The sequence below is a fragment of the Streptomyces sp. NPDC031554 genome, assembly GCF_055580685.1.
The window spans coordinates 113,127-170,797 of sequence record NZ_JBVIKX010000016.1; the positions used below are offsets into that span (position 1 = coordinate 113,127).

General features: G+C 72.5%; 45 protein-coding genes (2 of these 45 cut by a window edge). 24 read left to right on the plus strand and 21 right to left on the minus strand.

Features of this window, described 5'->3' with window-relative positions; all coding sequences use genetic code 11:
- A protein-coding gene (locus tag ACZ5FU_RS31405) for a SpoIIE family protein phosphatase (protein ID WP_468645259.1) crosses the window boundary here: on the minus strand, positions 1 to 530 show its start. 1,612 nt of this gene lie to the left of the window's left edge; only the first 530 of its 2,142 coding nucleotides appear in the window; it begins with the start codon at positions 528 to 530; the stop codon falls past the left edge of the window.
- Between the two features lie 589 nt (positions 531 to 1,119).
- Positions 1,120 to 4,119: a DEAD/DEAH box helicase gene (locus ACZ5FU_RS31410; RefSeq protein ID WP_469047553.1), complete on the minus strand. Its 3,000-nt coding sequence runs from the start codon at positions 4,117 to 4,119 to the stop codon at positions 1,120 to 1,122.
- A 124-nt stretch (positions 4,120 to 4,243) separates the two neighbouring features.
- On the opposite strand from ACZ5FU_RS31410, the gene ACZ5FU_RS31415 reads away from it, so the two are divergent.
- Positions 4,244 to 6,865: a DEAD/DEAH box helicase gene (locus ACZ5FU_RS31415; protein ID WP_469047555.1), complete on the plus strand. Its 2,622-nt coding sequence runs from the start codon at positions 4,244 to 4,246 to the stop codon at positions 6,863 to 6,865.
- 149 nt (positions 6,866 to 7,014) lie between these two features.
- On the opposite strand, the gene ACZ5FU_RS31420 is transcribed toward ACZ5FU_RS31415, so the two are convergent.
- From ACZ5FU_RS31420 to ACZ5FU_RS31435, 4 genes are all read right to left on the minus strand, one after another.
- Complete coding sequence (locus ACZ5FU_RS31420; RefSeq protein WP_469047556.1) at positions 7,015 to 7,572, minus strand: hypothetical protein; 558 nt, start codon at positions 7,570 to 7,572, stop codon at positions 7,015 to 7,017.
- Positions 7,573 to 7,625: 53 nt separating this feature from the next.
- Positions 7,626 to 9,938, minus strand: coding sequence for a DUF6571 family protein (locus tag ACZ5FU_RS31425; protein ID WP_469047558.1), 2,313 nt, complete (start codon positions 9,936 to 9,938; stop codon positions 7,626 to 7,628).
- A 22-nt stretch (positions 9,939 to 9,960) separates the two neighbouring features.
- On the minus strand, positions 9,961 to 10,470 hold the full coding sequence (locus ACZ5FU_RS31430) for a hypothetical protein (protein ID WP_469047559.1): 510 nt from the start codon (positions 10,468 to 10,470) through the stop codon (positions 9,961 to 9,963).
- A 562-nt stretch (positions 10,471 to 11,032) separates the two neighbouring features.
- A complete protein-coding gene (locus ACZ5FU_RS31435; protein ID WP_469047561.1) occupies positions 11,033 to 11,455 on the minus strand; it encodes a secondary thiamine-phosphate synthase enzyme YjbQ in 423 nt (140 codons plus the stop codon).
- Positions 11,456 to 11,697: 242 nt separating this feature from the next.
- On the opposite strand from ACZ5FU_RS31435, the gene ACZ5FU_RS31440 reads away from it, so the two are divergent.
- Positions 11,698 to 12,783, plus strand: coding sequence for an NAD(P)-binding domain-containing protein (locus tag ACZ5FU_RS31440; protein ID WP_469047562.1), 1,086 nt, complete (start codon positions 11,698 to 11,700; stop codon positions 12,781 to 12,783).
- Positions 12,784 to 12,843: 60 nt separating this feature from the next.
- Here the strand turns inward: ACZ5FU_RS31440 and mltG are convergent, their stop codons facing one another.
- Together mltG and ACZ5FU_RS31450 are read right to left on the minus strand one after the other, a co-directional pair.
- The gene (gene mltG, locus ACZ5FU_RS31445; RefSeq protein WP_468837371.1) at positions 12,844 to 13,707 is read right to left on the minus strand and encodes an endolytic transglycosylase MltG; all 864 of its coding nucleotides are present in this window, start codon (positions 13,705 to 13,707) and stop codon (positions 12,844 to 12,846) included.
- Positions 13,708 to 13,776: 69 nt separating this feature from the next.
- The gene (locus ACZ5FU_RS31450) at positions 13,777 to 15,588 is read right to left on the minus strand and encodes an ABC transporter ATP-binding protein (RefSeq protein ID WP_451779904.1); all 1,812 of its coding nucleotides are present in this window, start codon (positions 15,586 to 15,588) and stop codon (positions 13,777 to 13,779) included.
- A gap of 99 nt (positions 15,589 to 15,687) precedes the next feature.
- Between ACZ5FU_RS31450 and ACZ5FU_RS31455 the strand changes: the two genes are divergently transcribed.
- From ACZ5FU_RS31455 to ACZ5FU_RS31475, 5 genes are all read left to right on the plus strand, one after another.
- Entirely contained in the window at positions 15,688 to 16,137 is a 450-nt protein-coding gene (locus ACZ5FU_RS31455; RefSeq protein WP_451527579.1) for a MarR family winged helix-turn-helix transcriptional regulator, read from the plus strand.
- Between the two features lie 338 nt (positions 16,138 to 16,475).
- Positions 16,476 to 18,296 carry an ABC transporter transmembrane domain-containing protein gene (locus tag ACZ5FU_RS31460; RefSeq protein WP_468837368.1) on the plus strand — a complete coding sequence of 607 codons (1,821 nt, stop codon included), beginning with the start codon at positions 16,476 to 16,478 and terminating at the stop codon, positions 18,294 to 18,296.
- A complete protein-coding gene (locus tag ACZ5FU_RS31465) occupies positions 18,293 to 20,119 on the plus strand; it encodes an ABC transporter ATP-binding protein (protein ID WP_451527581.1) in 1,827 nt (608 codons plus the stop codon). Before ACZ5FU_RS31460 ends, ACZ5FU_RS31465 begins: the two co-directional genes overlap by 4 nt.
- A 477-nt stretch (positions 20,120 to 20,596) precedes the next feature.
- Positions 20,597 to 21,067, plus strand: coding sequence for a DUF5709 domain-containing protein (locus ACZ5FU_RS31470; RefSeq protein ID WP_451779900.1), 471 nt, complete (start codon positions 20,597 to 20,599; stop codon positions 21,065 to 21,067).
- Between the two features lie 87 nt (positions 21,068 to 21,154).
- Entirely contained in the window at positions 21,155 to 21,409 is a 255-nt protein-coding gene (locus ACZ5FU_RS31475; RefSeq protein WP_451527583.1) for a type B 50S ribosomal protein L31, read from the plus strand.
- A 26-nt stretch (positions 21,410 to 21,435) separates the two neighbouring features.
- Here ACZ5FU_RS31475 and ACZ5FU_RS31480 read toward each other — a convergent pair whose 3' ends face one another.
- Complete coding sequence (locus ACZ5FU_RS31480; RefSeq protein WP_451527584.1) at positions 21,436 to 22,230, minus strand: metal-dependent hydrolase; 795 nt, start codon at positions 22,228 to 22,230, stop codon at positions 21,436 to 21,438.
- A gap of 145 nt (positions 22,231 to 22,375) precedes the next feature.
- Between ACZ5FU_RS31480 and ACZ5FU_RS31485 the strand changes: the two genes are divergently transcribed.
- Entirely contained in the window at positions 22,376 to 24,889 is a 2,514-nt protein-coding gene (locus ACZ5FU_RS31485) for a DEAD/DEAH box helicase (RefSeq protein ID WP_468645271.1), read from the plus strand.
- 40 nt (positions 24,890 to 24,929) lie between these two features.
- Complete coding sequence (locus tag ACZ5FU_RS31490; RefSeq protein WP_451527586.1) at positions 24,930 to 25,796, plus strand: acyl-CoA thioesterase; 867 nt, start codon at positions 24,930 to 24,932, stop codon at positions 25,794 to 25,796.
- Here the strand turns inward: ACZ5FU_RS31490 and ACZ5FU_RS31495 are convergent.
- A complete protein-coding gene (locus ACZ5FU_RS31495) occupies positions 25,733 to 26,695 on the minus strand; it encodes a DUF6397 family protein (protein ID WP_451527587.1) in 963 nt (320 codons plus the stop codon). The two genes, ACZ5FU_RS31490 and ACZ5FU_RS31495, sit on opposite strands and share 64 nt — an antisense overlap.
- 126 nt (positions 26,696 to 26,821) lie before the next feature.
- Complete coding sequence (locus ACZ5FU_RS31500; protein ID WP_468837358.1) at positions 26,822 to 27,232, minus strand: roadblock/LC7 domain-containing protein; 411 nt, start codon at positions 27,230 to 27,232, stop codon at positions 26,822 to 26,824.
- Positions 27,233 to 27,337: 105 nt separating this feature from the next.
- On the opposite strand from ACZ5FU_RS31500, the gene ACZ5FU_RS31505 reads away from it, so the two are divergent.
- The gene (locus ACZ5FU_RS31505) at positions 27,338 to 27,766 is read left to right on the plus strand and encodes a PPOX class F420-dependent oxidoreductase (protein WP_366058440.1); all 429 of its coding nucleotides are present in this window, start codon (positions 27,338 to 27,340) and stop codon (positions 27,764 to 27,766) included.
- A 508-nt stretch (positions 27,767 to 28,274) separates the two neighbouring features.
- Positions 28,275 to 28,874, plus strand: a complete 600-nt coding sequence (locus ACZ5FU_RS31510) for a class I SAM-dependent methyltransferase (protein WP_451527589.1) — start codon at positions 28,275 to 28,277, stop codon at positions 28,872 to 28,874.
- A gap of 160 nt (positions 28,875 to 29,034) precedes the next feature.
- Here the strand turns inward: ACZ5FU_RS31510 and ACZ5FU_RS31515 are convergent, their stop codons facing one another.
- On the minus strand, positions 29,035 to 29,931 hold the full coding sequence (locus tag ACZ5FU_RS31515) for an oxygenase MpaB family protein (protein ID WP_451527590.1): 897 nt from the start codon (positions 29,929 to 29,931) through the stop codon (positions 29,035 to 29,037).
- Between the two features lie 100 nt (positions 29,932 to 30,031).
- On the opposite strand from ACZ5FU_RS31515, the gene ACZ5FU_RS31520 reads away from it, so the two are divergent.
- Positions 30,032 to 30,361 carry a hypothetical protein gene (locus tag ACZ5FU_RS31520; protein ID WP_451527591.1) on the plus strand — a complete coding sequence of 110 codons (330 nt, stop codon included), beginning with the start codon at positions 30,032 to 30,034 and terminating at the stop codon, positions 30,359 to 30,361.
- Between the two features lie 137 nt (positions 30,362 to 30,498).
- A complete protein-coding gene (locus ACZ5FU_RS31525; protein ID WP_451527592.1) occupies positions 30,499 to 31,353 on the plus strand; it encodes a hypothetical protein in 855 nt (284 codons plus the stop codon).
- Between the two features lie 48 nt (positions 31,354 to 31,401).
- On the opposite strand, the gene ACZ5FU_RS31530 is transcribed toward ACZ5FU_RS31525, so the two are convergent.
- Positions 31,402 to 31,584 (minus strand): hypothetical protein, encoded by a 183-nt coding sequence (locus ACZ5FU_RS31530; protein ID WP_363090317.1) that lies wholly within the window; start codon positions 31,582 to 31,584, stop codon positions 31,402 to 31,404.
- A 235-nt stretch (positions 31,585 to 31,819) separates the two neighbouring features.
- Between ACZ5FU_RS31530 and ACZ5FU_RS31535 the strand changes: the two genes are divergently transcribed.
- The 3 genes from ACZ5FU_RS31535 to ACZ5FU_RS31545 all read left to right on the plus strand — a co-directional run bounded on the left by ACZ5FU_RS31535 (position 31,820) and on the right by ACZ5FU_RS31545 (position 37,457).
- Positions 31,820 to 34,681: a DEAD/DEAH box helicase gene (locus ACZ5FU_RS31535; protein WP_468837354.1), complete on the plus strand. Its 2,862-nt coding sequence runs from the start codon at positions 31,820 to 31,822 to the stop codon at positions 34,679 to 34,681.
- Positions 34,678 to 35,979, plus strand: coding sequence for an SWF or SNF family helicase (locus ACZ5FU_RS31540; protein ID WP_469047563.1), 1,302 nt, complete (start codon positions 34,678 to 34,680; stop codon positions 35,977 to 35,979). Before ACZ5FU_RS31535 ends, ACZ5FU_RS31540 begins: the two co-directional genes overlap by 4 nt.
- Positions 35,980 to 36,113: 134 nt before the next feature.
- Positions 36,114 to 37,457 (plus strand): esterase-like activity of phytase family protein, encoded by a 1,344-nt coding sequence (locus tag ACZ5FU_RS31545; protein WP_468837348.1) that lies wholly within the window; start codon positions 36,114 to 36,116, stop codon positions 37,455 to 37,457.
- Between the two features lie 218 nt (positions 37,458 to 37,675).
- Here the strand turns inward: ACZ5FU_RS31545 and ACZ5FU_RS31550 are convergent, their stop codons facing one another.
- Positions 37,676 to 38,161, minus strand: a complete 486-nt coding sequence (locus ACZ5FU_RS31550) for a hypothetical protein (RefSeq protein ID WP_451527596.1) — start codon at positions 38,159 to 38,161, stop codon at positions 37,676 to 37,678.
- A 294-nt stretch (positions 38,162 to 38,455) separates the two neighbouring features.
- Positions 38,456 to 39,622 (minus strand): xylose isomerase, encoded by a 1,167-nt coding sequence (xylA, locus tag ACZ5FU_RS31555; RefSeq protein WP_451527597.1) that lies wholly within the window; start codon positions 39,620 to 39,622, stop codon positions 38,456 to 38,458.
- A gap of 127 nt (positions 39,623 to 39,749) precedes the next feature.
- On the opposite strand from xylA, the gene xylB reads away from it, so the two are divergent.
- From xylB to exaC, 4 genes are all read left to right on the plus strand, one after another.
- Positions 39,750 to 41,195, plus strand: coding sequence for a xylulokinase (gene xylB, locus ACZ5FU_RS31560; protein WP_468645284.1), 1,446 nt, complete (start codon positions 39,750 to 39,752; stop codon positions 41,193 to 41,195).
- Between the two features lie 14 nt (positions 41,196 to 41,209).
- Positions 41,210 to 42,418, plus strand: a complete 1,209-nt coding sequence (locus tag ACZ5FU_RS31565) for an ROK family protein (RefSeq protein WP_451527599.1) — start codon at positions 41,210 to 41,212, stop codon at positions 42,416 to 42,418.
- A gap of 161 nt (positions 42,419 to 42,579) precedes the next feature.
- Positions 42,580 to 43,848 (plus strand): GAF domain-containing protein, encoded by a 1,269-nt coding sequence (locus ACZ5FU_RS31570; protein ID WP_451527600.1) that lies wholly within the window; start codon positions 42,580 to 42,582, stop codon positions 43,846 to 43,848.
- Positions 43,849 to 44,143: 295 nt separating this feature from the next.
- Positions 44,144 to 45,667: an acetaldehyde dehydrogenase ExaC gene (exaC, locus tag ACZ5FU_RS31575; RefSeq protein ID WP_451527601.1), complete on the plus strand. Its 1,524-nt coding sequence runs from the start codon at positions 44,144 to 44,146 to the stop codon at positions 45,665 to 45,667.
- Positions 45,668 to 45,931: 264 nt separating this feature from the next.
- Here the strand turns inward: exaC and ACZ5FU_RS31580 are convergent, their stop codons facing one another.
- Both ACZ5FU_RS31580 and ACZ5FU_RS31585 read right to left on the minus strand, forming a co-directional pair.
- Positions 45,932 to 46,999: a hypothetical protein gene (locus tag ACZ5FU_RS31580; RefSeq protein WP_469047564.1), complete on the minus strand. Its 1,068-nt coding sequence runs from the start codon at positions 46,997 to 46,999 to the stop codon at positions 45,932 to 45,934.
- 104 nt (positions 47,000 to 47,103) lie between these two features.
- Positions 47,104 to 48,081, minus strand: a complete 978-nt coding sequence (locus ACZ5FU_RS31585; protein WP_469047565.1) for an ion transporter — start codon at positions 48,079 to 48,081, stop codon at positions 47,104 to 47,106.
- A 171-nt stretch (positions 48,082 to 48,252) separates the two neighbouring features.
- Between ACZ5FU_RS31585 and ACZ5FU_RS31590 the strand changes: the two genes are divergently transcribed.
- Positions 48,253 to 48,468 carry a twin-arginine translocase TatA/TatE family subunit gene (locus ACZ5FU_RS31590; protein ID WP_451527604.1) on the plus strand — a complete coding sequence of 72 codons (216 nt, stop codon included), beginning with the start codon at positions 48,253 to 48,255 and terminating at the stop codon, positions 48,466 to 48,468.
- A gap of 53 nt (positions 48,469 to 48,521) precedes the next feature.
- On the opposite strand, the gene ACZ5FU_RS31595 is transcribed toward ACZ5FU_RS31590, so the two are convergent.
- Both ACZ5FU_RS31595 and ACZ5FU_RS31600 read right to left on the minus strand, forming a co-directional pair.
- Positions 48,522 to 48,953 (minus strand): (R)-mandelonitrile lyase, encoded by a 432-nt coding sequence (locus ACZ5FU_RS31595; RefSeq protein ID WP_469047566.1) that lies wholly within the window; start codon positions 48,951 to 48,953, stop codon positions 48,522 to 48,524.
- Positions 48,954 to 49,024: 71 nt separating this feature from the next.
- The gene (locus tag ACZ5FU_RS31600) at positions 49,025 to 50,041 is read right to left on the minus strand and encodes a zinc-dependent alcohol dehydrogenase family protein (RefSeq protein ID WP_451782077.1); all 1,017 of its coding nucleotides are present in this window, start codon (positions 50,039 to 50,041) and stop codon (positions 49,025 to 49,027) included.
- 234 nt (positions 50,042 to 50,275) lie between these two features.
- Here ACZ5FU_RS31600 and ACZ5FU_RS31605 point away from each other — a divergent pair, with 234 nt between their 5' ends.
- Entirely contained in the window at positions 50,276 to 51,163 is an 888-nt protein-coding gene (locus ACZ5FU_RS31605) for a helix-turn-helix transcriptional regulator (protein ID WP_451782075.1), read from the plus strand.
- Positions 51,164 to 51,512: 349 nt separating this feature from the next.
- Here the strand turns inward: ACZ5FU_RS31605 and ACZ5FU_RS31610 are convergent, their stop codons facing one another.
- Positions 51,513 to 52,535, minus strand: a complete 1,023-nt coding sequence (locus tag ACZ5FU_RS31610; RefSeq protein ID WP_451527608.1) for a hypothetical protein — start codon at positions 52,533 to 52,535, stop codon at positions 51,513 to 51,515.
- Positions 52,536 to 53,407: 872 nt separating this feature from the next.
- Between ACZ5FU_RS31610 and ACZ5FU_RS31615 the strand changes: the two genes are divergently transcribed.
- Positions 53,408 to 54,556, plus strand: coding sequence for an SH3 domain-containing protein (locus ACZ5FU_RS31615; protein ID WP_469047568.1), 1,149 nt, complete (start codon positions 53,408 to 53,410; stop codon positions 54,554 to 54,556).
- 467 nt (positions 54,557 to 55,023) lie between these two features.
- Complete coding sequence (locus ACZ5FU_RS31620) at positions 55,024 to 57,468, plus strand: aldehyde dehydrogenase family protein (protein ID WP_469047570.1); 2,445 nt, start codon at positions 55,024 to 55,026, stop codon at positions 57,466 to 57,468.
- 51 nt (positions 57,469 to 57,519) lie between these two features.
- On the opposite strand, the gene ACZ5FU_RS31625 is transcribed toward ACZ5FU_RS31620, so the two are convergent.
- On the minus strand, positions 57,520 to 57,671 hold the 3' end of the coding sequence (locus tag ACZ5FU_RS31625) for a TetR/AcrR family transcriptional regulator (RefSeq protein ID WP_451527612.1). It continues 475 nt past the right edge of the window; 152 of the gene's 627 nt are visible here — the last part of the coding sequence; its start codon lies beyond the right edge, outside the window — the gene reads right to left on this strand; the stop codon is at positions 57,520 to 57,522.

Genomic DNA, 57,671 nt, shown 5'->3' on the forward strand with positions numbered 1-57,671 from the left:
GCCAGCGACTGCGCGGTCTCGCCGATGTCCAGCGACGTGCCGATCGCGGTCTCGGCGGCGTACAGGTGCAGTCTCCTGGCCATGGCGATCAGGGAGACGGTCAGGCCCTCCTCGGGCGCCGCGGCGGGCAGGATGCTCAGGGAGACCACCAGCTCCGATCCGTCGCCGCGCCGCAGGCGCTGGATCCGGGCGACGTGTGCCTCACCCGTCTCCAGGACCTGCCGCAACCGTCGTGTGACCGTCGGTACGTCCCCGGAGGGCAGGAGCTCCACGAAGAGACTTCCGGCCTCGGCCTCCAGGCCCGCGAACACGGGGGCGTCCAGGTTGCAGCGGGTGATCCTCAGATCCCGGTCCAGGTTGACCGCGCCGAGGATCTGGTCCTGCCGGCCGGTTTCCGGGTCGTCGGGCACGCGACGGCGGACGGTACGGTCGTCCTGCCCGCCGGCCGCCGCTCCGCCGCCCGGGATGTAGCGTCCCAGGGCGCTGCTCACCAGCTCGAAGGGCGACGACGGAGACGGTGTGGAGTCCATGTGGCCCTCTCGACAATCCCCGGCACGGCGCCGGGGCCGTACCCGGACCCGTGCGACGGGTCCCCGAGATCCCTGACCGCACACCTCATTGAATAACACCGGGGGTCGCTTCGCCCACACCAGCCGATCGCGCGGTGGACACGGACCGTGAGGAGACACCGCGGCCGCGCGGACCGCGGGACCGTCGTCCGGCTCGACCCCGCGCTCTGGGAGGAGCACCTCTGCGCCGTCGTCGGCCGGGACCTCGCCCCCGACGAACGCACGGCCTTCTCCGGGGAGTCGCCGGAAAGGATCTGCCCGACCCCACGCAGGCCTGAGGATGGGACGGAGATCCGGCGGCCACGCCCAGGACGATCTCGCTCAGGCCAGGAAGCTCAGTCGAACCTGACGGTCGGCATTGTCTTTATTGGTGTCCGCCAACCTCCGTCAAGACAACCCGCAGCATAGCCAGTGGTCACCAGGCCCTGTCCTGGTGAGCGGCTCAGCACGCGGGAACCGGTAGGCGCCGACGGGTGCTCGACCTGTTGTGGATCAGCCCGAATCGCATGTCCGCCGCGCCTCACGCCGTCCCGTGATCACACACGAGCAATCACCACTTGTGAGAGGGCGGAACGAGGGCGCTCAGCACAAGCGCTGCGGCGAGTATCTGCGGCGGCTTCGTCGACATCGACTGCTGCTGGTCGAGCAGCGCGAGACGCTTCCGGAGCCGTACATCGAGCCCGGCAGCCTTGCGGTGGAGGCTCGCGGAGGACTCCTTGGGCTTCTCGCCCCTCCGTTCCTTCTCGGAGGCCGCCGCAGCGTCGAGGAGCAGCCGCTCCTTCTCTGAGGTCAGGCGCTTGGTCACCAGTTCACGGGTCCTGACCAACTCCGCCAGGCGACGGGGCTGGACCTCGGCCAGATACGCGGGAAGCCGGTTGGCGATGATCCAGCTGGTCGCCTTGGCCTCGGCATCCGCGAGCCAGGGAAGACCGCGCGCGATGTCGGCCGACGCACCGTCGGTCGCATCGGCGCAGTCAAGGTAGGGCGCGGGGCCGGCTGGCCGCACCGTGCCGCGGCTGTCGACGTAGACATAGCCGAACCGTCGGGCCACCGACGCACCGGTGGCATCCGCGACCTCTTCGACCACCCCGACGAGGAGGTGCGGTTCTTCGATGGTGGCCGAGACGAGGACGGTGCCCCGGTTGAGGGCTCCCTCGAAGGTCCGGGTGGTCTCGGCCATGACGGCGTCGTGCAGCGGGTGGCCGGGGACGAGCAGGTCGACGCGGGCGCGGACGTCGGGCCGGACGCGGCCGAGGTCGAAGGTGACGTGATCGTAGCTGGTGGCGATGGGCCCGTTGCCTGCCGAGCGGACGCGCTGCGGCACGTGGGCTATCTCATGGCGCCCCTGGCCGCGCGCGACGATCCGGCCGCCGAGCCGGGCGAAGGCGTCCTTGAAGGCCGATGCGATGTCGTGCGGCTGAAGACGTCGGGCGCGGGCTTCGTCCATCGCGGCACGCAGGGTGCGGAGATCGGCGTCCGAGAAGTGCTCCACTGCGAGCGCACGCTCGTCCAGGAGGCCTGCGAGGCCGTCTCCGACGGTGCTGTCGATGACCTCGTACATCCGATTCCTGACAGCCGACTGCTCACCGTACTGGATGGCATCGAGGAGCAGGTCCCGCAGCGGGGTCTCGGCGAACGCCTGCCCCAGGACGTCGAAGACCTTCCCGCCGTACGTCTCGCGCATCTGGTCGAGCTTCTCCAGCAGGCGCGTGAAGACCTCACCCTCGCGGGTGTTGGAGGCGACGAGGTTCCAGAGCCGGCAGACCTCCTCCTGGCCGATGCGGTGGATGCGCCCGAAGCGCTGCTCGATGCGGTTGGGATTCCAGGGCAGGTCGTAGTTGACCATCAGGTGTGCGGCCTGCAGGTTGAGTCCCTCGCCGGCGGCGTCGGTGGCCAGCAAAATCCGTACATCATGGTTCGTGGTGAACTCCTCGGTGATCTGCCGCCGCTCCGCCCTACGTACGCCGCCGTGTATGGCCCTAACGGCACCGGGCTCGCCCAGCAGAGACCCGATCTTGGCCTGCAGGTAGCGGAGGGTGTCGCGGTGCTCGGTGAAGATGATGAGTTTCCGAGACCAGCCGTTGGCGTCCGTCACCAGCGCGTGGTCCCGTAGGAGGGCGGACAGCTCGGTCCACTTGCGGTCCGTACCTGCCTCCCGGACCCGCTGCGCCGTCTTCACCAACGTCCTCAGCTCGATGAGCTCGACGTCGAGTTCCTCGACCGTCTGCGCCGCCGTCGCGGCATCGAGCAGTTCCTCCTCCAGCTCTTCGATCTCTTCGGCATTCAGCTCGTCAGTGTCGAAGTCGCTGAGATCGATGGCGTCCATGCTCTCGCGAGATGTCCCGTCGAGGATTTCCTGCCTCTTGCGCTCCAGGCGCTCGGTACGCCGCACGAGGCTCATGTAGATCGCCTCCGGGCTGGAGGCCAGGCGTCGCTGCAGAACGGTGAGTGCGAAACCGACCGTGTTCCTGCGCTTGCCACCGATGCGGCCGGCGCGGTTCATCCCCTCACGGACATAGTGGGTGACGTCCTCGTACAGGTCGTACTCGAGTGCCGTGAGCTCGTAGGGGACGGTCTCCGCGATGCGCTCGGGGAAGAGCTTCCTGCCTTCGAAGGTGAGCAGGTCTTCCTTGATCATGCGCCGCATGATCCCGCTGACGTCGGTGCTCCTCCTCTGTCTGCCCTCGAACCGGTCACGGTCCAGCAAGGTGAGGAAGAGCTGGAAATCCTCCTCCTTCCCCGAGTGCGGGGTCGCCGTCATCAGGAGCAGGTGACGAGTGATCTCACCTAGGACCTCGCCGAGCTGGAACCGCTTGGTCTTCTCCACTTTGCCACCGAAGTAGTGGGCACCCATGCGGTGCGCCTCGTCGACGACGATCAGGTCCCACTCCGTCTCTTGGAGCTGGGCCTTCAGGTGCTCGCTACGGGAGAGCTGATCCATGCGGGCGATCAGCAGCGGGTGGGTCTCGAAGACGTTGACATGAGGCTGGGAGTCGATGAGCTGGTTCGTGAGCAGGTCGAAACGGAGGCCGAACTTGAAGAAGAGCTCGTCCTGCCACTGATCGACCAGGCCTCCCGGAGCCACGATGAGGCACTGCTTGATGTCATCGCGCAGCACAAGTTCCTTGATGTAGAGACCAGCCATGATCGTCTTTCCTGCGCCCGGATCGTCGGCGAGCAGGAAGCGCAACGGTGTACGGGACATGAGCTCGCCGTACACGGCACGGATCTGGTGCGGGAGCGGCTGAACGTCGCTGGTCGCCACGGCGAGCATCGGGTCGAACAGGCCGGCCAGCGAGATCCGCTGGGCCTCCGCGGCCAGTCTGAAGTCGCCGGCGGGCGCATCGAAGGCGCGGCTGCCACTGTGAGCGACGCTCAGCCTGTCCTCGTCCTTGCGGAAGACGACCCGCTGGTCGAGGCCGCCTCCGGCGGTCTTGTAGGTCAGCTCGACCGCGTTCGCACCGTGCCACTGGGCGGCGATGACCGTGACTGCCTCCGCCGGCATGAGACCGCTGATCCGCAGTCCCGGCTTGAGCTCCTCGAGCAGCACGTCCACAACCTCCCGCTTGGCGGCCGGCGAACGCTACTCGGACGTTCCGGCGGTTCCCTGATCCCGTCGACTTCGTCAACCGGGGTCGCTAATCTTCCCAGAGGTCGTGCGAGTGGCGGGGGCAATGGAGCGAGAAGCACGTCAGCACCTGCGTGGTGTGGTGGAGGAGATCAGCGGGTGGCGCAAGCTCGCGGTACAGATCGTCGAGCAGCGTGGGCCGGTCGAGGCAGCAGCGGAGGACGCCGCCAGGCGGCTCCTCGGGCGCGTGACGTCACTCGGGACTGGGAGCAGCACCGCATGGCGCGCACTGCAGCTCACGCCGTCCGATGCCGACCTGGTGACCTCCCTGGCCCGCCGCCGGGCTCTTCCGGAACTCAGTGCCCCTGTCCAGCTGGGCATCCACCAGTTGACCGGGGACGCCGACCGGGCGCTGACGGCCGTCCGGGCTCTGTTCGGTGCCCGCCGGATGTTCTCAGGCAAGAGCCGCAAGAACGAAGCGGGGCAGGCTGCGGCCTACCTGATGTCGCTTCACGAGCAGGTTGCGAGCACCTGGCTCGTCACCGAGCTGGAAAACCTGGCGGCTCGGGACAGAAGTGCCTTCCCTCTGGTCGGACTCCCGGCCGTCCTCGATGACACGGTCGGCTTCAGCCACCGCCTCGGCGCCCGAGCCGAACTCGTCGAACGGCATGAACTGGACACCGCCAGGACCGCGCTCGCCGCGATGGACCGGGCTCTGCACCGCGAGAGCGAGTTCAGAACGGCAGTCAACGCCGCCGGCAATGCCGTCCGGCAGGCCGAGGTGCGCAAGCTGCTCGCCGAAATGCCCGTCGAGCGACTCAAAGACGCAACCAGCGGCCAGCTGCGCATCAACGCGCTGATCGATGCCGGGATCGGGAACCTGCAGCAGGTCCTCGACCAGAGATCACGGATTCGATCGCTTCCCGGAGTCGGTGAGACGACGGGCAACCGGATGCTCGGCGCCGCGCGGACCATCTGGCAGACCACGCTGGACGAGATGCCGGTCCGTATCGACATCAAGAACCGGTCCCAGGCCACCACGAAGCTCCTCATGGCGCTGCGGGCGTGGGACGCGGCACGCTCGATCCGCGGCGCGACAGCGGACCTCGCCGCCGCCGACGCGGTACGACCGCTCCTCCAGGGTCTCGATCCCCGGACCTCCCACGTCGTTCTTGTCCCCCAGGCGCGGACCGTCGCCGAGTTGCGTGCCGCGCTGGCGGCTGTCGAGCGCCGTGGGGCGTTGCTCGACGGTGGGGCTGACGTCGCAGGCGATGATCCGTGGGAGGACTTCAGCGCCCGGCCGGCCGATTACTACGCGATGCTCGCGGAGCTCGGATTCCTGGCGGACGACGCCGAGAAGAGCCAAGGGGACCTACCGGCCGAAATCGTCGCCGCGATCAGGGAACTCAAGCTCGACACCAGCCATCTCAAGGCGTCCCTCCGCGGCTACCAGTCATTCGGCGCACGCTTCGCGATCGTGCAGCGGAAAGTCATCATCGGTGACGAGATGGGCCTGGGGAAAACGGTCGAATCACTCGCCGTGCTCACCCACTTGCACGCCAAGGGCTCCTCCCGTTTCTTGGTGGTGTGTCCCGCCGCCGTTGTGACCAACTGGGTGCGCGAAGTCCGGACGAAGTCCGACCTGCGCGCGTACCGCCTGCACGGGCCGGGTCGCGACGACGCGCTGAAGTCCTGGGTCCGCAACGGCGGAGTCGCGGTCACCACCTACGACACCCTCGGCTGGTTGGAGGGGCGGATACCCGAACACGCCGCACCCGCATGCCTGGTGTTCGACGAAGCGCACTACATCAAGAATCCGGATGCCCGACGCACCCGGCGCTCCACGGCCCTCATTCACACATCGGAGCGAGCAGTCCTCCTGACCGGCACCCCGCTGGAGAACCGGATCGAGGAATTCCGCAATCTCGTCGGCTACCTCCGGCCGGACCTGTCGATCAGTGCCTCGGAGCTCGCTCCTCGCCAGTTCCGGAAGCAGGTGGCCCCGGCTTACCTGCGGCGCAACCAGGAAGACGTCCTCACCGAACTTCCGGAGCGGGTCGAGGTCGACGAGTGGATGCCGATGTCCAGGGCCGACGAACAGCGCTACCGAGCGGCTGTCGTCGAAGGCAACTTCGCGGCCATGCGCCAGGCCGCTCTGCTCGCCGGCGTCAAATCCGAGAAAGTGCAGCGCCTCATCGACATCGTCCAGGAGGCGGAGGACAACGAGCGCAAGGTACTGGTCTTCTCGTACTTCCGTAATGTCCTCGACGAAGTGGCGTCGGTCCTCCCGGGGAAGGTCTTCGGGCCCCTGACCGGTTCCGTACCTGCCGCGAAGCGACAGAGCATAGTCGACGAGTTCTCCCGGGCCCCCCACGGGGCCGTCCTCGTCGCCCAGATCGTGGCGGGCGGAGTCGGTCTGAACATCCAGGCGGCATCGGTCGTCGTCATCTGCGAACCCCAGCTGAAGCCGACGACCGAATGGCAGGCAATCGGCCGCTCCCACAGGATGGGGCAGCTGGAGTCGGTACAGGTACACCGCCTGCTCTCCGAAGAAGGCGTCGACCAACGCATCATCGAGATACTGGCGCGTAAGCATCAACTCTTCGCGGATTTCGCCCGCGTCTCCGAAACCGCCGGCAGCGCCCCGGAAGCGTTCGACATCACGGACGCTGAACTGGCGCGGGAAATCGTGGCGGCCGAGCGCGAACGCCTGCTCACTGGCGGCTGACGGACGTGAGACACGGAGCCGGCCACGGTCGGCCGAAACTCGATGGAGGCACCCTGACGATCACTGCTCTCGCACCTGTGCCGTTATCGGACCGGCTCTCCTGAGCACAGGCGATCCAGGCGATCCCTGAACTTGCCACCGCTTGTCCCTCATGACGCTTGTCTGTCACACGCATCCGACTTCTCGACCGTCTCGGTGAAGGAGACGATCAGACGCTTCATGGCGTCGGCGTCCTTGTGGTCGGAACCGTAGGCCTGGATTCCGGTGTAGAGCTCTTCCCCGTACTTCTCGTCGACGCAGTCTTCCGTCTTGCCGAACGCCTGCCAGTCGGAATAGACATACCGCCCCGCGTCCGCGGTCTTCTCCACCCGCTCGAGGGTCTGGCTGCGGAGGAAGTACGCCGTGTCATGGCCGTCCCGCCACCATTTCTGGACCGTTCTGACGGCGAGCTTTCCGTCCACGGACACATCGCACCAGGTCGACGCGGGGTTGACGACGGGCTTGACGGAGAGCTTCTTCCCCGGCGGGAGGAACGGAGTGAGCTCCTTGGCATCGACGCGTATGCCGCAGAGGGCGCCCGGCACGGAGTAGTCCCTGGTCTCCTCGTCGGCGCCGCATCCCGTGGCCGTGAGGGCCAGGACGACGAGAAGGACGGCGACGAAGGCAGGGCCGGAACGTGGTCCGGGAACCGGTCGACGGCGGGTCATGGTGGTACCTCTCGGGGAACTGCTCGGAATCTGGATGGGGTTCGGCGACTCTGTCAGGACGTTGTCCGGCTGCCCGGGGTACGGCCGTCGACGATCGACTGGGCGTTGTAGAAGCCCTGTTCGCCGCTGCCCCGGGCCCAGGCCTCGGCGTCGGCGGGGTCGACCATGCCGTACTCTTCCGCGGCCAGCCGGGCCGCCTGGCCCGAGCGGTTGCCGTCGTTCTCCATGCTCTTCTGCCAGAGCGCGCCCCGCGCGTCCTCGGAATCCTCCAGTTCCGTGCTCTTGAAGTCCTGGAACATGGATTCGAGGACGGTGCCGGTGACAGTGGTGGTGGCTCCACCCGCGAGGGCTCCGACCCAGGGTGTGGCGACGAAGGAGGTTCCCACGCCGACCGCCGTACCGAGACCACCGGAGACGCCGCTCTTGACCAGGTCCATCGAATCCTTGTAGGCCTCGTCCCTCTCCTTCCCAGCAGCCGCCAGTTCCTCTTGGCGGCCCAGGGCGAGGATGCCGGAGACCTCCCCCGACTTCTGCGCGATCTGCCGCACGACGCCTTCCGTGTCGTCGTCCACGACCCGGCCGGCAGGCAGATCGGGGTTGAGGTGGTACTCCATCAGCTGGCTCATGTACGCCTTCTGGCCCACCTCCACCGCCGCGTAGCCGTCCGGGCTCTGGCCCACGGTGAAGAGGAGCTTGGTCACGTCCCGCGGATCGAGTACGGCCTCTTCCCCGTACATCGGGTACATCTTCTGCGTCCGCTCCCACGACGTCGAGTCGGGGTCGGTCCGATCCGCGCCGCTGATGGACCGGTTGATGTCCGGGAGGTACTCCGAGGTGATCTGCCCCACGCTGTCGAGCATGTGCCCGTGCTTGAGCAGACGCTCCTCCGGGTCCTCACCGATGGACGACACCAGGCGTTCCATGAGCTTGGTCTGCTCTGCGTTGTGGTGCGGCGTGTCCGGCGTCGGCTGCTCACCGGCCGGGTGACCCGTGGTGGCGGCCTCGAGGGCCATCGCCAGGTTGTTCCGTCCCGCGATGCTCTCCTCGTGTTCGGAGTCGAAGTCGGCGGGCCAGTCGCGCTCCTCGAAGAGGTAGTCGAAGTTGGTCAGTGACTTCTTGACCTCCTTGTCGTCCTTCTTCTCGGTGAAGTCGTGGTCCTCGTCCTTGGTGAGGAAGGTGTCGTTGAAGAAGGACGTCGCGGCGTCCGGGTTGTTGGCGAGGGCCTTGAGGTAACCCGTCATCGGGTCCCAGCCGGTGTCCGTGCCCGTGTGGTTGAGCGTCGCGTCGGGTCCCAGACGCTGCCAGGCACCGTGCCGCCCGTTGCCCGTGAACTTCTTCTCCGTGTCCATGAGCTTGTCGCCGTAACTGTTCAGGAACCGGTCGTCGTAGTCGCCCCAGCGCATCAGGTTGCTCATCACCTGTCCGCCCAGGGGGAAGCCCCCGCCGCGGCCCACCGGCTGGTCGACCAGGGCCACCATGTTGCCCTTCCAGGAGGTCATCGCGGCGCTGTCGCTCTGGGTGGCGTTGGCGAGCGTGAGGCTCAGGTTCTTCTGGAGCTCGTCGAACTGCTCCCGGCGGTCACGGCGCAGGTCCCATCCCGTGTTCGGGTCGGTGAGGCCGGTCCAGAAGTCCAGTGTCTTCCGCGGTCCGAGCGTGGTGGCGAAGCGTTCGGCGAACAGCGGGTCGGCGGAGTACTTCCTCAGCCCCGCGTTGAGCCGGTCGAACTCGGCGGTGGAGAGCTTCTCCGGGTCCTTCTTGGCGAGTGCTGCCAGGTCGTCGGCGGTCTTGAGCGCCTCGGCGGCTGCGTCCCGATCCTGGTAACTGGCTTCTCCGAAACCGTGGTTGGTCTGGTCGGCCAGCGCCTTGAGGACGTTGCTCGCCGAGTTGTCGCTCTCAGTGGCCTTGCCGAGGATGCCCTGGATCTCGTCGCGCAGGGCGTTGACGTCGCCCTGGGTGTGGGAGGGCGGGGTGTGGCCTTCCGCCGCGCGGTCCGGGTGGACGTTCATGGTGACGGTGAACCCGCCGTCACCGGTTTCCCTCACGGTGAGATTCTTCTTCAGGCCGCGGTCGATGGCGTCCTTCAACTGGGTGTGGTACTCCCTCAGCTCCCCGGCGGTGTCCTTGAGGATGCCGTGGATGGACTTGGCCTGGGTGTGGGCGTCCTTGATCTCGCCCGCCGTCTTGCCGATGAACTCCTTGGTGACCTGCGAGTTCTCACCGGCCCAGTTCGCCTTGTTGGCCGCCTGGTGCAGGCCTTTCTCGGCGTCCTCGGCAAGGCTTTGGAGAGAGCGGACGATGACCGACCAGTCCTCAACGGCGTCGTCGAGCAGTTTGAGGTTGGCGTGGCGCAGAGTGTCGAGATCCATGAGTGGGGCCCCCGTTGTGCGGTTACTTCTTATCGCCGTAGATCGGGTTCTTGTCCCCGGCCTCTCCGAACCGCTCGTCGAAACCGGCGTCGAGGACAGCGATGCTGCTCATCTGCCGCAGGATGTAGGCCTCGTCACCGTTGTGGATCTTCTTGGTGACCTGCATGTGGTTGGAGATGTGCGCGCAGGCGTCGAGGACGGTGTTCAGCTGCGTGGACCAGCGGTTCGACAGGTGCTGGAGCCCGGAGCCGAGCGCGAATCCCTGTGCGGTCAGGTCGCTCGCCGCCTTGTCGACGCTCGTGTTGTCCAGTCGAGCCTGATCCCAGAGCCGGTCGTAGAGCGTGTGCGCGTGGCTGCCGATCTTGGAGAGGTCCTGCTGGTTGACGTTGAGGTCACCCGTGCTGCCGGGCGTCGTCGGGACCGGACCCGGGCCGGAGTCACCGGGGTACTGGTTGAGCTGCATACGCGTCGCGCCACCCTGCTGGCGCTCCAGCGCTTCAGTCTTCAGTTGGTCCCACTCGTCCCACGCCACTGACCTGCTCCTTACCCCCGACGGCCATCGCCGACAGACCGCTGAACGGCCCCGACTCCGCTAGCGTAGTCATTCGTCCTGACGTTCGGGATTGCTACACCGAGTCTCCCCCAGACTCTCCACAGGACGTGGCCTGGGCAGCACGCGTTCTGTCACTGGAGCCGGAGCCGGAGCCGGAGCCGTCAGAGGGTCTTCTCACCTCACCGGCAAGCCTTCTCGTCCGGCTGACCCAGGCGACTGCCGTTGCGCGACCCTGACGGTTCGTTCACTTCGGGAAGGCTGACGCAGCAGAGCCCAGGAGAGGTTTTGTGGGCGCTCGGCGTGCTGGTGCCCGTCCTCGCCCGCACCCACCGCGCGCCGGCCGCTCGGGGGCTCGCCGAGGTGGACCCAACGCCCGCCGAGGAGCTGCTTCTGGCCCGCCTGTGGAAACACGAGCCCGGCTCACAGGCGGAACTGGCGGAGGCACTGTGGAGCGAGGCGTCCACCGTGGCCATCACCGATCCGGACGGCGTCACGTTTGGCGCGGCCGGAAGCCGCTCCTGCAGTGACGTCAGACGCGGCGCTATCCGAGGAACGACAACCGCACCGTACGGTCGTGATTCGAGACGTTCGTGTCCACGAGACACACCGACTGCCAGGTGCCCAGCTGCAGGGCACCGTCCACCACCGGCAGGGTGGCGTGGGGCGGCACGAAGGCCGGCAGGACGTGGTCGCGGCCGTGGCCGGGGCTGCCGTGGCGGTGCTGCCAGCGGTCGTCGGCGGGCAGGAGGGTGTGCAGGGCGGCGAGGAGGTCGTCGTCGCTGCCGGCACCGGTCTCGATGATCGCGATGCCGGCCGTGGCGTGCGGGACGAAGACGTTCAGGAGACCGTCGCGGCCGGCCGCCGCCTCCCGCAGGAAGGCCTCGCAGTCTCGGGTCAGGTCGACGACCCTCTCCTGCGCGCCGGAGACGATGTGCAGTACCCGGGTGGTGAATGTGTCTGACATGACTCCATCCTGACCTGTCACCGACTTCGTACACCGGATTCCACGGGCCGGCGCCCGCCCGGCCCACGGCCCGGGGGTCCGGTCCGTGGCCCAGGGCGCCCGGCCCACGGCTCACGGCCCGGAGCGTCCGGTCGGTGGGATGCCCGTCGATCGTGCGAGGACCGCGTCAGGATCACGCCGGTGCGCGGAGGCGCCGACGCGTCCACGGGAAGATCCACGACCTCAGCACTGTTGGTTCAAATGTGAACAACATGCGTGAGGTCGAGGTGGTCGTCATAGGCGCCGGGCAGGCCGGGCTGGCCGCTGCCCATCACCTGCGGCGCACCGGTTTCGAGCCGGAGCGCGACTTCGTGGTGCTGGACCGCTCCCCCGGGCCGGGCGGCGCCTGGCAGTTCCGGTGGCCCTCGCTGACGTACGGCAGGGTGCACGGGATGCACGCGCTGCCCGGCAGGGCGCTGACGGGCGCGGACCCGGCGCGGCCTTCCTCCGAGGTGATCACCGAGTACTTCACGGAGTACGAGCGCGCCTTCGACCTGCGGGTGCGGCGGCCGGTCGAGGTGTCCGCGGTGCGCGAGGGGACGAAGGGGCGGCTGCTCGTGGAGAGCACCGCCGGTACGTGGGCGACGAAGGCACTGATCAATGCCACCGGCACCTGGGACCGGCCCTTCTGGCCTCGCTACCCCGGGCAGGAGACCTTCCTGGGCCGGCAGCTGCACACCGCGCGCTATCCGGGGCCCGAGGCGTTCGCCGGGCTGCGGGTGGTCGTGGTGGGCGGCGGCGCCTCGGGGACCCAGCACCTGCTGGAGCTCGCCCCGTACGCGGCCGCCACCACCTGGGTGACGCGACGTCCGCCGGTCTTCCGCGAAGGCCCCTTCGACGAGGAGGCGGGCCGTGCGGCGGTCGCCCTCGTGGAGCAGCGGGTGCGGCAGGGGCTGCCGCCGAAGAGCGTCGTCTCCGTGACCGGGCTGCCGCTGAACGACGCGATCCGGAAGGGGCTGGCGGACGGGGTCCTCGACCGGCTGCCGATGTTCGACCGGATCACCCCGGACGGCGTGGAGTGGAGGGACGGGCGGCGGGTGCCCGCCGACGTCATCCTGTGGGCGACCGGCTTCCGGCCCGCCGTGGACCACCTGGCACCACTGCGGCTGCGCGAGCCGGGTGGCGGAATCCGCCTCGAGGGCACACGCGCGGCCGCCGACCCCCGAGTGCACCTCGTCGGCTACGGCCCTTCCGCGAGCACCGTCGGCGCCAACCGGGCGGGGCGCGCCGCCGTGCGGGACATCGGGCGGCTGCTCGCCGGACGGGCCGGTGAGCCGGCCGCCGCCTGACGGACTTCCGCCTGACGGACTTCCGTCGGACGAGCTTCCGCCGGACGGGCTTCCGCCGGATCAGCGGGCCTTCGACGGATGCGCGCTCGCCGGGGTCCGGGTGCTCTGCCGGACCCTGTTGAACTCCGCGACGTTGCGCTGGTGCTCCTCGTAGCCGGCGGTGAAGCGCGTGTCACCCGGCTTGACGGTGACGAAGTACAGCCAGTCACCCGGCGTCGGGGCGATCGCGGCGCGCATGGCCTCCTCGCCGGGGTTGCCGATCGGTGTCGGGGGCAGTCCCATGCGCTCGTAGGAGTTGTAGGGGCTGTCGATGCGGGTGTCCGCCGTACTCGTCCTGAGCGGGGAGCGGTCGAGCGCGTAGTTGATGGTGGAGTCCATCTGCAACGGCATGCCACGCTCCAGACGGTTGAAGACGACCCGGGCCACCTTGCCCATGTCCGCCTCGGTGGCGGCCTCCGCCTGGACGATGCTGGCCACGGTGACGGCCTGGTAGACGTTCATGGCGTTGCGCTGGGCCCCGGCGGCGACGGGGGCGCCGTTGAACCTCCTGTTCGCGGTGTCGACCATCCGGGCCAGCAGCGCCTGCGGCGTCGATTCCTTCTCCAGCGGGTACGTCGCCGGGAAGAGGTAGCCCTCCGGATTGCCCTCGGCGTCGGCCGGCAGTTTCAGGCCGGCCTTCGGCAGCGATTTCCTGGTGGTGCCGGGCGGCAGGGCGAGGGCCTTGTCGACGGCCTCGTAGACCTGGCTCGCGCGTAGGCCCTCCGGGATCACCAGCGTCGTCGGCTTCTTCTCCCCGGAGCCGTCCATGGTCAGCAGCGGCACGGCCACAGCGGTGCCGGCCGCGACGGCTCCGATCGCGATGAGGGCGAGACGGCCCCGTCGCGTCAGTCGGATCGCGCTCCGTGGCGGAGTGTTCATCTGCATGCGGGCACGGTAACCCGCATACCGTCACAATCCCGGCATGACCTGGCCTCTCACCATCTCGTCATCTCGTCATCTCGTCGGCTCCAGACGGGCGTCCCGGCGCACCAGCTCGGCGTACCGCCCGTCGCGCTCCAGCAGTTCCTCGTGCGTACCCCGTTCGGCCAGCCGGCCGGAGTCCAGGACCACGATCTGGTCGGCGCCGCGAACGGTCGACAGCCGGTGGGCGATGGTGAGCGTGGTGCGGTTGGCCGAGAGCGCGTCGATGGCCTCCTGGACGGCGTGCTCGGTCCGGGTGTCCAGGGCACTGGTCGCCTCGTCGAGGATCAGCACCGGCGGGTCGCGCAGGATGGTGCGGGCGATGGCCAGGCGCTGCTTCTCCCCACCGGAGAAACGGTGGCCGCGCTCGCCCACGACCGTGTCGTACCCGTCGGGCAGTGCGGCGATGTGGTCGTGGATCTGGGCCGCCCGCGCCGCGGCGTGCAGTTCCTCGTCGGTGGCGTCCGGCTTGGCGAAGCGCAGGTTGTCCGCGATCGAGGAGTGGAAGAGGTACGTCTCCTGCGAGACGACGCCGACCGCGCGCGCGAGCGTGTCGAAGTCGAGGTCGCGCACGTCGACCCCGTCGATGGTGACCCGGCCGCCGGTCACGTCGTACAGACGGGGCACCAGGTAGCCCAGCGTGGACTTGCCCGCGCCGGTCGGCCCGACGACGGCGAGGCTGCTGCCGGCCGGGACGCTCACGTCGATGCCGTCGAGGACGGGGGCGACCGTGTCGTCGTCGCCGTCGTAGCGGAACTCCACGCGCTCGAAGCGGACCTCGCCCTTGACGTGGTCGAGATGGACCGGGTCCGCCCGCTCGGTGATGTCGACGGGCAGGTCGAGGTACTCGAAGATGCGCTGGAAGAGCGCGAGGGAGGTCTGTATCTGCACGCCGGTCGACAGGAGGCTGACGGCCGGACGGAACAGTCCCTGCTGGAGCGAGACGAAGGCGACGATCGTGCCCAGGGAGGCGCCGGGACCGCCGAGTTCCATCGTCAGGCCCGCGGTCCAGTAGATGACGGCCGGCATGGCCGACATGACGATCCCGATGACGGCCATGCGCCAGCGGCCGGCCATGCTCGACCTCACCTCGAGGTCGACGAGGCGCTCGGACTCGTCGGCGAAGGAGCGGGTGAGGGAGCCGGCGCGGCCCATGGTGCGGCCGAGCAGGATGCCGCTGACCGAGAGGGATTCGGTGACCGTGGCGGCCATCCCGGCCATCTGTTTCTGTCGCTGGGTGGTGATCTTCCGCCGTTCGTTCCCGACGCGGCGGCTGATCCACACGAACACCGGCAGCAGGAGCAGCGAGACGACGGTGAGACGCCAGTCGAGGGCGACCATCGCGACGATCGTGGCGACGACGCTGGTGAAATTGGAGACCAGGGAGGTGGCGGTGGAGGTGACGGTCGCCTGCATGCCGCCGATGTCGTTGGCGATGCGGGACTGGACCTCGCCGGTACGCGTGCGCGTGAAGAACGCGAGCGACATGCTCTGGAGGCGGCCGTAGACGGCGGTGCGCAGGTCGTGCATGACGCGCTGGCCGACCGTCGTGGAGATCAGCGTCTGGAGGACGCCGAAGACTCCGGCGAGGACGGCGCTGAGGATCATGCCGAGGGCGAGCAGGCTCAGCAGGCCGGTGCGCCCCTCGGGGATGGCGACGTCGAGAGCCTCCTTGAGCAGGAAGGGCGTGGCCACCGAGACGAGCGAGGAGGCGGCGACGAGCAGGCCGACGACCGCGAGTCGCCCGCGGTAGGGACGGAAGAGTCTCAGGATGCGGCGTACCTGCCGGGGATGTTCCCCGGCGTCGCCGGACGGGCTCCAGGAATCTGGCGTGTCGGGGTGCATGGGCTCCTACGGGGGGTGAGGTGAGACGAGTGAGGCACAGAGAGCATAGCTCATTGTTACCTATGCTCACAATGAACGGCGTCCTGATATTGTTCCCGCATGACCACCTCCGATCCCGACGGCGCGCTCGCCGAGCAGCTGCTGCGGTTCACCCGTCGGGTGCACCGCATCCAGAAGCACCACCTGGAGCTGTCGGAGCTGGGCATCACGCCCGCCCAGTCCCGCCTGTTGCGCACCCTCTCCCATTTCAGCGCACCGCCGCGGATGGCGGACCTCGCCGAGTACCTGGAGGTCGTGCCGCGGGCGGTGACCACGCTGGTCGACGGACTGGAGACGAACGGCAAGGTCCGCCGGGTGCCGGACCCGGCCAACCGCCGGGTGATCCGGATCGAGCTGACCGACGCGGGCCGCACCACCCTGCGCGAACTGCACCGGGCACGCCGGTCGGCGGCGCGGGAGATCCTGGCACCCCTGACGGACGTGGAGCGGGCGGTTCTCGGGGAGCTGCTGGACACGTTGATCGGCGGGACGACGGCTCCTCACTGCTGAGGAGTTCACGCATCGCGCGAGGGAAGGCGACGGCCGCCGCTCCGGGAGACCGGAGCGGCGGCCGTCGCCTTGCGTGACGAGTTCCTGAAGACCGGCCGGTCGGTCGGCCTGCCGGTCGGCCGACAAGTCGACAGGTGGGCAGGTGAGCAGGCCGACGGGTCGACCACGGGTGGCGGGTTCCCGAGGGACGGTGTTCGTCCCCGGTGGCAGCCGGAACCGTGCGGTGCCGCGGAAAACCGGTTGATTCCGACCACCTTGCGCGGCGAACCTTTCACGGTTTGCTGTCGCCGCTCGTCGCGGTCTCCTCCCCCATCCCTGACACGAGCCACTGGGACGTCATGAAGATCCGAGACCTTCCGTATCCAGACCCGGGTGTGCCCGACGCCCGCTCGGGGCCCCGCTTCCTGTGGTGGCTCGGACGCAATCAGCTGGGCGGCCAGCTCACCTCCCTGGCCTGGGGCCTGCTGCACTTCACGGCCGTCTCGGCGCAGCCGTTCTGCGTCGGGTTCGCCATCGAGGCGGTCGTCGACCGCTCCGGTTCCCGGCTGGCCCTCGCCGGTGGGCTGATGGCCCTGTTCGGCGTCGCCACCGCGCTCGGGGACACCTTCCTGCACCGCGCCGCCGTCACCAACTGGATCACCGCGGCCGCCCGTGTCCAGCAGCTCCTCGCCCGCAAGGCCTCGCATCTGGGCTCCGCGCTCAGCCGGCGGGTCGCGGCCGGGGAAGTCGTCGCCGTCTCCACCGGCGACGTCGAGAAGATCGGCTGGTTCGTCGAGGCCGTCTCCCGCTTCACGGCCGCCGCCCTCACGGTCGTGTTCGTCTGCGTCGCCCTGGTGGTCCACCAGCCGGCCCTCGGCGTCGTCGTCGCCGTGGGCCTGCCCGTCGTCGCCTTCGCCGCCCTGCCCCTGCTGCCCCGCGCGACCCGTCGGGCCGACTTCCAGCGGGAGAAGGCCGGACGCGCCACCGAACTCGCCTCCGACACCGTGGCGGGCCTGCGGGTACTGCGGGGCATCGGCGGCGAGGAACTCTTCCTCGACCGCTACCGCCGCGCCTCCCAGGAGGTCCGTCACGCGGCCGTGCGCAGCGCCCGCATGTGGTCGCTGATCAGCGCCATCCAGGTCCTGCTGCCGGGCCTGCTGCTGATCGTGGTCGTGTTCCACGGCGTCCACCTGGCCCGCGAGGGCCGGATCTCCGTCGGTGAACTCGTCACCGTCTACAGCTCCGTCATGGTCCTGGCTTATCCCCTCAGACACTTCGAGGAGATCGCGATGGCCTACTCCTTCTCCCGGCCGTCGGCGAAACGTGCCGCCCGCGTCCTGTCGATGGAGCGGGTCACGGACTCGGGCGGATCACGCCCCGCGGACCTGCCCTCCGGCGACCTGTACGACCCGGCCACCGGGCTCCTCGCCCCGGCCGCACTGCTCACCGCCGTGGTGTGCGGCGACCCGGACGCCGCCGGACGGCTGGCCGAACGGCTCGGCGGACACCCTTCCGAGAACGGCCCCTCCGTACTGCTCGGCGGGGTCCCGCTGGACGAGCTGCCGCTGGCCGGCGCGCGTACGGCCGTCCTCGTCCAGGACAAGGACCCGGTGCTGCTGTCGGGCTCCCTGCACGACCTGCTCGACGTGCCCGCCTCGGGCTCGGTCGGCGCGGCCGCGGCGCTGGCGGCCGCCCAGTGCGGGGACGTCCTCGACGCCCTCGTCCAGGGCTCGCTGGACGTGGACGACCCGATGGACGCCCACATCACCGAGCGGGGACGTTCCCTGTCGGGGGGCCAGCGCCAGCGGCTGGCACTGGCCCGGTCGCTGCTCACCGACCCCGAGGTCCTCGTCCTGGACGAGCCCACCTCCGCCGTCGACTCGCACACCGAGGCACGGATCGCCGAGGGGCTGCGGGAGATCAGGACGGGGCGCACCACGGTCGTGTTCACCTCGTCCCCGCTGCTGCTGGACCGGGCCGACCGTGTGGTCCTCGTCCACGAAGGCCTGGCCGTCGCCGCCGGTGCGCACCGCGAGCTGCTGCACACCGAGCCGCGGTACCGCGCGGTGGTCACCCGCGAGACCGAAGAGGAGAGCGCGCCGAACGGTGCGCCGGACGAAGTGCGCGGACTGCGCGGACTGCACGCCGCGCAACGGCACGAGATCGAGGAGTCCGCATGATCGGCGTGGCACCACCCGCCCACGACCCGGCGGCACCGACGACAGCCGCCACGCTGCCCGTCGGCGCCCCCGCGACCGTGCGCGCCTACGTGGCCGAACTGCTGCGCCGGCACCGGCGTGCGTTCGGGATCCTCCTGGCCGTCAACACGGTCGCCACCGTCGCCTCGATGGTGGGCCCGTGGCTGCTGGGCGACGTCGTGGAGCGGCTGTCGGAAGGAACGCGCGAACTCCACCTGGGACTCACGGCCACGTTGTTCACCCTCGCGCTCGTCGTCCAGGCCGTCTTCGTGCGACAGGTGAGGCTGCGCGGCGCGATGCTCGGCGAGCGCATGCTGGCCGACCTGCGCGAGGACTTCCTCGTCCGGTCGGTACGGCTGCCGCCGGGCGTGCTGGAGCGGGCCGGCACGGGCGACCTGCTGTCGCGCATCACCACCGACATCGACCGGCTGGCCAACGCCATGCGCGAGGCCGTGCCGCAACTGACGATCGGCGTGATGTGGGCGGCGCTGCTGCTCGGCGGACTCGTCGTCACCGCTCCGCCGCTGGCACCGGCCGTGCTGGTCGCGGTTCCCCTGCTGGTGGCCGGCTGCCGCTGGTACTTCCGACGGGCCCCGGCCGGCTACCGCGCGGAGGCCGCCGGTTACGCCTCCGTCGCCGCCGCCCTCGCCGAGACCGTGGACGCCGGCCGCACCGTCGAGGCCCACCGCCTGGGCGACCGGCGCGTCGGGCTGTCGGAACTGCGGATCAAGCAGTGGACGGCCTGGGAGGACTACACGCTGTGGCTGCGGTCGGTCCTCTTCCCGGTCATCAACCTCGTGCACGTCACCGTCCTGGGTTCGGTCCTCGTGCTCGGCGGCGTGTTCGTCCTGCAGGGCTGGATCGAGGTCGGTCAGCTGACCACGGGCGCGCTGCTCGCCCAGATGCTCGTCGACCCGGTGAACCTGATCCTGCGCTGGTACGACGAGCTGCAGGTCGCGCAGGTGTCGCTGGCCCGGCTCGTCGGGGTGCGCGACATCGAGCCGGACGCCGGTGACGCCGGACTGGAACCGGACGGGCGGGACGTGCTCGCCGACCGGGTCCGCTTCGGCTACCGCGAGGGGGTCGACGTGCTGCGCCAGGTGTCCCTGGAGGTCGCGCCCGGCACCCGGCTGGCCCTCGTCGGCCCCTCCGGCGCGGGCAAGTCCACGCTGGGCCGGCTCCTGGCGGGCATCTACGCGCCCGGGGACGGCCGGGTCGCCCTCGGCGGCGCGGAACTGTCCCGGATGACCGCCGAACGCGTCCGCTCGCACGTGGCGCTCGTCAACCAGGAGCACCACGTCTTCGTCGGCTCGCTGCGCGACAACCTCCGGCTGGCCCTGCCCCACCCCCGTCCCGAGGAGGACGGCCCGGAGCCGGCCGACGCCCGGCCGGCGGAGGAGGCCGCGCTGTGGACGGCGCTCACCGCGGTCGACGCGGACGGCTGGGCACGCGCCCTGCCCGACGGCCTGGACACGGAGGTCGGCTCGGGCGGACACGCGCTCACCCCGGCGCAGGCCCAGCAGATCGCGCTGGCCCGTCTGGTCCTCGCCGACCCGCACACGCTGGTCCTCGACGAGGCGACCTCGCTGCTCGACCCCCGTGCCGCCCGTCACCTGGAGCGCTCCCTCTCCCGCGTCCTGGACGGCCGCACCGTGGTCGCCATCGCCCACCGTCTCCACACCGCGCACGACGCGGACGTCATCGCCGTCGTGGAGGACGGCCGCATCAGCGAGCTGGGCAGCCACGCCGAGCTGGTCGCCGCGGACGGGGCCTACGCGGCCCTGTGGCGGTCCTGGCACGGCTGAGAAGGCGGACCGGGGACCCGGGCGGACAGGAGGAACCGGTGTCACCGGCCCGCAACCGGACGGGCGGGCGACACCGGCCCGTCCGGGACTCCCGGCCCGTCCAGGACGGACACGGCGGCCGGACCGCCGTGAGACGGGTGGCCGCCCCACAGGGCCGGCTCCCGGCCGGACGAGCGGGAGGCGGGCACCGGGGCTGCTACGCGGCGTGAGGCCCGTGGGGTCCCCGTCGGCGGGCCGCCGAAGCCGCCGCACCGGCCGCACCGGGGGACGGCCCCCCGCCCGCGTCCGAGCGCGGCGGCCCGGCTCTGGCGTTGCGCACTCCCGAAGGGGGGTGGAACGCTGGAGAGCGGAACCCCTCCCGGCAGGCAGCCGCGCCGGCCGCTCCGGCGCGCACCGCCACCGGCCGGTGTCCCGTGCCACGGCCGCCCACCGCCGACCCCGCGGTGAGGACGAGCCCGTCACCCCCTGGAGGTACCCGTGAACAGCGCCGACGGATGGGGGGACGACGTCTACCAGCCCGACGCCTCCGAGATCCAGGACGACGCCGGACTTCTCGACGCGGAGGACACCCTGGAGAACGACGGCGTCGAAGACCCCCTGGACCGGGGATGGTCGCCTCCTGAGCGGCCCTGGGCCGTGGAGCACTCCGGCGTGACGGCCGCGGAGCGCCGGCAGGGCGAGACCCTGGACCAGCGGCTCTCGGAAGAACTGCCCGACCTCGTCGCACCCGACGGCGACGGCCTCGGCGACTGCGACGGCACCGACGGGGAACTCCTGGACAACGAGGTCGGCGCCACCCGCTCCGGCCGGCTCGTCGCACCGGACGAGGGGGCCCACGAGGACGAGGAGAGCGCTCTGGTCGCCACCGACGTCGGTATCGACGGCGCCGCCTCCTCCGCGGAGGAGGCGGCGATGCACATCGTCGACGAGGACTCCCTGCCCGGCTGACCGGCGCCGGTACTCCGGCCCGGCCGCCGCGGCCCGTCCGGGCGGGCCGGCCCCACACCCGTCGCACGCACTGTCCGAGGAGCACGCATGCAGCAGGACAAGCACCCCGACTACCACGCGGTCGTCTTCCGCGACCGTGCCGCCGGCTACGCCTTCCTGACCCGGTCCACCGCGGCCAGCGACCAGACGATCGAATGGGACGACGGGGAGACCTACCCCGTGGTGGACGTCGAGATCTCCTCGGAGAGCCATCCCTTCCACACCGGCAAGGCCCGCACCGTGGACACGGAAGGCCGTATCGCCCGCTTCGAGCGGCGCTACGGGGAAGGCACGCCGACCTGAGCCGGGCCCGCCGGCCCCGGCACGACTCAGATGTAGTTGAGCGCGGCCGCGCCGCCCACCCCTCCGAGCAGCATGAACACGGGCATCAGGACCTTCAGCTCGACCCAGCTCCCGGCGCGGAACCGCATCGCCTTGGGCGGACCGATCGGATACCAGCGCTTGCGCCCGATCGGGATGGGCCACAGCACGGGACAGCCCGAGACGGTGAGCGCGTCCCCGATGTCGTGGACCAGGGCGCCGAGCACGATCGGCAGTCCGAGCCAGAGATACTCCTGGCCCGGGTCCGTGAACAGCCAGTCCGACCCGTTGCCCGGCTTGTCGAGAATCCCGGCGATGATCCACGCGCTCGTCGCCGCCAGCAGCCACACCAGCACATCGCTGCTGGAACCCCGCGTCGCCCGCCACAGCAGGCCCTCGATCGCCAGGACCATGTGGACGAAGAGCAGCGCCAGAACCGCCCAGCGTCCGCCGGTGACCGCCAGCGCCGAGGAGCCCGCGCCGATCATCACCGCCCACAGCCAGGTGTGCGTCAGGGTGCGGTGTCCGCCGGAGCGGCGCGGGTCGCCCTGCTTGCGCGTGCCCTTGTAGACGGCGTAGGAGAGCTTGTCCACGATCTCGCACAGCCAGCGCGAGACGGGGCCGAAGGCCCGGGAGATCGTCGCGGCCTTGTGGTCGAGGTCCGGGGCCAGGGCCGCGCCGGCGCAGATCAGCGCACCGGCGAGCAGCACCGGCCACGGCATCGAGTGACCGGCCGCGGCTGCCGCCGCGCCGACGCCGAGCCAGGCCGCGGCGCCCGACAGTGAGTGTGCTGGTCCCATCATGGCCGTTGCCCGCCCCATTCCTCGTGCGCCGCTGTCCAGTTGACCGGGTGCGATCACACTCCGTCGGCGACACAGCGTAGCTGCCGTGATCTTCGGCCTCGCATCCGATTCCCCCGTTGCGCACCGGGGCAGGCAAGATGGGGGCGTGACCCTCATCGATCAGCTGCCGCCGACCGCAGATCCCGACGCCCTGTACGAAGCCTTCGAGTCCTGGGCCCAGGAGCGCGGTCTGACGCTCTACCCCCACCAGGAGGAGGCGCTGATCGAGGCGGTCTCCGGGGCGAACGTGATCGTGTCGACGCCGACCGGCTCCGGCAAGAGCATGATCGCGGCCGGTGCGCACTTCGCGGCTCTCGCCCGTGACGAGGTCACCTTCTACACCGCTCCGATCAAGGCGCTGGTGTCGGAGAAGTTCTTCGAACTGTGCAAGATCTTCGGCACCGAGAACGTCGGCATGCTCACCGGTGACGCGTCCGTCAACGCCGACGCCCCGGTCATCTGCTGCACCGCCGAGGTGCTCGCGTCGATCGCACTGCGCGACGGCAGGCACGCGGACGTCGGCCAGGTCGTCATGGACGAGTTCCACTTCTACGCGGAGGGCGATCGCGGCTGGGCCTGGCAGATCCCGATCCTGGAACTGCCCCAGGCCCAGTTCATCCTCATGTCGGCCACGCTCGGCGACGTGTCCTTCTTCGAGAAGGACCTCGCCCGGCGCACCGGCCGGCCCACCACGGTGGTCCGCTCGGCCACCCGGCCCGTGCCGCTGTCCTACGAGTACCGCTTCACGCCGCTCACGGAGACCCTCACCGAGCTGCTGGAGACGAAGCAGGCTCCCGTGTACATCGTGCACTTCACGCAGGCGCAGGCCGTGGAGCGGGCGCAGGCGCTGATGAGCATCAACATGTGCTCGCGCGAGGAGAAGGAGCGGATCGCCGAGCTGATCGGGAACTTCCGTTTCACCACCAAGTTCGGCCGCAACCTCTCGCGTTACGTACGGCACGGCATCGGCGTGCACCACGCCGGCATGCTCCCCAAGTACCGCCGGCTCGTGGAGAAGCTCGCCCAGGCCGGTCTGCTGAAGGTGATCTGCGGGACGGACACCCTCGGCGTCGGCGTCAACGTGCCGATCCGCACCGTGCTGTTCACGGCGCTGACGAAGTACGACGGCAACCGTGTCCGCACGCTGCGGGCCCGTGAGTTCCACCAGATCGCGGGCCGGGCCGGGCGGGCCGGCTTCGACACGGCGGGCCTGGTGGTCGCGCAGGCGCCCGAGCACGTCGTCGAGAACGAGAAGGCGCTCGCGAAGGCCGGCGACGATCCGAAGAAGCGTCGCAAGGTGGTCCGCAAGAAGGCGCCCGAGGGCTTCGTCGGCTGGACCGAGAACACCTTCGAGAAGCTCATCGCCTCCGAGCCGGAGCCGCTGGCCTCCCGCTTCCGGGTGACGCACACGATGCTCCTGTCGGTCATCGCGCGCCCCGGCAACGCCTTCGAGGCGATGCGGCACTTGCTCGAGGACAACCACGAGCCGCGCAAGCAGCAGCTGCGGCACATCCGCCGCGCCATCGCGATCTACCGTTCGCTGCTGGACGGCGGGATCGTGGAGAAGCTCGACGAGCCGGACGCCACGGGCCGCGTCGTCCGCCTGACGGTGGACCTCCAGCAGGACTTCGCGCTGAACCAGCCGCTGTCCACCTTCGCCCTGGCCGCGTTCGAGCTGCTGGACCCGGAGTCGCCGTCGTACGCGCTCGACATGGTCTCCGTCGTGGAGTCGACGCTGGACGACCCGCGGCAGATCCTCGCGGCCCAGCAGAACAAGGCACGCGGCGAGGCGGTCGCCGCGATGAAGTCGGACGGCGTGGAGTACGAGGAGCGCATGGAGCGCCTCCAGGACGTCACGTACCCGAAGCCGCTGGCGGAGCTGCTGTTCCACGCCTACGACACGTACCGCAAGAGCCACCCGTGGGTGGGCGACCATCCGCTGTCGCCGAAGTCGGTGATCCGCGACATGTACGAGCGGGCGATGTCGTTCACCGAGCTGGTGTCGCACTACGAGCTGGCCCGTACCGAGGGCATCGTGCTGCGCTACCTGGCGAGCGCCTACAAGGCCCTCGATCACACGGTTCCGGACGACCTGAAGTCCGAGGACCTGCAGGACCTGATCGAGTGGCTCGGCGAGATGGTGCGGCAGGTCGACTCCAGCCTGCTGGACGAATGGGAGCAGCTGGCCAACCCGGAGGAGATGACCGCCGAGGAGGCCCAGGAGAAGGCCGACGAGGTCAAGCCCGTCACCGCCAACGCGCGGGCCTTCCGCGTCCTCGTCCGCAACGCCATGTTCCGCCGTGTCGAACTCGCCGCCCTCGACCATGTCGACGCGCTGGGCGAGATGGACGGTGAGTCCGGCTGGGACGCCGACGCGTGGGGCGAGGCGATGGACAAGTACTGGGACGAGTACGACGACCTCGGTACCGGGCCGGACGCCCGCGGTCCCAAGCTGCTGGTCATCAAGGAGGAGCCGCAGCACGGGCTGTGGCGCGTCCGGCAGATCTTCGACGATCCGAACGACGACCACGACTGGGGCATCGGCGCGGAGATCGACCTGGCGGCGTCGGACGCCGAAGGGCGTGCGGTGGTGCGCGTCACCGATGTCGGCCAGTTGTGAGCACAGGACGAGGCGGACGCCGCACAGGAGAAGCACACCCATGACGAATCCGGCCGAAAGGCTCGTGGACCTGCTGGACCTCGAGCAGATCGAGGTCAACATCTTCCGCGGCCGCAGTCCGCAGGAGTCGCTGCAGCGGGTCTTCGGCGGACAGGTCGCCGGCCAGGCGTTGGTGGCGGCCGGCCGGACGACGGAGGGCGACCGGCCCGTGCACTCGCTGCACGCGTACTTCCTGCGACCGGGCCGGCCGGGGGTGCCGATCGTGTACCAGGTCGAACGGGTGCGGGACGGGCGGTCGTTCACGACCCGCCGGGTCACCGCGGTGCAGCAGGGGCGCACGATCTTCAATCTCACCGCCTCCTTTCACCGGCCTGAGGAAGGTCCTTTCGAGCACCAGCTGCCGCCGGCCCGCGAGGTACCGGATCCGGAGTCCCTGCCGACGGTCGCCGAGGAGGTCCGGACGCACCTGGGGTCGCTGCCCGAGCAGTTGGAGCGGATGGCGCGTCGGCAGCCCTTCGACATCCGGTACGCGGACCGGCTGCGCTGGAGCCCGGAGGAGATCAAGGACGCCGAGCCGCGCAGTGCGGTCTGGATGCGTGCCGTCGGTCCGCTGGGTGACGATCCGCTGGTGCACACCTGCGCTCTGACGTACGCCAGCGACATGACTCTCCTGGACGCCGTGCGTCTTCCGGTCGAACCGCTGTGGGGGCCGCGCACCTTCGACATGGCGTCCCTGGACCACGCGATGTGGTTCCACCGGCCGTTCCGCGCGGACGAGTGGTTCCTCTACGACCAGGAGTCGCCCGTCGCGATCGGGGGTCGCGGCCTGGCCCGCGGGCGGATCTACGACCTGCAGGGGCGGCTGTTGGTGTCCGTCGTGCAGGAGGGGCTGTTCCGGAAGCTGTAGTTCCCTGCGCCCCGGACGGTCTCGCGGAGCAGCCGGCCCAGGAGTCCGGTCCCGGGCCGCCCGGCCCGCGGGGTCCGCTCCGGTGCCCCGGCCGGCTGTGGCGGGGCGGGCTCCGTGGTGGGGCGTGGTGCCGGCCGGTGTGCGCGGGCCTGTTCGAGGGCGTGTGCCAGGTCGGAGCGCAGCCAGGCGATCTCGTCGGGATCGGCCGCCGTCGTGATCCGCTCCGCCAGCCGCGCGGCCGGTGAACCCGGAGCGCTGTACGTCGGCGGTCCGGGCCGGAAGCGGTTCAGGTGGGAGCGTTCGTAGGGGTCCCTGGCGATGTCGGCGATCTGTACCGGGTCCAGGAGCGCGGCCAGGGCGCCCGCCCGCTGCCAGGGACCTTCTGCCTGCCGCAGCAGGGATCCGAGGTGCCGCCCGCGCCAGTTCCGGGCCCGCAGGTCCAGTCCGGCGGCCAACCGGTCCCGCATCTCCTGGGGCGCGCGGCCCGTCAGCAGGGGGGCGTTTCCCTCGTCGGCGGCGAACTGCCGGATCTCGTCGGCGAGATAGAGCCACACGACGGTGCGGTAGCGATTCAGGTAGAACGTCACGGGCACCAGGAGCCCCGTCCTCGCCAGGCGGGTGAACCGGCTCGCAGGCACTCGCATGACGGCCGCCGCCTCGGTGGTGCCGACGGCCTCGACGCTCCTGGTCAGGGCGTCGGGGAAGCCGGGCGCAGCACGCAGGCGGTCGATCTCGGCGTGGGCCACCCGTCGCCCCCCGCCTCCGTCGTCGGGCACGGTCCTGATGTGTCCGAGGCGCACGGCGAGATCGAACTGGCTGCGCTTGAGGCCCAGTTCTCGTGCCGCGCGGCTGTAGGTGCGGAAAAGGGCGTGCGGTGCCGTGACGGTGTCGCCTGACATGGTCGTCTCCCCCGTGGAGCGAAGGGCCCCGCGCCGTCCGCGGCGGCCTCGGAAAAAACCGTAGCCGGATTCACGACACTCGTGGCGGGCCTGTGGAAAACTCCACGGGGAAGGAGAAAGTACAGGTCAGTGCGGGTAGGGGCCGCTGTCGGGCCGGCGTGCGTCGACGGTGAGGTGCTCTCCGACACGGTTGACGAGCAGGGCCATCTCGTAGGCGATCTGCCCCATGTCGGCCTCGGCCGCGCTGAGTACGCACAGACAGCTGCCGGCGCCGGCCGCCGTGACGAACAGCACCGCGTCGTCGAACTCCACCATCGTCTGACGCACCCCGCCGGCACCGAAGTGACGGCCGGATCCCTTGGCCAGGCTGTGCAGTCCGGACGAGACGGCTGCGAGGTGTTCGGCGTCCTCCCTGCGCAGTCCCGTGCTCGCGCCCGCCACCAGCCCGTCGTTGGACAGGACCAGCGCGTGGCGCACCTGTTCGACGCGCTCGGTCAGGTCGTCCAGCAGCCACCCCAGGGTCTGCTTCTGTGCCATGGTCCGTCTCCCCGTGACGTTTCCCCGTGTGATGTTCCCGCCTGGCCGGCGGGTCCGTCCGCCAGCCTTCCCCACCTCCGGCCGCCGGGCAAGGAGGATGGGGGCATGGCACAGAAGATGACCGACGAGGAATGGCGGGCGTTCGTCTCGCAGGGCACCCGCACCGCGAAGCTGTCGACGGTGCGGGCCGACGGAAGCCCGCACGTGGCCCCCGTCTGGTTCCTGCTCGACGGGGACGAGGTGGTGTTCAACACCGGCAAGGAGACGGTGAAGGGGCGCAATCTGGCGCGGGACGGCCGGGTCGCCCTGTGCGTGGACGACGACCGGCCGCCGTTCGACTTCGTGGTGCTGCAGGGGCGCGCCCGGATCTCGGAGGACCTCGACCAGGTGCGGCTGTGGGCGACCCGCATCGCGGCGCGGTACATGGGGGAGGACCGGGCCGAGGCGTTCGGCGCCCGCAACGGCGTCCCGGGCGAGCTGCTGGTCCGCGTCGGGATCGAGAAGGTCCTGGCGCAGAGGGCCGTGGCGGACTGACGCGGAGGGCGGCCCCCGGCTCACCGAGTCGAGGATCCGGGCGGTGCGCGTCCGTCCGGCGTGCCCGACGAACCGGATCGGCACCTCCTTCCCCGAGTTGCGGCCGCGGGCGTCGCACGGGACGACCGGAGGTCCCCGGTCCAGGTCGAGGGCGCGGGACGCCTCCGGAGCGTCGTAGGGGCGCGCTCCGGCGAAGCGGTCGACGGCCACCGTGAAGGGGATGTGCCGATGCTGGACGTGGTCGACGGAGGGGAGGCGGTCCTCCTGCCTCCGGGGGCCGGCGAGCACCACGATGTCCTGGGCCGTCGTGACGGTGACGCGGGCCCTCGGGACCGGGAGCGGGAGGACCGGCATCGTGGGCAGGCAGATCATCTCGACGCGCACCGTGCGCGGCCCGCTCCGCCGGCGTCCCGTGCCCGGGGCCGTGCGTCCGCCCGTTCGCCTGTCCGCGCGTCCGCCCGCCGTGGACACGGGGACGCCCTCCGCGCGGTGCGGGATCATGCGGAACATGAGCGACGACCACACACACGTCCAGGAGTTCTTCACCCCGCGCGCGGCGGACTGGGACAGCCGGTTCCCCGACGACGGCCCGGCCTACGCGGCCGCGGTCACGGAACTCGGTCTGCGCGAGGGCGACCGCGTGCTCGACGCGGGCTGCGGCACCGGACGGGCCCTGCCGGCGCTGCGCGACGCCGTGGGACCCTCCGGGGTCGTCGTCGGGGCGGATCTGACGCCGGCGATGCTGGAAGCCGCCGTGCGGGCCGGACGTGACCGCGCCGGGCGGCTGGTGCTCGCCGATGTCACCGCGCTCCCCCTGCTCTCCGGTTCGCTCGACGCCGTGTTCGCCGCCGGTCTCGTCGCCCATCTGCCCGACCCCTCGCGGGACCTGCGTGAACTGGCGCGGGTGGTCCGCCCCGGCGGCGCGCTGGCGCTCTTCCATCCGATCGGCAGGGCGGCCCTCGCGGCACGCCAGGGCCGCAGTGTCACCCCGGACGACCTGCGCGCCGAGCCGAACCTGCGGCCGCTGCTCGCGGGCTCGGGGTGGCGCATGACGTCGTACGCCGACGAGGACGCCCGGTTCCTGGCGCTGGCCGTGCGCGAGGGCTGAGGCTCACGTGTTCGCGGCGACCGCCCCCACGACGGCGTCGGGGTCGTCGGACCCGACGTCGCGCCCGGTGGCCGGCCCGTCCTCGGCCCGTACGCCCCCGCTCTCAGGCTGTCGGCCCCGGTCACGGGCCGGACTCGCCCGGCCGCGCGCGACGCCGAGGTCACCCGGCGGCCGGGCCTCCGCCGTGTCGTACGGGGCAGCCTCGCAGTCCGGGCGTCGGCCGGGTGCCCAGCCGCTCGAGGAGGTAGCCGTCGGGATAGCTCCTGATCTCCCGGTTCTGGCGCGCGAAGTGCGGTGCGCGGCGCGGTGGGAGGAGTCGGACGGCACGTCCACGCGCGCGTACGGCCCGACGGACCAGCGCGCGTGTGACGGGGCCGGGCGGGGTGTACCGGAAGGCCCGCAGCAGCGGTTCGTCCAGCAGGGCGAGGGTGGCGGTGCGCAGGACGGGGGCGAGCGGCCTCGGGTACCAGGAGGCCATCAGGTCGAGGGTGGCGTCCGAGACCGCCCGTGCTCCCTCGTCCCAGCCGAAGTGGGCCTCCTCGTAGGCGTCGAGGCAGGCTTCGAACTCCTCGTAGGACGAGGGGATGTCCTTGATGCCCATCCGGTGTCCGAGGGTGCGGTGGTGGACGGTGGAGGCGACGATCTCGTGGCGGGACAGCCTGCGCCATCCGTAGGCGTCGATCCAGCGCTTGGGCACGACGACGAACGTGCAGAGCACGTAGCGCATGTCGTCGTCGGTGATGTCGTAGCTGCGGTGCATGCGGTTGATGCGGCGGACGGCCGTGCGGCCCTGTTCGCTGTCGAATCCGTGCTCGACGACGGCGTCGAGGAGCAGTGCGGTGTCGTCGTAGCGTTTCTGCGCGTGCTCCGTGAGTTCCGCCGTGCGGGCGAGCAGACCGCCGATGCTCGGCACCGCGTAGGTGCGGTAGAGGGCGAGTTCCAGGGCTCGGGTGACGTCCCAGGGGAACTCGTGGGCGACGGTCAGCCGGTAGATCTCGGAGGCCTCCGTCACGGGGTCCATGCGCCGGATCCGTTCGAGCCTCTCGTAGCGCTTCACCGCTCCGTCCCCCTTCTGCCGCCGGAACTCCGACTCTACTGTGAGTGACGTCCGGCGGACGCTCGGTCGGTGGAACCAGGCGAGGGAAGGGCGGTCGGCGATGTTCGACTCGGTCGGCAGGATCCGGGAGCGGTTGCTCGGCACCCCGCGCGGGCGGCCGCGTCCGGGCGAGGCGCGTCCCGCCGGAGAGCCGGGGGTGTCCGGCACGAGGCGCGCGCCCAACCTGTTCGAGGCGGCCGCCGCGTACGTGGCGGCGGGCGCGGAGGACGATCAGGACGGCATCGAGGAGGCGGCGGGCTGGGTGTCCCCCGAGGCCCTGTCCTTCGGGGTCAACGAACTGGCGTGCCGGGCGGTGATCGCGCTCGCGCGTGAGCGCGACGAGTCACCGCGGACGGTGGCGCGGGCTCTTCTCGGGCTGCCGCCGACGTGACACTGCCGGCGACCGGAGGGTGATTCGCCCCCGTCCGGTGGGAAAACTGCAGCTCCGGGCGGGTCGGGGAGTCGTGACAAGCGCCTCCTCGCCGCACTAGGGTGCGCGCCGACGGACGAACCGATGGGGAGGCTGGGATGGCAGGGACGGAAGAGGACGCCGTCGCCGCCGCGGACGATGCGCTCTACGTGCTCACGGCGGTGCTGCTGACGCCGGCGAAGTTCCCGAGTGTGCTGGGCGACGACTACCCGGAGGCCTGCGCGGCGCTCGGTCTCGCGCCGCTCGCCGACGGCTACGGCCTGGTGCTGGGCCAGGACGGCGAGGGCGCCCGGTGGACGGTCGTCGTCGACGACGTGTCACTGGTGGCCGTCGCCATCGCGTCGTGGGACTGCGGCATGGAGTACGACCTGTCGCCCGACGAGCGGACGGTGGTCGCCGCTCTGCCCGGCTGGCCCCTGGCGGTGGCCGTCGCGGCGCCCGGTGTGCCGGCGCCCCACGACCCCGGGCCGGAGACGACGGACGATCCCGCCCTGCGCCCGCCGGACACGACCACCTGGGGGCCTGCGCAGCGACGGCTGGGCGCGGACGAGATCGCGCTCCAGTGGGCGCTGTGGCGGGATCAGATCGACGACGCCGAGTTCGCGCCCGCGCCGGAAGGGGCGGAGGCGGCCGAGTCGACCGACGGCGGGGGCGAGGACGAGGGAGACGGGGACGGCCCGGCGGGGCACGCCGGTGTCCGGCGCGTCCTCACGGAGGTCCGGGCCTACGTGGAGACACCGCCTCCGCTGGGGCGCGTGCGCTCGTCGTTCGCTCCGGGGGACGCGCGCACGCTGCGCGCGGACGGCCCCGGCTGGTCGCTGGTGGCCCGCACCGACGACATCGCCTTCGTCCTGCTCGACGACGAACCGGGCGAGGTGCTGCCGGTGGGGCGGGGACCCGAACTGCCCGGCCTGCTCGAGGCGCTCGACAAGATGGCCGTACGGCCCAGCTGAGGCCGCACGCGTGCCGGACGGCGGGGGCCGCGTCGCGGCCCCCGCGGATCAGCGGCCGATCTCCTTGCGCGTGACCCGGCGCAGCCTGCGCCGCTGCGAGGGGTCCAGCGCGAGGTACGCCACGGCCGGAACCCCCAGCACGATCAGCAGGGCCGCCCACCAGGGCAGCCAGATCAGCAGCAGGAGCCCTACGGCCACGCCCCCTGCGGCGATCTTCGCGTTCTTCGACATGTGCGTCGCCTCCTCCGCGGCCACTGCCGCTCTCTGCTGTGAGAAACGGCTCTGTGCGGCGCCCGGTTCCAGCATCAGCCCTGAGACGCCCCTGACGTCCACCCCGAGACGCCCCTGAGATCCCTCGTCCGCGCGTCTTCCCGACGTCTTCGGACAGTGGGACGCGTCCGGTGGCGAAGTGTTGTACTCTCGGCCGCCGAACCCCGGTAGTCAAATTTGAGGAGCAGATATCTCCGTGCAATGGGTCTCCGCGGGAACGGCGTCCGAGATCGTGGAGCTGGCGCGCCGGCCCGCCGTGTTCGTACCCGGTGTCCCCGCGCGCACCGGCCGCTTCGCCTTCTGGCAGTACGACGGCGGGGCCCCGCCCGTCCTCGGGCCGGGCTCACCGGAGGACCTGTCCGTCGTCCGCCCCCACGGTGCGGGCGTGGAACTGGTCCGCGTACCGGCCGTGCTGCTGCCGGTGCACGAGGCGCTGCCCGTCCTCACCCGCGCGCGTGGCCTTCCCGAGGCCCACCGGGCGGTCGCCTTCTGGGGCGCGGCGGCCCTGACGGCCCTGGACCTCACCGCGCGCGGGCTGCTGCTGCCCGGTCTCTCCCCGGACGATCACGACGCCTGGCGCGCGGGCCCCCTGGGGCCGGACGACGTCGAGCGGGTGCGTCGGCTGGCAGCCGCCATGCCTCCCGAGGCGCACGCCCGGCCGCTGGACGACGTCCCGCCCCTGCGGCTGCCGGACCAGGAAAAGCTGCTGCGGGCCTTCCTGGACGCGGTCGCGGACACCCTCCCCCGCTCCCCCGCCGCACCGCTCCTGACGGGCGGACCGGCCTACGCGGCACCGGAGCCCCTGCACGTGCCGCAGTTGCGGGCCTGGGCCGCCGACGTGGCGGCCGGCCACGACGCCGGCGTACGGGTCTCGCTGCGGATCGAGGTCTCGGGGCTCACCCCGGGTGCCGAGGAGGCGGCGCCGTCCTTCCGCGCCGTGCCGCAGGTGCACGGCGTGAGCGATCCCGCGCTTCTCGCGGACGCCTGCGAGATCTGGCGGGGCGCCGGTGCCGAGCGGCCGGCGTTCGGGCCGCACGCGCGCCGGGACGTGCTCCTCGCCCTGCGCCGTGCCGCCCGCGCGTGGCCCGCGCTCACGCCCCTGCTGTCGGCGGCCGTCCCGGACGCCGTCGATCTGGTCGACGAGGAGGTCGCGGAACTCCTGGACGAGGGATCGCGGGCGCTGGCCGCGGCGGGAGTCGAGGTGCACTGGCCCAGGGAACTGGCACGCACCTTCACGACCCGCGCGGTGGTGGGCCCGCCCGACGACGTCACCGGACCGGACCGGGCCGCCTCGGACACGCCGTCGTCGCTGTCCGCGGACGCGCTCCTCACCCTCGGCTGGTCGTTCGCGCTGGGCGACCGGCACCTCACGCGTGACGAACTGGACCGCCTCGCCGAGGCGAACCGGCCGCTCGTGCGGCTGCGCGACCGGTGGGCGCTGATCGACCCGCGGGAGGTGCGTCGCGCCCACGCCCTGCGGGACCGCGAGGTGACGCCGATCGACGCGCTCGGCGCCGCTCTGGCGGGCTCCACCGAGGTCGACGGCCGCCGCGTCGAGGTCCGGCCCACGGGATGGCTCGCGGTCCTGCGGGAACGGCTGGCGAGCCCGCAGGAGCAGGAACCGGTGGAACAGCCCGCCGCGCTGCGGGCGACGCTGCGCGACTACCAACGACGCGGCCTGGGCCGGCTGGTCAGGAACACGTCCCTGGGGATCGGCTGCTGCCTGGCCGACGACATGGGCCTCGGCAAGACCGTCACCCTGATCGCCCTCCACCTGCACCGCCGGACGGATCCCTCGGCCACCGGTCCCACCCTGGTGGTCTGCCCGACGTCCCTCCTGGGCAACTGGCAGCGGGAGATCAGGAAGTTCGCCCCCGGCACACCCGTGCGCCGCTTCCACGGGCCGCGCCGCGATCTGACGGACCTGGCCGACGGGGAGTTCGTCCTCACCACCTACGGCACCCTGCGCACGGACGCGGCCCGGCTCGGCGAGGTGTCCTGGGGGCTGGTGGTGGCGGACGAGGCGCAGCACGTGAAGAACCCGTACGCCGAGACCTCGCGAGCGCTGCGCACGATCGGGGCACGCGCGCGCGTGGCGCTCACGGGCACGCCGGTCGAGAACAACCTGTCGGAGCTGTGGGCGATCCTGGACTGGACGACCCCCGGACTGCTGGGCCGGCTGGGCACGTTCCGCACCCGGTACGCCCGGGCGGTCGAGGAAGGCGGGGACCCTGCCGCGGCCGAACGGCTCGCCCGGCTCGTGACCCCGTTCCTGCTGCGCCGCCGCAAGTCGGACCCGGGCATCGCCCCCGAGCTGCCGCCCAAGACCGAGACGGACCACCCGGTGTCCCTGACCGGGGAGCAGGCGGGTCTGTACGAAGCCGTGGTGCGCGAGACGCTCGCGGCGATCGCCGAGGCGGACGACATGGCACGACGCGGGCTGGTCGTGAAGCTCCTGACCGGCCTCAAGCAGGTCTGCAACCACCCGGCGCAGTACCTCAAGGAGGAACGCCCGAGGACGGCCGGGCGCTCCGGGAAGCTCGAACTGCTGGACGAGTTGCTCGACACGATCCTCGCCGAGGGGTCGAGCGTCCTGGTGTTCACGCAGTACGTGCGCATGGCACGGGTCCTCGAACGCCATCTGGCCGCGCGGGGGGTTCCGACCCTGTTCCTGCACGGCGGCACGCCCGTCGCGGAGCGCGAGGCCATGGTGGCGCGCTTCCAGGACGGCGAGGTGCCCGTGTTCCTGCTGTCGCTCAAGGCGGCCGGGACCGGGCTCAACCTGACGCGCGCGGAGCACGTCGTGCACTACGACCGCTGGTGGAACCCGGCCGTCGAGGCGCAGGCCACCGACCGGGCCCACCGCATCGGCCAGACCCGGCCGGTGCAGGTGCACCGGCTGATCGCGGAGGGCACGGTCGAGGACCGCATCGCCGACATGCTGCGCCGCAAGGGCGAACTCGCCGACGCCGTGCTCGGCTCCGCGGAGGCGGGATTCACGGAACTGTCGGACGCCGAACTGGCCGAGCTGGTGGAACTGCGAGGGGGAACGCGATGAAGTCGCACGACAGCGGGCGGGAACGCACTTTTCAGGCACTGCCTCCCGCGCGGGGAGGAGGTTTCGCGCGGTCGTGGTGGGGGCGGGCGTGGCTGGCCGCCCTGGAGGAGGGGGCGCTGGACGGCGAACAGGTGCGCACGGGCCGCAAGCTCGCGCGCGCGGGCGCCGTGGGTTCCGTGTCGGTGCGGCCCGGGCGGGTCACGGCCGTCGTCAAGGACCGTGACGGCACGGGACACCGGGCCGACGTGCTGCTCGACGTCCTGACGGACGGCCAGTGGGACCGGTTCCTGGACCTGGCAGCGGAACGGGCCGGACACGTGGCAGCGCTGCTCGACCGTGAGCTGCCGCCGCACCTGGTCGAGGACGCGGGGACGGCGGGCGTCGACCTGCTGCCGGGGCCGGGCGACCTGGAGGCGGAGTGCGGCTGCGGCGCGTGGGACCACTGCCGTCACACGACGGCCCTGTGCCACCAGGTGGCGCGGCTGCTCGACGAGGATCCGTTCGTCCTGCTGCTTCTGCGCGGCGGCGCCGAACAGGCCCTCCTCGCCGACCTGCAGGCCCGCGGCACGGCCACGGCGCCCACCGGGACCGCGCCCGCCCCGCGGGAGGGCGTGGACGCGCTGGAGGCGTACCTCGCCGGGCATGCCCTGCCTCCGTTGCCCGCCGTTCCCGAGCTGCCGGTCCGTCCCGGCGTGCCCCCCTCGTCGGACACCGAGGCACCGCCCCCCGGCGAGGTGGAACCGGCCGCGCTGGAGCTTCTGGCCGCCCGCACGGCCGTACGGGCCCGTGCCCTGCTCGCGGAGGCTCTGCGCGGCGGGCCGGACGGGACGGAACGGCGCGCTCCGGCCGAAGGGCTGACGGTCGGTGAGGACGCGGTGCGGCTGGCGGCGGACGGTCCCCGGGACGCCGCGGTGCCGTGCCCCGTGTGGGACCGGCTCGCCGCCGGTTCCGGACGGGGCGGTGACCGGCTGGAGGCGGCCGTCCGGGCCTGGCGGATCGGGGGCCGGGCCGCGCTGGCGGTGCTCGAGGAGGAGTGGACCGTCGAGGGCGAGGCTCTCGCACGCGCGCGTGCCGCCCTGGACGCCGCCTGGACGCAGGACGAGCGGCCTGCACTGCGGGCCCGGGGCAACCGGTGGACGGCGATCGGGTCGGCCGGGCAGCTGCGTCTGGGGCGGGACGGCCGCTGGTGGCCGTACCGCAAGGAGCGCGGGCGCTGGGTGCCGGCCGGGGACGCGTGCGGGGATCCGGCGACGGCCCTGGCCTCCATGCGGTCCGACGGGGAGGAACGGCCCTCCTGAGAGGGAGCCGCGCCGGTGGGGGCGGGCGGGACCGACGGTCGGCCGACGGCACGCGTTCACCGGGGCGTCGCACGGCGTTCCGCGGGTGAACCGACTCTGTCCGCTGTCACCACGGATGCTCCTCAGGAGGCTCGATGTCCCCGCATGCCCCCGGCCGACGCGCGGTCCACCGTTCCGTCGCGGCGGTCGTACCGCTCGTCGTGCTGGCCGCCCTCACCACCGCCGGACCGGCGTCCGCCCACGCGCGGCCCGGGAAGGCCTACGTCACCGCGACGGCGACGCTCGGCGACATCCCGCTGGGGACGTTCAGCAACGCGCTCCTGCCGGGCACCGTCGCCGACGACCGGGGCGTGGACCTCGGCGGCATCGGCAGCGACATCCACCCGGCGGGCCGCAAGGGCGAGTACTGGACGGTCACCGACCGCGGCCCCAACGGCCAGATCAAGGTGGACGGTACGAAGCGGCGGACGTTCCCGGTGCCCGGTTTCGATCCGGCGATCGTCCGGATCAAGGTGTCCGGGGACACGATCGAGGTGCTCCGGTCGATCCCGCTCACCACCTCGTCCGGCAAGCCCGTGACGGGCCTGTCGAACCAGGCGGAACGCGACGAGGCCCCGTACTCCTACGACGCGGGCACGCCGCTGCCGTTCGATCCGAACGGTCTGGACACCGAGGGCGTCGTTCCGGCGGCGGACGGCAGCTTCTGGCTCGTCGACGAGTACGGGCCCTCGCTCGTCCACGTCTCCGCGCGCGGGAGGGTCCTCACCCGCTACGTGCCCGAGGGCCTGAACCTGACGGGCGCCGGCTATCCGGTGGTGGAGGCGCTGCCCGGGGTGCTGCTGCACCGCAAGGTCAACCGCGGATTCGAGGGGCTCGCGCAGTTGCCGGGCGGGGACCTCGTGCTGGCGGTGCAGAGCCCGCTGTCACTGCCGGACAAGGACGCCGGCGAGGCCTCGCGCACGGTGCGTCTGCTGCGCTTCTCGCCGAAGGAGAAGGCGGTCACCGCCGAGTACGCGTACCGCTTCGACCCGGTGGCGGTGGTCGACCCGGGCGAGGACGACACCTCCGAGCTCAAGATCTCCTCGGTCGTCGCGGTGGGCGGTGACCGGCTGCTGGTCGAGGAACGGACCGACAGGGCCGCCCGCCTGCATCTGGTCCGGCTGGACCGCGGGGCGGACATCCTGGGCGGCCGCTGGGACGACGAGGCGGCGTCGCCGTCGCTGGAACAGCTGGCGGACCCGGCGGCCGCGGGCGTCCCGGTGCTCTCCAAGCGGCTGGTCGTCGACCTCGGCACGGTCGCCGGAGTGCCCGGCAAGATCGAGGGCGTCGCCCTCGTGAACCACGACACGCTCGCCCTGATCAACGACAACGACTTCGGGATGACCGACGGGGCGGGCGCGTTCGACGCCCGGGGGCGGCTGGTCGACAGCGGCATCGAGACGAAGGTGACGTACGTGCGCCTGCCGAGGGGGTGGTGACGGCCGGCCGGTGACCGCGGGCCGCTGACCGCAGGTCGTCGGCAGCGGGTCGGGCGGCGCGCGGCCGGGCGGCGACGGCTCGCGCGTGCGATGCGCGTGCGATGCGCGTGCGTGCCGCACACGCCGTCGCGCGCGATGCGGCACAGCGCCTTGCGCGCGACGCGGTGACGCGCCGTGCGGCACGCGGTCCCCCGCGCGTGTGCCGCACGACGGCAGGGTCACGGGAGCAGTTCCCCCAGGGACGGCAGGAGGGACTCGAGATCGCTCGGCAGCCCGCTGGGGAGCCGGGACGGCAACTCGGACGGCAACTCGGTCGGGAACCCGCTGGGCAGCCCGGACGGCAGCTCCGTCGGGAACCCGCTGGGCAGCCCGCTCGGCAGGCGGGGCGAGGGGGCGGACGAGGAACCCGTGCCCGCCGGCGCGTCGTCGTCGGATGGGCCGTCATTGCCGGAGGCCGTCAGCACCACGGCCACGACGGCCGCGGCGACGGCCAGCAGTGCCAGTACGGCGAAGAGCGGGTTCCTGCGTCTTCCGGGGCCGCCTGGAGGGCCGGGCGGCGCGGGGGGCGGCGGGGGCGGCGGCCGGTCGCCGCCTCCCGCGCCGTGATCGGGGCCGAAGCCCGGGGAGGGCGGTCCGAAGCCGCCCGGGGGCGGCGTGTCACCCGGCGGGCCGGGCGGCTTGGGCGGTACGGGCGGCATGGCCATGGCGTCCAGGATCGCGGTGGACGCGCCGCCGCGCGACCCCCGCGGCGAAGTCGATACCGGCTCATGCCACGGACGGCGTCGTTCCGGCGCGCTCCCCCCCGGGGCCACCGGCACGGCGTGCTCGACGGCGCACGCGCGCTCACCCCTCGACGGCACACGCGTGCGAGGGGTGAGCGACGCGCGTGCGTGTGCCGGGGAGGTGAGTCGTCGGGGTGAGCCGCCCACGCGCGTGCGGGACGAGCGGCGCGCGTGCGGGCACCGGACGCGTCCGGACGCACCCACGCGCGCGTGCCGTCAGCCGCGGGCGCCGAGCAGGTGGTCCATGGCGAGCTGGTCGAGGCGCTCGAAGGCCATGCCGCGGGCGGCGACCGCGTCGGCGTCGAAGTCCTCGAACGCCGAACGGTCGGCGAGCAGGGCCTGCAGTCCGTCGGCGGCGGTGGCCTGGGCCAGCTGGTCCAGACGGGAGTCGCGCAGGGCCTGCTGGACCTCGGGGTCGGCACGGAACGCGGTCGCGCGCTCCTTGAGGATCAGGTAGTTGCGCATGCAGCCCGCGGCCGACGCCCACACGCCGTCCAGGTCCTCGGTGCGCGGCGGCTTGAAGTCGAAGTGCTTGGGGCCCTCGTAGCCGGCGCTCTCCAGCAGGTCGACCAGCCAGAACGCCGAGCGCAGGTCACCGGCGCCGAAGCGCAGGTCCTGGTCGTACTTGATGCCGGACTGTCCGTTGAGGTCGATGTGGAAGAGCTTGCCCGCCCACAGCGCCTGGGCGATGCCGTGCGGGAAGTTCAGGCCCGCCATCTGCTCGTGACCGACCTCGGGGTTGACGCCGTACAGCTCCGGGCGCTCCAGGCGCTCGATGAACGCCAGCGCGTGCCCGACGGTGGGCAGCAGGATGTCGCCGCGCGGCTCGTTCGGCTTGGGCTCGATGGCGAAGCGCAGGTCGTAGCCCTGCTCGACGACGTACTCGCCGAGGAGGTCGAAGGCCTCCTTCATCCGGTCCAGGGCCACGCGCACGTCCTTGGCGGCGCCGGACTCCGCGCCCTCGCGCCCGCCCCAGGCGACGTAGGTCTTCGCACCCAGCTCGGCGGCCAGGTCGATGTTGCGGATGGTCTTGCGCAGCGCGTAGCGGCGCACGTCGCGGTCGTTCGCGGTGAACGCGCCGTCCTTGAAGACGGGGTGCGTGAAGAGGTTGGTGGTGGCCATCGGCACCTTCATGCCGGTGCTGTCCAGGGCCTGGCGGAAGCGCTTGATGTGCTCCTCGCGCTCGCTGTCGGAGGACCCGAAGGGGATCAGGTCGTCGTCGTGGAAGGTCACGCCGTGCGCGCCCAGCTCGGCCAGGCGCTGCACCGTCTCGACCGGGTCCAGGGCACGCCGCGTGGCGTCACCGAACGGGTCGCGTCCCTGCCAGCCGACGGTCCACAGACCGAAAGTGAACTTGTCGTCGGGGGTGGGCTGGTAGCTCATGCCGCGGCTCCTTGCTTGAAGACTGGCTCGCTGACTATTTCGTCATGGCCGTTTACAAATTAGTATGCGGAAGCATCTCTGGGAAGTCAGATCCCGCGGAGCCGCGGAAAAAGTTAGGGAGATCCCGATGTCAGCAGCCGAGGGTCCGCTCGTCGTCGGCGTGGACACGTCCACCCAGTCCACCAAGGTGCTGGTCGTCGACGCGGCCACCGGCCAGGTCGTCGCGAGCGGTCAGGCACCGCACACGGTGTCCTCCGGCGCCGGCCGGGAGAGCGACCCGCGCCAGTGGTGGGACGCCCTGCACGAGGCCCTGCGCCAGTGCGGTGACGCGGCGCGCGAAGCGGCCGCCGTGGCCGTCGGCGGCCAGCAGCACGGGCTGGTGACGCTGGACGGGCACGGCGAACCGGTGCGTCCGGCGCTGCTGTGGAACGACGTGCGCTCGGCCCCGCAGGCCCGCCGGCTGACGGAGGAACTGGGCGGCGCGAAGTTCTGGGCGGAGCGCACCGGCTCGGTGCCGGCCGCCTCCTTCACGGTCACCAAGTGGGCGTGGCTCGCCGAGCACGAGCCCGAGGCCCTGCGCGCGACCAAGGCCGTACGCCTCCCCCACGACTACCTCACCGAACGTCTCACGGGCGAGGGCACGACCGACCGCGGGGACGCGTCCGGCACCGGCTGGTGGGCGTCCTCGACCGAGGCGTACGACGACGAGATCCTGGACCGTGTCGGCCTCGACCCGGCGCTGCTGCCGCGCGTGGTGCGGCCCGGCGAGGTGGCGGGCACCGTGCGCGACGGTCACGACCTGCCGTTCTCCAAGGGCACCCTGGTCGCCGCGGGCACCGGGGACAACGCGGCGGCCGCGCTCGGCCTCGGGCTGCGCCCCGGCGCTCCGGTGCTGAGCCTGGGCACCTCGGGCACGGTGTACGCCGTGTCCAAGCGGCGCCCCACCGATCCGACGGGCACGGTGGCCGGCTTCGCCGACGCGCACGGCGCCTGGCTCCCGCTGGCGTGCACGCTGAACTGCACCCTCGCCGTCGACCGCGTCGCCGCCCTGCTCGGGCTCGACCGCGAGGCCGTCGAGCCCGCGGCCGGCCTCACGCTCCTGCCCTACCTGGACGGCGAGCGCACCCCGAACCTGCCGAACGCCTCCGGCCTGCTGCACGGCCTGCGCCACGACACCACCGCCGGCCAGCTGCTCCAGGCCGCCTACGACGGTGCCGTGCACTCCCTGCTCGGCGCGCTCGACCTGGTCCTCGACGAGGACGCGGACCGCTCCGCCCCGCTGCTGCTGATCGGCGGCGGCGCCCGCGGCACGGCCTGGCAGCAGACCGTGCGCCGGCTGTCCGGACGGCCGGTGCAGATCCCGGACGCCAGGGAACTCGTCGCCCTGGGCGCCGCGGCCCAGGCGGCCGGTCTGCTGACCGGGGAGGACCCGGCCGCCGTCGCCCGGCGCTGGGACACCGCGCGGGGTCCGGTGCTCGACGCCGTGGAGCGGGACGAGGCGGCCCTGGCCAGGATCGCCGGGGTACTCTCCGACGCGTCCCCGCTGCTGGAGCGGGGCGCGGACACCCACTGAGGATCGACTCAGGCATGAGCGCACCGCCACACGAGGCCCGCCCGTCCGGCCCCGGACGCACGCTGCCCGACACCCAGCAGGGCATGCGCCGCCGCAACCTCGCCCGGGTGATGCACGCCGTCAGTGCCGAGGGACCGCTGTCGCGGGCGGCGGTCGCCTCGCACATCGGCCTGACCCGCGCGGCGGTCTCGACGCTCGTCGACGAACTCATACGCACCGGCCTGATCGAGGAACTCGGCCCCGAGCGGCCGGGCAGGGTGGGGCGGCCCGGGTCGGCGCTCGCGGTCAGCGGGCGCGGCCCGGCGGGCATCGGCGCGGAGATCGGCGTGGACCACCTCGCGGTCTGCGCCGTCGACCTGCGCGGCGAGGTGCGGGCGCGCGCCGTACGGCACGGCACGAACCGGGGCCGCGCCCCGGAACCGGTGCTCGGTGAACTCACCGCGCTCGTGCGGCGGGTCGTGGCCGACGGGGAACGCGAGGGACTGTGGCCGGCGGGGCTCGCGGTGGCCGTTCCCGGACTGGTGGGGCGGGACGCCCGCACCGTCGTGCGCGCCCCGAACCTGGACTGGCACGACGTCGACCTCGGTGCGCTGCTGCCCGGCGGTTTCCCGCTGACCGTGGACAACGAGGCCAACTTCGGCGGCCTCGCGGAACTCTGGCTCGGCGCGGACACCCCGCGGGACTTCCTGCACGTCTCGGCGGAGATCGGCATCGGCGCCGCACTCGTCGTCGACGGCAGCCTGCTGCGCGGCACCCGCGGCTTCGCCGGGGAACTCGGGCACGTTCCGGTCCGTCCCGACGGGCCGGCCTGCGGGTGCGGCGGCCGTGGCTGCCTGGAGCAGTACGCCGGCGAGGAGGCGGTCCTGCGCGCGGCGGGCCTGGAACCGGGCGGGGACCGCGTGGGACTGCTCGCCCGTCGCGCGGCGGACGGCGACGAGCACGTGCGCGGTGCCCTGCGCGAGGCGGGCACGGCGCTGGGCGTCGCCCTCACCGGGGCTCTCAACCTGCTGGACCCGGAGGCCGTCGTGCTCGGCGGGGCCCTCGCCGGGCTGGCGCCCTGGCTGCTGCCGTCCCTGGAGTCCGAACTCGCCCGCCGCACGGCCGGCCCGCCCCGGCCGGTGGCCGTCTCCCGGCTGGGCCCGGAGGGTCCGCTGCTCGGCGCCGCGCACTCCGTGGTGCGGGCGGTGCTGGACGACCCGGCGGGAGTGGCGGGGCGGGGCTGAGGGCCCGGGGCCACCGGCCGCCGCGCCGGCGCGGCCGGAGCGCACGGCCCCCGCGGGTCGCGCCCGCTCCCCCTCTTTCGGGTGACCCCGGTCCAAACGGTTGTCGGGACGGACCCCCGGCGTGACGATGTCCCCAGCCGCATCGCCCTCCGGAGGACGACTTGACCGATCCCTGGGTGGCCCTGGAACCGGGGGCCGACCCCGCCGAGCGTGTACGGACACTGCGGCGGGCGCACGACGCGTTCACCCGGGCCGGCCGGGTGCCGCGACCGGTGCGGTCCGTGGTGGCCGACTCGTGGCGGCGGTCGGCGCGGGCGGGCGTCGGGCCGGACGGCACCGCGGACGTGGAGCTGACCGACGCGGACCTCGGCGCCCACCGGGCCGAGCATCCGCTGGCGCGGGTGATGCCGCTGTTCCGGGAACTGATGGGCACGTTCGCGGCCGACGGAGAACACCTCCTCGCGGTCTGTGACGCGCACGGCCGGCTGCTCTGGGTCGAGGGCCACCCGGTGACGCGGCGGCGGGCGGGGCGGATGAACTTCGTGCCGGGCGCGCGGTGGGCGGAGAGCGCGGTGGGGACGAACGCCCCGGGGACCGCGGTCGCCCTGGACCGGCCGGTGCAGGTGTTCGCGGCCGAGCACTTCATCCGGCGGGTGCAGCCCTGGACGTGCGCGGCGGCGCCGGTGCACGATCCGCGGACCGGGCGGGTGCTGGGCGCGGTGGACATCACCGGCGGGAACGGGCTGGCGCATCCGCACAGCCTGGGCTTCGTCCAGGCGGTCGCACGGGCCGCGGAGTCGCACCTCGCGCTGCTCGCCCCGGAGCGGCCGGCGACCGACCGGCCCGAGCTGACAGTGCTGGGACGCGACGAGGCGCACCTGGCCGTGGGCGGGCGGCGGATCAGGCTGAGCCGGCGGCACAGCGAGCTCCTGCTCCTGCTGTCCCGCCGTCCGGAGGGCCTGACCGGGGACGAGCTGCTGTGCGCGCTGTACGAGGACGAGTCGGTGACGCCGGTGACGCTGCGGGCCGAACTCGCCCGGCTGCGCGGGGTGCTGGGGCCGGGGCTGCTGGCCTCACGGCCGTACCGGCTCACCGCGCCCGTCGAGTCGGACGTCGCCGCCGTGGAACGGCGGCTGGCGGCCGGGGCGGTCACGGCCGCGATCACGGCGTACACCGGGCCGCCGCTGCCGGCGTCGCGGGCCCCGGCGGTGGTACGGCTCCGCAGCCGCCTGGCCGAGGGCCTGCGCGCCGCCCTGCTGGCCCGCCGGGACCCCGACCTGCTCGCCGACTGGGCGCACGCGCCGTGGGGCGAGGACGACATCGACGTGTGGCGGGCGCTGGCATCGGCACGGCCGACGGCCGCGGTACGGGCCCGGCTGGCCGCACTGGAGTCGGAACTGGCGGCGCCGGCGCCGTGGACGCGCCGCTGACCGTCACCGGCTCCCCCGGCCCGACACGGTCCGGCCCGGCACCGTCGGCGCGACGCGATCCCGCCCGGCGCGGTCGGCCCGGCGCGGTCGGCTTGGCGCGGTCGGCCCGGCACGGTCGGCTTGGCGCGGTCGGCGCGCCGTGCCACCGGGCGCCCTGCCGCGGACGCCACCGGCCGCCGCTCCGCCCACTCCACCCCGCCCCGCCCCGCGCAACGTGCACGCAACGTCGGCCTGCCTAGCCTCGCGCGCAGAGCTGTCCAACGGCGGGCAGCGCTGCTGAGGGAGGCCATCCACCATGACCCGTTACGCGGCGCCCGGAACCGAAGGCGCGATCGTCTCCTACCAGGCGCGGTACGACCACTTCATCGGCGGCGAGTACGTGCCTCCGGCCCGCGGCCGGTACTTCGAGAACCCGTCCCCCGTGAACGGGCAGCCGTTCGCCGAGGTGGCCCGGGGCACGGCGGAGGACGTGGAGCGGGCGCTCGACGCGGCGCACGCCGCCGCGCCGGGCTGGGGCCGGACGTCGGCGAGCGAGCGCTCCGACGTCCTGCTGAGGATCGCGGACCGCATGGAGGCCCACCTGGAGCAGCTCGCGGTCGCGGAGAGCTGGGAGAACGGCAAGCCGGTCCGTGAGACGCTCGCGGCGGACATCCCGCTGGCCATCGACCACTTCCGCTACTTCGCGGGGGCGGTCCGCGGTCAGGAGGGCTCGCTCAGCGAGCTCGACGAGGACACGGTGGCGTACCACTTCCACGAGCCGCTCGGGGTGGTCGCGCAGATCATCCCGTGGAACTTCCCCATCCTGATGGCGACGTGGAAGCTCGCGCCGGCCCTCGCCGCCGGCAACGCGGTGGTCATCAAGCCCGCCGAGCAGACACCGGTCTCGCTGCACTACTGGATGAGCCTGGTCGCGGACCTGCTGCCGCCGGGCGTGGTGAACATCGTCAACGGCTTCGGCGAGGAGGCGGGCAAGCCGCTCGCGTCCAGCCCGCGGGTGGCGAAGGTCGCGTTCACCGGCGAGACGTCGACCGGACGTCTGATCATGCGGTACGCCGCGGAGAACCTGAAGCCGGTCACGCTGGAACTGGGCGGCAAGTCGCCGAACATCTTCTTCGACGACGTCTGGGAGAAGGACGACGACCTGCGCGACAAGGCCCTGGAGGGCTTCACGATGTTCGCGCTGAACCAGGGCGAGGTGTGCACCTGCCCGTCGCGCGGACTGGTCCAGCGCGGCAACTACGCCGAGTTCATGGCGGCCGCCGTCGCCCGCACCGAACTGATCAGGCCCGGACACCCCCTGGACACCGACACGATGATCGGCGCCCAGGCGTCGGGCGAACAGCTCAGCAAGATCCTGTCGTACATCGACATCGGCCGCCAGGAGGGCGCCAAGATCCTCACTGGTGGCGAACGCGCCGACTACGACGGCGAGTTGAAGGGCGGCTACTACGTCCAGCCGACCATCTTCGAGGGCGACAACCGCATGCGGATCTTCCAGGAGGAGATCTTCGGCCCGGTCGTCTCGGTGGCATCCTTCGACGACTTCGAGGACGCCGTCAAGACAGCCAACGACACGTCGTACGGCCTCGGCGCCGGGGTGTGGACGCGGGACATCAACACGGCGTACCGCGCGGGACGGGCGATCCAGGCGGGCCGCATCTGGACGAACTGCTACCACGCCTACCCGGCCCACGCGGCGTTCGGCGGCTACAAGCAGTCGGGAATCGGCCGCGAGACGCACAAGATGATGCTGGAGCACTACCAGCAGACGAAGAACCTGCTGGTCAGCTACTCACCGAAGAAGCTCGGGTTCTTCTAGGTCCGGAGACCGCGAGCCGGGCGCCGGGAGCGCACACCGCCCTCCGGGCGCCCACCGCGGCTCGGAGACCTGCCGTCACGAGGCGCGCACCGGGCGTGCCCCGCTCCTTCCCCGCTCCTTCACGCTCCCGATCGCCGCACCGGCACCGGCTCTTTTCCGGCCCGCGCGTCCGGCACCGACGCCGCGGGGGGCGGAGGACCGGGCCGGACGGCGGTCGTGCGCGGGAAGCGCTCCCCGGTCCGCGGGGACGGCGCAGGCCGCCGGCTAATCGCCTCCGCCGTCACCACCCCCGCCGCCGTCCCCGCCTCCGCCGTCGCCCCCGCCGCCGTCCCCGGCCTCGCCGCCGTCCGCGCCCCAGCCGTCGGCGCCGCCGGGTTCGTTGTCGTCCCTCCCCTGCCCGAGGTTGCTGAACCAGGGACGGTTCCACGCCTCGTCGGCGGCGATCGGCTCGCCCCCGTTCACCGGACGCCGCTCCGATCGGAACCGTGCCAGGCCCGTCGTGTCGCCGAGCCCGAACGAAACGGCGAAAGCGTGCGCCATGACGGCGTCCAGCGGATCGGGGCCCTCGTACCGCACGGGTGCCAGCGGCAGCAGTACCGAACCCGGCTCGGGCACCGGCCGGCGTGGAGGACGCGTCAGCAGCGCCACCCTCCGTTCATCGCGCAGCAGCCACGAACTCGCCGCGTTCTCCCGTCGCAGCACCCAGTGCCGCCCGGGCAGTCGCACTTCCACGGAACTCCTGGACCTGCGCAGCTTCTTCTTCAGAACGATCTCCGCCGCGTCGTCGCCGATCGTCAGACGCAGGCCCCCGGACGGTTCGGAGGCGTGGTGGTGGAAGCCGTGCGGCGCCCGGATCCGCACGACGGGGGCGTGCGGTCCCCAGACGTCCACGCGCATCAGGCGCCGGTCCACGGCGACGGTGATCGGGCCCGCGGGCCCGGGCGCGAAGCGCCGCGCGATCCACAGCGGTACGCCCTCGGCCCGGGCCCTGGCTCCCAGGGCAGCCACCCCGTCGGGCCCGCCGCAGCGCTCTACCGCCAACTCCCCCAGCGTGCGGGCGAAATCCGCGGCCTGCCGCACCCTCACCGGCACGGCGGTGCCGGTGACACGGGTCACCGGGACGACTCCGGTCCCCTCCGGAAGTCGTTCCAGCGGGCGCTCCGTCCCGCCGCCCCCGAGCCAGTACCCCCGCTGGAACGTCTCGGCCGTGGCGCCGAGGTTCAGCTCACCCAGCGGCATCGTCCTGCCGCCGGTCCGCAGACGGTCCCCGGTCAGCTCCACGGTCCGCGCCAGCGGATTCCACGACCGTTCGCCATAAAGCACCTGGCTCACACAAACCCCCGTACGTACGCAGCCGGCCCGGCGGATCCCACCCTCACACACCCCGGCGGAGCCCTCCGTGCGGGGGTGGCCCGAGTCCGGGGAGAACACCCGCGTCACGACCTGGCCGGCGGCCCGGCCTCCGCCGTCAGCTCCGGGACCGGGACCGGGACCGAGGCAGGAACAGGGGCAGGGGCCGGGACCGACCGGAGCCGCGTGGTACGGGCAAGTTCCCGTTCGAGTTCGTCCAGGGCGTGGCGGGCCACGGTGATGCGGTCCAGGAGCGGGGCTGCGTCGTCGGACGCCTGCCGCCCGGGGAGGGGCGGTGGTTCCTCGCTCTCCCTTTCCTTCTCCTTGGCCTCCTCCAGGGAGGTGAGCACCACCCCGATGAGGACGTTGACCAGCACGAAGGAGGCGATCAGGACGTAGGAGGCGTAGTAGACGAGGCTCCAACGGGACACTTCGAGGCCGGCGCGGACGGCGTCGCCGATGCCGTCCAGGGTCATGAGCAGGAACAGGGTGAGCATCGAGCGGCCGACGGAGCCGTAGTGCTCGGGGTCGTGGCGGGCGAAGAACACCCAGCCGACCATCGCGTACACGTACAGCAGCAGGGCACCGACGAGCAGGAAACCGAGCGCGCCGGGCAGGCTGCGGGCGACCGCGACCAGGACGACGCGGAGCTGGGGCAGGAAGCGGGCGGTGCGCAGGACACGGGCCAGGCGCAGCAGCCGCAGGACGGTGGCGTTCTCGCGGACGACGGGCAGGAAGGCGCACAGGAGGACGGCCAGGTCGAAGAGGTTCCAGGGGTCACGGAAGAAGTCCCTGGGGCGGTCCGCGTGTGCGGCGAGACGCAGCAGGATCTCGGCGGTGAAGGCGGCCAGACAGAGGTGCTCGGCGAGCCGTAACCAGCGGTGCCAGTCGGCGACCGGTCCGCTGTAGGTCTCCACTCCCAGCAGTGCCGCGTTGGCGAGGACCACCGCGAAGACGGTGAGGGCGAACCAGCGGGCCTCGGTGAGGGCGCGGCAGCGGCGGGCGAGCTCCGGACGGGCGGGCCGGGCCGCCGTATCGGCGGTGAGGTCGTGACGGTCTTGCATCCTGCTGTCTCTGCTCCGGGTGCGGGGGAACGATCTCGGCCAAGCGGGCCGGAAGGCGGACTTGTTGAGCGTCATGCTCCAGGAGAGACTTCTACATCAATGTAGATTCACGTGCGTCACCGGTCCGCCGATCGGCCGCCGTCACCCCCGGGAGAGCACACGATGTTCGGCATGAGTGAACTGGCCCTGATCCTCCTCGTCGTCGTGGTCCTCGTCGGGATCAGGAAGCTGCCCGAGTTGACGCGTTCGGCGGGCAAGGCCGCCCGGATCTTCAAGAGCGAGGCGAAGGCCCTGCGGGAACAGGACGGCCCCGGTGGACCCGCCGGGGCGGGGCCGGCCGTCTCCGGCACCGTCGTGGACCGGGACGGGACCTCGCCGCGTCCCTGACGGCGCGCCGAGCCGGTGCGCCCTCGCTCGCGCACCGGCCGTCGCATCGGCTCTCAGCGGGTGGCCGGCTCTCGGCGGGTGGCGGTGGCGAGCGCCGCGCCGTACTGCTCGTCGGTCACGGGTTCCAGCCAGGTGGTGCCGTCGCCGTCCGCGGTACCGACGACCATGGCGATGTGCGCCATCAGGGTGGTGTCGGTGCCGCCGTGCCAGTGCTCCTCACCGGGCGGGCACTTCACGGTCTGGCCGGCGCTCACGCGGACGACGTCGCCGTCACGGGTGCCGACGAGGCCGACACCGTCGGTGATGTGGAGGGTCTGGCCGTTGGCGTGGGAGTGCCAGTGGGTGCGGGCACCGGGGGTGAAGCGGACCAGGGCGGCCGCCAGCCGGGCCGGCTCGGCGGGGGTCTCGATCACGTTGAGGTGGACGTCGCCGGTGAAGCGCTCGGCGGGGGCCTTGACGGTCGGGGTCTGCGTGACGATTTCCACGGAAGGCGTTCCTTGCTGTGCGACTGCGACTGCGGCTGCGGCTGCGGCTGCGGCTGCGGAGTGGTGCGGGGTCAGGGCTTGAGGAGTGCCTTGACGGCCCGGCGCTCGTCCATGGCCCGGTAGCCCTCGGCGACCTGGTCGAGGGGCAGGGTGAGGTCGAAGACCCTGCCCGGGTCGATCCGGCCGGTCACGACGCGTTCGACGAGGTCGGGCAGGTAGCGGCGCACGGGGGCGGGGCCGCCGCGCAGGCCGACGTGGGAGAAGAACAGTTCCTGCCCGTCGACGGCGACGTCGTGCGGGACGCCGACGAAGCCGACGCTGCCGCCGGGGCGGGCGGAGTGCAGCGCCTGCCGCATGGCCTGAGCGGTGCCCACGCACTCCAGCACGCTGTCGGCGCCGATGCCGTCGGTGAGGTCCTTGATCCGGGCGATGCCCTCGTCGCCACGCTCGGTGACGATGTCGGTGGCGCCGAACTCGCGGGCCAGCTGCTGCCGGGACTCGTGGCGGCTCATGGCGATGATCCGCTCGGCGCCCATCTCCCGGGCGGCGATCACCGCGCACAGGCCGACCGCTCCGTCGCCCACGACCACGGCGGTGGATCCGGGCCTGACCTGGGCGGCGTCGGCGGCCCACCAGCCGGTGCCCATGACGTCGGAGACGGCCAGCAGGCCGGGCCACAGCTCCTCGCCCGGCACCTCGTCCGTGGCGACCAGGGTGCCCTGGGCGTTGGGGATGCGGACGTAGTCGGCCTGGCAGGTGCTCATGAACTCGCGGTGCAGGCAGTTCGACGGGAAGCCGTTGCGGCAGTTGGCGCAGGTGTTGTCCGAGGTCGCGAACGAGCCCACGACGAACTGGCCCGGCTTCACGGCCGTGACCTCGGAGCCGACCTCCTCGACGAAGCCGACGTATTCGTGCCCCATGGGGTGGGCGTCGCCGATCGGCTCCAGGCCGCGCCAGGGCCACAGGTCGGAGCCGCACACACAGGTGACGGCCGTGCGGATGACCGCGTCGGTGGGGTGGAGGATCCTCGGGTCGTCCAGTTCCTCGAAGCGGACGTCACCGGGGGCGTGGATCACTGCGCCGCGCATGGGGGTTCCTTTGCTCACATGAAGTCGGACCGCTGTGCACGGTCCGCGTACGGCCGTCCCCGGGCGTGAGGCGACCGCGCGCCGAGGCCGGGCGGCCCCGTCCCCGCCGGCGGTCGGCCGGGGACGGCGCCGTCCCCTCCAGGTAACCGCCCCCGGTGACGGTCGGCCAGTCACCGCCGATGGGTGTACCGGCAGTACATCCCTCACGCGGCCCGTTGCCCGTACGGTCGAGGGGTGGACAACCGACAGGAGGTCCGCGAGTTCCTCACCTCGCGGCGAGCCAAGATCACCCCCGGGCAGGCCGGGCTGCCCTCCGGGACCCGGCGCCGCGTGCCCGGGCTGCGCCGCAGCGAGGTCGCGGCCCTCGCCGACATGAGCGTGGAGTACTACGCCAAGCTCGAACGCGGCAATCTCGCCGGCGTCTCCCCCGCCGTCCTCGGGTCCGTCGCCCGTGCCCTCCGGCTCGACGACGCCGAACGCGCCCACCTCCTGCATCTGGCCCGGGCCGCCGACGGCTCCGACGCCCTCACCCGCCCCCGGCGCCGACGCCCCGCCCGGCAGTGGACCCCGCACCGGAGCCTGCAGTGGACGCTCGACGCGATCACCGCGGGTCCCGCCTTCGTCCGCAACGGCCGCATGGACGTCCTCGGCACCAACGCCCTCGCCCGCGCCTTCTACAGCGACGTTCACGCGAACCCCCACAACCAGGCGAACCTCGCCCGCTTCACCTTCCTGGACCCCGCGTCCCGCCGCTTCTACCCCGACTGGGGCCCGGCCGCCGACGTCACCGTCGCGATCCTGCGCACCGAGGCCGGCCGCAACCCCCACGACAAGGAGCTGCACGACCTCGTCGGCGAGCTCTCCACCCGCAGCGACGACTTCCGCACCCGCTGGGGCGCCCACGACGTCCGCCACCACGGCACCGGCACCAAGAACTTCCGCCACGAGGCGGTCGGAGACCTCACCCTCGCCTACGAGGGCCTGGAGATGGCGGCCGAACCCGGCCTCACCCTCACCGTCTACACCGCCGAGCCCGGTTCGTCCTCCGAGGAGGGCCTGCGTCTGCTCGCCTCCTGGGCCGCGACACGGGAGGCTCTCGCAGGACGGCCGCGGGGGAACTGATCCCGCCTCCCGCCTCCCGCGGCGCACCCGCGGTCCGGTCCCGCCCGTCCCGGAAGGCGGCGAGGCCTCTCTCAGGGAGTCGGAGCGGGCCGGTGAGAACTCGTCGCCGGTGACGTGACACGCCCCGACCCCCCGGCGACGGTGGCGACGTCGCCGTGCCGGCCCCCGGCTCCGAAGGCGGCGCCCGCTCCCCACCGGAGAAAGCCTGTCACGCCGAAGCGCGGGGCGTCCCGACCGCCTTGGGGGGCCGCGCTCCCGGATCGTGCTGACGACAGCCGTCACGGCGTCCCGGCGAACCGTTTCCGACGGATGTGTCCGGCGTCCGTTCGCCGTGCCGCCGGACGGGGAGTCAGCCGTCGTTCCCGCTGGTCCCGCTCGGCAGGAACCTCTGGCGAGCCCAGAGGCTCAGCAGGGCCGTCCCGCCGGCCACCAGCGGTACCGGGTCCCGGGCGAACGGGGCCAGTACGCATCCCAGCGCCGTGGCCGTGCAGACCATCAGGGGGATGAACGCCGCCGCGCCCTCCATCCCCCGGCGCAGCGCGGGCCGGGCGATGCCGAGGACGCTGGCTCCGCCGGGCGCCCAGGGACCGGCGGCGACCACCAGCAGCCCCGCGGTGACGCAGACGTCGACCAGATGGCGGGGCACCGGCTCGGGACCGCGCGGGCCGACCGCCCACAGGTGCAGGGTGTCGCCGACCAGCACGAGGGACAACCCGGCGATCCCGACCCACAGGGTGGCTCGCCGGTCGCTCCGCACGAGGCGGCGCAGGGCGAACAGGAAACTGAGGAACACCACTTCCGCGATCCACAGGACACCGACCATCCCCGTCCCCGGCCGCCAGCCGCCACCGGCCCCCCGCAGCAGCACCCAGCCCGTCATGAACACGGCCCCCGCGGTGACGACCCCGTCGAGCACGCGCCGCAGCAACGCGTGCCGGCCCGTACCCGCGTCGGCCGCGACCACCAGACCGGCCATCCCCAGGCCGACCGTCAGCGTCACCCCGGTGATCACCAACGAACCCGGCCACGATCGCGCGCCCCATCCCGAAGCCGGGGACCGGGCCGACAGCACGGTGACCGCTCCCCGGTACACGCCCGCGGCCACCGCGGAACCCCCCAACAGCAGCAGACGCGTCCGCACCCGTCCCTTCGTGCCCCGCGCGCGGAACATCAGGGAGGCCGCCAGCGCCCAGCAACCGGCGGACGGGCCGAAAGCCGCCGTCCGCGCCGCCCCGCTGCCGGCGGCCCACACCCCGCCGAACGTCAGCGCCGCTCCCACGAGGCACGCCACGCCGACCACGCCCCCGGCCCGACGGCAGCGGCGACCCGCCCGGAGCCCGAACACGTCCGGCGCCTTCCCCAACCCCGACATCAGGTGCGCCTTTCCACCGGTCCCCCGCACGCGGGGCCTCCCCCGCAGCCCTCGGATCTTTTCGGCAACCGTAAAGATCCGACACCGGTCCTGAACGGAACCACGGGTTCATTCACTCGTACGACGGAAGCCGGCTCAAACCTCGATCATCTCCACGGCCTCGGGGAACCCAAAACCGAGCCGTTCCGGAACGGCCAGGCCGGCCCGGAACGGCCGAGCCCGACCACGGTGCCGTGCCGCCCGCCACGTGACCGGCGGGGAGGCACGGACGCCGGTATCGCCCGATTCAAGTACGACAATCCCATCTGATCCGACACTGCCCACGCCTGCACCGCCCGCGAGGGCTCCTCCTGGTACAACGACGGCACCGACACCTCGTACCGCTCCACGGTCGTCCACCACCACGACAACGGGGACGGAGTGCGGCCCTTCCGCATCGACGAGGGCCGGGGCGGCACCGGGGACGGCGTCGCCGACGACCGGGGCGAGGCCGGCCGCCCGGTGAACGGCCGCTGATCCGCCGGCGGACGCCGTGGGGCGCGCCGGTCCCGCTCGGCGCGCCCCACGGCCGGTACCCACGTCACCCGCCCACCCCGGCCCTGTTCCCATCCTCGGCCGCGCCCCTCGTCCGCCCTCGCCCTCTTCCCCCCTTACTCCCGTCCGCGTCCTCGCCCTCATCCCCGTCCCCGTCCCCGTCCCCGTCCTCCGGAGCAGAACACGTGCACTCGCCCTCCACATCCCCGCGGCCCGGTGCGGCCGCGGCCCGGCTCCGCGGTCTCGGCAGACGCCGCGGAGCAGCCCTGCCGGTCCTCCTTCCCCTGCTGGCCTGCACGCTCGTCACCGCGCTTCCGGCAGCCGCCGGGACGCGGCCGGTGAGCGACTGGCGGATCGATCTGACCGGAACCCACGGCGAACAGCGGAACATCGCGCACGGGTCCGGCGGGACGGTCACGGTCAAGGACCGTGCGCTGCGCACCCCCTCCGCCGCCGACCGGTCGTTCGCCGTCCACACCGCCCCGGCCAGAAGCCTCGGGCGCGTGCTGAGCGCGTTCACCGTGCGGACGGAGGCCGAAGTCCCCGCGGGATCACGTCTCCTGGTCGAACTGCGCGGCAGCGACCATCCGGACAGCTGGAGCGAGTGGCGCGAGGTGAAGGGCGCGGACGCGGTGCGGCTGCCGCGGGAGGTCTCGGTCGTCCAGGTCCGCCTGACCCTCCTCGGGGCCGTGGGCGGCGGCGGGGCCCCCACGGTGTCGAGCCTGGTGGTAGGGGCCGCCCCCCGACAGCCGTCCCTGCCGCCCCTGGCCGGCGGCACGGCGGTGTCGGGCCCCACCTACCGGTTGTTCGCCACGCGCGAGGGTCTGGTGGGCGGCACCACGGCCAACGGCCACGTCATCCAGGACCGCGACCACTTCGTCGCGCTGCCCTCGCGCCGCATGCTGGCGGGCGACGGCGGCCAGGAGTACCGCGTGCGCCTGTGCCACGAGGGCCGCTGCGAGACGGCGCCGGTGTGGGACGTCGGCCCGTGGAACACCAGGGACGACTACTGGAACCCGCCGGCCCAGCGCGAGACGTGGTACGACCTGCCTCAGGGCCGGCCCGAGTCCCAGGCCGCGTTCGAGGACGGTTACAACGGCGGCCTGGACGAGTCCGGCCGCGAGGTCGCCAACCCCGCGGGCATCGACCTCGCCGACGGCACCTTCTGGGACGGCCTGGGCATGACCGACAACGACTGGGTGGACGTCACCTTCCAGCCCGAGGACGGCGGCAAGCGGACCACGGTGACGGCCCGGACCGACGCGGACGTACGCTCCTGCGCGTCGGCCGGGTGCCGCACGGACGGCACGGTCCGCGCCGGCGCGTCCCACCCGGCGACCTGCTGGACGACCGGCCGGCAGGTCACGGTCGGGAAACACACCGGCGACAAGTGGGTCCGGCTGCCGCTCGACGCGGGCGGAGCCGGCTACGTCAGCGGCCTGCACCTCACGGGCGACGCGACCGGCGGCATCGCCCGGCAGTGCTGACGCCGCGGACCGCGCGCCGCCCGGGCCGGGCACTCCGCGGGGGCGGGGCGGCCCCGCATCCGCACGGCCGACCGTCATTTACCTGACGGATCGTCAGCTGCCTTTTCCCGCAGGCGAGTCGGAGGCTCGGTCCGGAAACGGGGCGCGGTCGCCGGGGCCTTCGGAGCCCCTTTCCGTCCGGAGTATTGACGTCCCGTGAAACAACTCAATAGTTTCAGTATCTTCGACTCACAGGGAGTGTTCCCCAGGACATCCGCACGGCCGGCACCACCACGATCCGCTCCGGACAGGGGCACGACCCGCGCGGCACCGCACGGCGGCGTCACCCGGCCGACCGGGGGCGCGTCGCCGTCGCGGCCCGGACGCCGGCGTTCGGGCCGCCGGCCGGCGCGGAGACCGTCCGCCTCTCCGACACGACCCCGCGCACCGCGAGCCGGTGGCCGCGATTCCGACAGGAGGGATCACCCATGGGCCGCTACGACCGGCTCCGCCGCATCCGGCAGATGGACCCGCAGCAGGACTTCGAGCGGATCTACCGGTGGATCGTCCACTACGAGTTCCCCCGCGACTACCTCCACGGGACGTCGGTCGCGTTCCTGCGCGACTACGGCGTCCCGCGCATCTCCCGGCTCCTGGACCGCACCCAGGAGTTCGAACGCGCCGGCCAGAAGCGCTACGACGACACGGTGCTGCTCACGTACGAGATGGTCCGCGAGGGGATGGACTCCGAGCACGGCCGGGCGGCCGCCCGTCACCTGAACCGCATCCACGGCCGGTACCGGATCCCCGACGAGGACTTCCGCTACGTCCTGGCCACCACGGTGGTGGGGCCGAAGCGGTGGATCGACCGGTTCGGCTGGCGGCGCCTGTCCGAGCAGGAGACCGAGAGCCTGGCCCTGGTGGGCCGGCGGATGGGCGAGATGATGGGCATCTCCGGCGTGCCCGGCACCTACGCCGCGTTCGAGCGGCTCCACGACGACTACGAGCGGGAGATGTTCGCCTACGACCCCGCCAACCGCAGGGTCGCCGCGGCCACCTTGCGGATCCTGGCCTCCTGGTACCCCGCCCCGGTACGGCGGCCGGTGTCCCGGGTCGTCCTCGCCGTCCTGGACGAACCGCTGCTGGAGGCGCTCGGCTTCCGTCCGCAGCCGCGCCCGCTGCGGGCCGCGGTGCACCGCGCCTTCCGCGCCCGGGCCCGGCTGATCCGCCTGCTGCCCGCGCGGCCGGAGCGGTTCCCGCGCAAGCCCAGGGCGCGGACCTACCCCTTCGGCTGGACCCTGGACGACCTGGGTCCGCACTGGGCGCACTCCCGTCCCCCGGCCCCGCTCCAGGACGGGACGCCGCCGGAGCGGGCCGGTGATCCGGCGGAGCCGTCCGCCCCCCCACGCACCCCGTCAGGAGACCCGATGACCGACACCACCCCGGCCACCGCGCCCCGCGCCGCGACCTTCACCACGCACTCCCCCGCCACCGGCGAGCCGATCGCCGCGCACCCGGTGAACGGGCCGGACGAGGTCTCCCGGGCCGTGGCCGCGGCCCGGACCGTCCAGGCCGGCTGGGCGGCGCTGCCCGCGTCCCGGCGCCGCGACCACCTGCTGCGCTGGAAGAAGGCCCTCGCCACCGACCTGGACACCGTGGCCCGCGCCATAGCCGAGGAGACCGGCAAGCCGGCCGGCGACGCCGCGCTGGAGGTCGTCCTCACACTGGAGCACCTGGGCTGGGCCGCCCGCAACGCCGGACGCGTGCTGCGCCGCCGGAAGGTGGGCACCGGGCTGTTCACCGCCCACCAGCGGGCCTCGCTGGTGCACCGGCCGCTGGGCGTGGTCGGCGTGATCGGCCCCTGGAACTACCCCCTGTACACCCCGATGGGCTCCATCGGCTACGCCCTGGCCGCGGGGAACGCCGTGGTCTTCAAGCCGTCCGAGCTGACCCCGGGCACCGGGGTCCTGCTGGCCGAGCTCCTCGACGCCGCCGTGCCCGAGCACGCCGGGCTGCTCACCACCGTCACCGGCGCGGCGTCCACCGGGGACGCCCTGGCCCGCTCCGGGGTCGACAAACTGGCGTTCACCGGTTCGCCGGGGACGGCCCGCAAGGTGATGGCGGTGTGCGCCGAGACGCTGACGCCGTTCCTCGCCGAGTGCGGCGGGAAGGACGCGGTGATCGTCACCGCGGACGCGGACCTGGACGCGGCGGCCGACGCGATCGTGTGGGGCGCGCTGAGCAACGCGGGACAGACCTGTGCGGGGGTGGAGCGCGTCTACGCGGTGCGGGAGATCCACGCGGCGCTGTGCGAACGGGTGGTCGAACGGGCCGGGGCGCTGCGGCCGGGCGCCGGGGCGGACGCGGCTTACGGCCCGATGACCCTGCCGGGCCAGGTCGCGGTCGTGGAGCGGCATGTGAGCGGTGCGCTCTCGGCGGGTGCGCGGGCCCTGCTGGGCGGGCCCGCGTCGGTGCGCGCCCCCTACGTCGCGCCGGTCGTGCTGACCGGGGTCCCGGAGGACGCGGCGGCGATGGCGGAGGAGACCTTCGGGCCGGTCGTGGCGATCAACCCGGTGACCGACGTGGACGAGGCGGTGGAGCGGGCCAACGCCTCGCGGTACGCCCTGGGCGCCGCGGTGTTCTGCCGGAGCGGGCGCGCCGGCGCGGCGATCGCGGCGCGGCTGCGCGCGGGGGCGGTGTCGGTCAACTCGGTGCTGGGCTTCGCGGCGGTGCCGGCGCTGCCGTTCGGCGGTTCGCGGGACTCCGGCTTCGGTCGGATCCACGGCGAGGAGGGGCTGCGCGCCTTCACCGCCGTGCAGTCGACGACGGTGCAGCGCTTCACCCCGCCGGTCGCGCTGACCTCCTTCGGCGTCCCGGCCGCCACGCGGGAGCGCGCGGTGCGGCTGGCCCGGGCACTGCACCGGCGCCGCTGAACGACCGGGCGGCGCCGCCGGCCGGGTGGTCCGGGCGAACGCTCCGGCCGGTCAGGCGTCCAGCAGCGGGGCCAGGTAGCGGCGGGCGAAGGCCCGGGCCTGGTCCTCGTCCTCCATCTCGATGCAGCTGGCGGGGTTGAGCAGGAAGGACACCGCGACCCGCACCATCAGCTCGGCGAGCGGCCGCGGGTCGTCACCGGGGC

Coding starts and splice junctions, on each gene's coding strand:
- ACZ5FU_RS31415 (WP_469047555.1), top strand. CDS start 4,244: ATGGAGCGAGAAGCACGTCAGCACCTGCGTGGTGTGGTGGAGGAGATC.
- ACZ5FU_RS31420 (WP_469047556.1), bottom strand. CDS start 7,572: ATGACCCGCCGTCGACCGGTTCCCGGACCACGTTCCGGCCCTGCCTTC.
- ACZ5FU_RS31425 (WP_469047558.1), bottom strand. CDS start 9,938: ATGGATCTCGACACTCTGCGCCACGCCAACCTCAAACTGCTCGACGAC.
- ACZ5FU_RS31435 (WP_469047561.1), bottom strand. CDS start 11,455: ATGTCAGACACATTCACCACCCGGGTACTGCACATCGTCTCCGGCGCG.
- mltG (WP_468837371.1), bottom strand. CDS start 13,707: ATGCAGATGAACACTCCGCCACGGAGCGCGATCCGACTGACGCGACGG.
- ACZ5FU_RS31450 (WP_451779904.1), bottom strand. CDS start 15,588: ATGCACCCCGACACGCCAGATTCCTGGAGCCCGTCCGGCGACGCCGGG.
- ACZ5FU_RS31455 (WP_451527579.1), top strand. CDS start 15,688: ATGACCACCTCCGATCCCGACGGCGCGCTCGCCGAGCAGCTGCTGCGG.
- ACZ5FU_RS31460 (WP_468837368.1), top strand. CDS start 16,476: ATGAAGATCCGAGACCTTCCGTATCCAGACCCGGGTGTGCCCGACGCC.
- ACZ5FU_RS31465 (WP_451527581.1), top strand. CDS start 18,293: ATGATCGGCGTGGCACCACCCGCCCACGACCCGGCGGCACCGACGACA.
- ACZ5FU_RS31475 (WP_451527583.1), top strand. CDS start 21,155: ATGCAGCAGGACAAGCACCCCGACTACCACGCGGTCGTCTTCCGCGAC.
- ACZ5FU_RS31480 (WP_451527584.1), bottom strand. CDS start 22,230: ATGATGGGACCAGCACACTCACTGTCGGGCGCCGCGGCCTGGCTCGGC.
- ACZ5FU_RS31490 (WP_451527586.1), top strand. CDS start 24,930: ATGACGAATCCGGCCGAAAGGCTCGTGGACCTGCTGGACCTCGAGCAG.
- ACZ5FU_RS31495 (WP_451527587.1), bottom strand. CDS start 26,695: ATGTCAGGCGACACCGTCACGGCACCGCACGCCCTTTTCCGCACCTAC.
- ACZ5FU_RS31500 (WP_468837358.1), bottom strand. CDS start 27,232: ATGGCACAGAAGCAGACCCTGGGGTGGCTGCTGGACGACCTGACCGAG.
- ACZ5FU_RS31505 (WP_366058440.1), top strand. CDS start 27,338: ATGGCACAGAAGATGACCGACGAGGAATGGCGGGCGTTCGTCTCGCAG.
- ACZ5FU_RS31510 (WP_451527589.1), top strand. CDS start 28,275: ATGAGCGACGACCACACACACGTCCAGGAGTTCTTCACCCCGCGCGCG.
- ACZ5FU_RS31520 (WP_451527591.1), top strand. CDS start 30,032: ATGTTCGACTCGGTCGGCAGGATCCGGGAGCGGTTGCTCGGCACCCCG.
- ACZ5FU_RS31525 (WP_451527592.1), top strand. CDS start 30,499: ATGGCAGGGACGGAAGAGGACGCCGTCGCCGCCGCGGACGATGCGCTC.
- ACZ5FU_RS31530 (WP_363090317.1), bottom strand. CDS start 31,584: ATGTCGAAGAACGCGAAGATCGCCGCAGGGGGCGTGGCCGTAGGGCTC.
- ACZ5FU_RS31540 (WP_469047563.1), top strand. CDS start 34,678: ATGAAGTCGCACGACAGCGGGCGGGAACGCACTTTTCAGGCACTGCCT.
- ACZ5FU_RS31545 (WP_468837348.1), top strand. CDS start 36,114: ATGTCCCCGCATGCCCCCGGCCGACGCGCGGTCCACCGTTCCGTCGCG.
- ACZ5FU_RS31550 (WP_451527596.1), bottom strand. CDS start 38,161: ATGGCCATGCCGCCCGTACCGCCCAAGCCGCCCGGCCCGCCGGGTGAC.
- xylA (WP_451527597.1), bottom strand. CDS start 39,622: ATGAGCTACCAGCCCACCCCCGACGACAAGTTCACTTTCGGTCTGTGG.
- xylB (WP_468645284.1), top strand. CDS start 39,750: ATGTCAGCAGCCGAGGGTCCGCTCGTCGTCGGCGTGGACACGTCCACC.
- ACZ5FU_RS31565 (WP_451527599.1), top strand. CDS start 41,210: ATGAGCGCACCGCCACACGAGGCCCGCCCGTCCGGCCCCGGACGCACG.
- exaC (WP_451527601.1), top strand. CDS start 44,144: ATGACCCGTTACGCGGCGCCCGGAACCGAAGGCGCGATCGTCTCCTAC.
- ACZ5FU_RS31585 (WP_469047565.1), bottom strand. CDS start 48,081: ATGCAAGACCGTCACGACCTCACCGCCGATACGGCGGCCCGGCCCGCC.
- ACZ5FU_RS31590 (WP_451527604.1), top strand. CDS start 48,253: ATGAGTGAACTGGCCCTGATCCTCCTCGTCGTCGTGGTCCTCGTCGGG.
- ACZ5FU_RS31600 (WP_451782077.1), bottom strand. CDS start 50,041: ATGCGCGGCGCAGTGATCCACGCCCCCGGTGACGTCCGCTTCGAGGAA.
- ACZ5FU_RS31610 (WP_451527608.1), bottom strand. CDS start 52,535: ATGTCGGGGTTGGGGAAGGCGCCGGACGTGTTCGGGCTCCGGGCGGGT.
- ACZ5FU_RS31620 (WP_469047570.1), top strand. CDS start 55,024: ATGGGCCGCTACGACCGGCTCCGCCGCATCCGGCAGATGGACCCGCAG.